At 55.3% G+C, this 57,052-nt stretch carries 54 protein-coding genes and 1 riboswitch (2 of these 55 only partly in view); of the genes, 39 read left to right on the plus strand and 15 right to left on the minus strand.

Going from position 1 to position 57,052, the window contains the following annotated elements:
- The 13 genes from BLU05_RS23000 to metH form a co-directional block, all read left to right on the plus strand.
- On the plus strand, window positions 1-98 hold the final stretch of the coding sequence (locus BLU05_RS23000; RefSeq protein WP_091885411.1) for a sugar ABC transporter ATP-binding protein. The gene continues 1,453 nt to the left of window position 1, outside the view; the window shows 98 of its 1,551 coding nt (coding positions 1,454-1,551); its start codon lies beyond the left edge, outside the window; its stop codon occupies window positions 96-98.
- A complete protein-coding gene (locus BLU05_RS23005) occupies window positions 95-1,105 on the plus strand; it encodes an ABC transporter permease (protein WP_091885414.1) in 1,011 nt (336 codons plus the stop codon). Before BLU05_RS23000 ends, BLU05_RS23005 begins: the two co-directional genes overlap by 4 nt.
- 77 nt (window positions 1,106-1,182) lie before the next feature.
- A complete protein-coding gene (locus tag BLU05_RS23010) occupies window positions 1,183-2,127 on the plus strand; it encodes an ABC transporter substrate-binding protein (protein ID WP_091885416.1) in 945 nt (314 codons plus the stop codon).
- Window positions 2,128-2,549: 422 nt separating this feature from the next.
- On the plus strand, window positions 2,550-2,690 hold the full coding sequence (gene hemP, locus BLU05_RS23015; RefSeq protein WP_227989249.1) for a hemin uptake protein HemP: 141 nt from the start codon (window positions 2,550-2,552) through the stop codon (window positions 2,688-2,690).
- Between the two features lie 24 nt (window positions 2,691-2,714).
- Window positions 2,715-3,773 (plus strand): hemin-degrading factor, encoded by a 1,059-nt coding sequence (locus tag BLU05_RS23020; RefSeq protein WP_091885422.1) that lies wholly within the window; start codon window positions 2,715-2,717, stop codon window positions 3,771-3,773.
- 4 nt (window positions 3,774-3,777) lie between these two features.
- Window positions 3,778-4,683, plus strand: a complete 906-nt coding sequence (locus tag BLU05_RS23025; RefSeq protein ID WP_091885425.1) for a heme/hemin ABC transporter substrate-binding protein — start codon at window positions 3,778-3,780, stop codon at window positions 4,681-4,683.
- Window positions 4,680-5,801: a FecCD family ABC transporter permease gene (locus BLU05_RS23030; protein WP_091885428.1), complete on the plus strand. Its 1,122-nt coding sequence runs from the start codon at window positions 4,680-4,682 to the stop codon at window positions 5,799-5,801. Before BLU05_RS23025 ends, BLU05_RS23030 begins: the two co-directional genes overlap by 4 nt.
- 2 nt (window positions 5,802-5,803) lie before the next feature.
- Window positions 5,804-6,595, plus strand: coding sequence for a heme ABC transporter ATP-binding protein (locus BLU05_RS23035; RefSeq protein ID WP_091885617.1), 792 nt, complete (start codon window positions 5,804-5,806; stop codon window positions 6,593-6,595).
- 50 nt (window positions 6,596-6,645) lie between these two features.
- Window positions 6,646-6,873: riboswitch (cobalamin riboswitch) on the plus strand.
- A 103-nt stretch (window positions 6,874-6,976) separates the two neighbouring features.
- Window positions 6,977-9,856 carry a ribonucleoside-diphosphate reductase subunit alpha gene (locus tag BLU05_RS23040; RefSeq protein WP_091885431.1) on the plus strand — a complete coding sequence of 960 codons (2,880 nt, stop codon included), beginning with the start codon at window positions 6,977-6,979 and terminating at the stop codon, window positions 9,854-9,856.
- Window positions 9,857-9,908: 52 nt separating this feature from the next.
- Complete coding sequence (locus BLU05_RS23045) at window positions 9,909-11,048, plus strand: ribonucleotide-diphosphate reductase subunit beta (protein WP_091885620.1); 1,140 nt, start codon at window positions 9,909-9,911, stop codon at window positions 11,046-11,048.
- Entirely contained in the window at window positions 11,039-11,263 is a 225-nt protein-coding gene (locus BLU05_RS23050) for a hypothetical protein (RefSeq protein WP_091885434.1), read from the plus strand. The genes BLU05_RS23045 and BLU05_RS23050 overlap by 10 nt, the downstream gene beginning before the upstream one ends.
- A complete protein-coding gene (gene cobF / locus BLU05_RS23055; RefSeq protein WP_091885437.1) occupies window positions 11,260-12,024 on the plus strand; it encodes a precorrin-6A synthase (deacetylating) in 765 nt (254 codons plus the stop codon). Before BLU05_RS23050 ends, cobF begins: the two co-directional genes overlap by 4 nt.
- Window positions 12,025-12,169: 145 nt before the next feature.
- Window positions 12,170-15,946 carry a methionine synthase gene (gene metH / locus BLU05_RS23060; RefSeq protein ID WP_091885440.1) on the plus strand — a complete coding sequence of 1,259 codons (3,777 nt, stop codon included), beginning with the start codon at window positions 12,170-12,172 and terminating at the stop codon, window positions 15,944-15,946.
- Here metH and BLU05_RS23065 read toward each other — a convergent pair.
- Window positions 15,931-16,758 carry an AraC family transcriptional regulator gene (locus BLU05_RS23065; RefSeq protein ID WP_091885443.1) on the minus strand — a complete coding sequence of 276 codons (828 nt, stop codon included), beginning with the start codon at window positions 16,756-16,758 and terminating at the stop codon, window positions 15,931-15,933. The genes metH and BLU05_RS23065 overlap by 16 nt on opposite strands.
- Window positions 16,759-16,890: 132 nt before the next feature.
- On the opposite strand from BLU05_RS23065, the gene BLU05_RS23070 reads away from it, so the two are divergent.
- The 5 genes from BLU05_RS23070 to BLU05_RS23090 all read left to right on the plus strand — a co-directional run bounded on the left by BLU05_RS23070 (window position 16,891) and on the right by BLU05_RS23090 (window position 23,477).
- Entirely contained in the window at window positions 16,891-18,117 is a 1,227-nt protein-coding gene (locus BLU05_RS23070; RefSeq protein WP_091885446.1) for an MFS transporter, read from the plus strand.
- 225 nt (window positions 18,118-18,342) lie between these two features.
- Window positions 18,343-19,224: a helix-turn-helix domain-containing protein gene (locus BLU05_RS23075; protein WP_091885448.1), complete on the plus strand. Its 882-nt coding sequence runs from the start codon at window positions 18,343-18,345 to the stop codon at window positions 19,222-19,224.
- 156 nt (window positions 19,225-19,380) lie between these two features.
- A complete protein-coding gene (locus BLU05_RS23080) occupies window positions 19,381-21,570 on the plus strand; it encodes a TonB-dependent siderophore receptor (RefSeq protein ID WP_091885451.1) in 2,190 nt (729 codons plus the stop codon).
- Window positions 21,571-21,792: 222 nt separating this feature from the next.
- A complete protein-coding gene (locus BLU05_RS23085; RefSeq protein WP_091885623.1) occupies window positions 21,793-22,719 on the plus strand; it encodes an ABC transporter ATP-binding protein in 927 nt (308 codons plus the stop codon).
- Entirely contained in the window at window positions 22,716-23,477 is a 762-nt protein-coding gene (locus BLU05_RS23090; protein ID WP_091885454.1) for an ABC transporter permease, read from the plus strand. The genes BLU05_RS23085 and BLU05_RS23090 overlap by 4 nt, the downstream gene beginning before the upstream one ends.
- Before the next feature lie 2 nt (window positions 23,478-23,479).
- Here BLU05_RS23090 and BLU05_RS26330 read toward each other — a convergent pair whose 3' ends face one another.
- From BLU05_RS26330 to BLU05_RS23105, 3 genes are all read right to left on the minus strand, one after another.
- The gene (locus tag BLU05_RS26330; RefSeq protein WP_175540720.1) at window positions 23,480-23,656 is read right to left on the minus strand and encodes a hypothetical protein; all 177 of its coding nucleotides are present in this window, start codon (window positions 23,654-23,656) and stop codon (window positions 23,480-23,482) included.
- A gap of 93 nt (window positions 23,657-23,749) precedes the next feature.
- Window positions 23,750-24,172: a hypothetical protein gene (locus tag BLU05_RS23100; protein ID WP_091885460.1), complete on the minus strand. Its 423-nt coding sequence runs from the start codon at window positions 24,170-24,172 to the stop codon at window positions 23,750-23,752.
- Between the two features lie 135 nt (window positions 24,173-24,307).
- Window positions 24,308-25,510 (minus strand): MFS transporter, encoded by a 1,203-nt coding sequence (locus BLU05_RS23105; RefSeq protein ID WP_175540721.1) that lies wholly within the window; start codon window positions 25,508-25,510, stop codon window positions 24,308-24,310.
- Window positions 25,511-25,609: 99 nt separating this feature from the next.
- Here BLU05_RS23105 and BLU05_RS23110 point away from each other — a divergent pair, with 99 nt between their 5' ends.
- Both BLU05_RS23110 and BLU05_RS23115 read left to right on the plus strand, forming a co-directional pair.
- Window positions 25,610-26,536, plus strand: a complete 927-nt coding sequence (locus tag BLU05_RS23110) for a LysR family transcriptional regulator (protein WP_091885466.1) — start codon at window positions 25,610-25,612, stop codon at window positions 26,534-26,536.
- Window positions 26,537-26,783: 247 nt separating this feature from the next.
- Window positions 26,784-27,491 (plus strand): DUF3053 family protein, encoded by a 708-nt coding sequence (locus BLU05_RS23115; RefSeq protein ID WP_091885469.1) that lies wholly within the window; start codon window positions 26,784-26,786, stop codon window positions 27,489-27,491.
- Here BLU05_RS23115 and BLU05_RS23120 read toward each other — a convergent pair.
- From BLU05_RS23120 to BLU05_RS23135, 4 genes are read right to left on the minus strand one after another with little or no spacing between them, the layout of a single operon-like run.
- Window positions 27,488-28,546 carry a D-TA family PLP-dependent enzyme gene (locus BLU05_RS23120; RefSeq protein WP_091885471.1) on the minus strand — a complete coding sequence of 353 codons (1,059 nt, stop codon included), beginning with the start codon at window positions 28,544-28,546 and terminating at the stop codon, window positions 27,488-27,490. The genes BLU05_RS23115 and BLU05_RS23120 overlap by 4 nt on opposite strands.
- Window positions 28,547-28,549: 3 nt before the next feature.
- On the minus strand, window positions 28,550-29,431 hold the full coding sequence (locus BLU05_RS23125; RefSeq protein WP_091885474.1) for a MurR/RpiR family transcriptional regulator: 882 nt from the start codon (window positions 29,429-29,431) through the stop codon (window positions 28,550-28,552).
- Between the two features lie 5 nt (window positions 29,432-29,436).
- On the minus strand, window positions 29,437-30,504 hold the full coding sequence (gene ugpC / locus BLU05_RS23130) for an ABC transporter ATP-binding protein (RefSeq protein ID WP_091885476.1): 1,068 nt from the start codon (window positions 30,502-30,504) through the stop codon (window positions 29,437-29,439).
- A 1-nt stretch (window position 30,505) separates the two neighbouring features.
- Window positions 30,506-31,297 (minus strand): SDR family oxidoreductase, encoded by a 792-nt coding sequence (locus BLU05_RS23135; RefSeq protein ID WP_091885479.1) that lies wholly within the window; start codon window positions 31,295-31,297, stop codon window positions 30,506-30,508.
- A 283-nt stretch (window positions 31,298-31,580) separates the two neighbouring features.
- Here BLU05_RS23135 and BLU05_RS23140 point away from each other — a divergent pair, with 283 nt between their 5' ends.
- From BLU05_RS23140 to BLU05_RS23160, 5 genes are all read left to right on the plus strand, one after another.
- On the plus strand, window positions 31,581-32,810 hold the full coding sequence (locus BLU05_RS23140; RefSeq protein WP_091885625.1) for an ABC transporter substrate-binding protein: 1,230 nt from the start codon (window positions 31,581-31,583) through the stop codon (window positions 32,808-32,810).
- Window positions 32,811-33,011: 201 nt separating this feature from the next.
- A complete protein-coding gene (locus BLU05_RS23145; protein WP_091885482.1) occupies window positions 33,012-33,881 on the plus strand; it encodes a carbohydrate ABC transporter permease in 870 nt (289 codons plus the stop codon).
- Window positions 33,878-34,705, plus strand: coding sequence for a carbohydrate ABC transporter permease (locus BLU05_RS23150; RefSeq protein WP_175540722.1), 828 nt, complete (start codon window positions 33,878-33,880; stop codon window positions 34,703-34,705). The genes BLU05_RS23145 and BLU05_RS23150 overlap by 4 nt, the downstream gene beginning before the upstream one ends.
- Before the next feature lie 19 nt (window positions 34,706-34,724).
- The gene (locus BLU05_RS23155; RefSeq protein WP_175540724.1) at window positions 34,725-35,093 is read left to right on the plus strand and encodes a RidA family protein; all 369 of its coding nucleotides are present in this window, start codon (window positions 34,725-34,727) and stop codon (window positions 35,091-35,093) included.
- Between the two features lie 194 nt (window positions 35,094-35,287).
- A complete protein-coding gene (locus BLU05_RS23160; protein WP_091885492.1) occupies window positions 35,288-36,757 on the plus strand; it encodes a M81 family metallopeptidase in 1,470 nt (489 codons plus the stop codon).
- Window positions 36,758-36,772: 15 nt separating this feature from the next.
- Here BLU05_RS23160 and BLU05_RS23165 read toward each other — a convergent pair whose 3' ends face one another.
- Entirely contained in the window at window positions 36,773-37,240 is a 468-nt protein-coding gene (locus BLU05_RS23165; RefSeq protein WP_091885628.1) for a MarR family winged helix-turn-helix transcriptional regulator, read from the minus strand.
- Between the two features lie 104 nt (window positions 37,241-37,344).
- Between BLU05_RS23165 and hmgA the strand changes: the two genes are divergently transcribed.
- The 5 genes from hmgA to mazF all read left to right on the plus strand — a co-directional run bounded on the left by hmgA (window position 37,345) and on the right by mazF (window position 40,967).
- Window positions 37,345-38,661 carry a homogentisate 1,2-dioxygenase gene (hmgA, locus tag BLU05_RS23170; protein WP_091885495.1) on the plus strand — a complete coding sequence of 439 codons (1,317 nt, stop codon included), beginning with the start codon at window positions 37,345-37,347 and terminating at the stop codon, window positions 38,659-38,661.
- Window positions 38,658-39,677, plus strand: a complete 1,020-nt coding sequence (locus BLU05_RS23175; protein ID WP_091885498.1) for a fumarylacetoacetate hydrolase family protein — start codon at window positions 38,658-38,660, stop codon at window positions 39,675-39,677. Before hmgA ends, BLU05_RS23175 begins: the two co-directional genes overlap by 4 nt.
- A gap of 3 nt (window positions 39,678-39,680) precedes the next feature.
- Window positions 39,681-40,325, plus strand: coding sequence for a maleylacetoacetate isomerase (maiA, locus tag BLU05_RS23180; RefSeq protein ID WP_091885501.1), 645 nt, complete (start codon window positions 39,681-39,683; stop codon window positions 40,323-40,325).
- A gap of 64 nt (window positions 40,326-40,389) precedes the next feature.
- A complete protein-coding gene (locus BLU05_RS23185; protein WP_210184629.1) occupies window positions 40,390-40,632 on the plus strand; it encodes an AbrB/MazE/SpoVT family DNA-binding domain-containing protein in 243 nt (80 codons plus the stop codon).
- A complete protein-coding gene (mazF, locus tag BLU05_RS23190; RefSeq protein WP_091885507.1) occupies window positions 40,632-40,967 on the plus strand; it encodes an endoribonuclease MazF in 336 nt (111 codons plus the stop codon). Before BLU05_RS23185 ends, mazF begins: the two co-directional genes overlap by 1 nt.
- A gap of 1 nt (window position 40,968) precedes the next feature.
- Here the strand turns inward: mazF and hppD are convergent, their stop codons facing one another.
- Window positions 40,969-42,081 carry a 4-hydroxyphenylpyruvate dioxygenase gene (hppD, locus tag BLU05_RS23195; RefSeq protein ID WP_091885510.1) on the minus strand — a complete coding sequence of 371 codons (1,113 nt, stop codon included), beginning with the start codon at window positions 42,079-42,081 and terminating at the stop codon, window positions 40,969-40,971.
- A gap of 120 nt (window positions 42,082-42,201) precedes the next feature.
- Here hppD and BLU05_RS23200 point away from each other — a divergent pair, with 120 nt between their 5' ends.
- The 3 genes from BLU05_RS23200 to BLU05_RS23210 all read left to right on the plus strand — a co-directional run bounded on the left by BLU05_RS23200 (window position 42,202) and on the right by BLU05_RS23210 (window position 43,262).
- The gene (locus BLU05_RS23200; protein WP_091885513.1) at window positions 42,202-42,663 is read left to right on the plus strand and encodes an Lrp/AsnC family transcriptional regulator; all 462 of its coding nucleotides are present in this window, start codon (window positions 42,202-42,204) and stop codon (window positions 42,661-42,663) included.
- An 82-nt stretch (window positions 42,664-42,745) separates the two neighbouring features.
- Window positions 42,746-42,997, plus strand: a complete 252-nt coding sequence (locus BLU05_RS23205; protein WP_091885516.1) for a type II toxin-antitoxin system Phd/YefM family antitoxin — start codon at window positions 42,746-42,748, stop codon at window positions 42,995-42,997.
- Window positions 42,981-43,262: a type II toxin-antitoxin system RelE family toxin gene (locus BLU05_RS23210; RefSeq protein ID WP_091885519.1), complete on the plus strand. Its 282-nt coding sequence runs from the start codon at window positions 42,981-42,983 to the stop codon at window positions 43,260-43,262. The genes BLU05_RS23205 and BLU05_RS23210 overlap by 17 nt, the downstream gene beginning before the upstream one ends.
- Before the next feature lie 26 nt (window positions 43,263-43,288).
- Here the strand turns inward: BLU05_RS23210 and BLU05_RS23215 are convergent, their stop codons facing one another.
- From BLU05_RS23215 to BLU05_RS23230, 4 genes are all read right to left on the minus strand, one after another.
- The gene (locus tag BLU05_RS23215; RefSeq protein ID WP_244518504.1) at window positions 43,289-43,633 is read right to left on the minus strand and encodes a type II toxin-antitoxin system PemK/MazF family toxin; all 345 of its coding nucleotides are present in this window, start codon (window positions 43,631-43,633) and stop codon (window positions 43,289-43,291) included.
- Window positions 43,614-43,832, minus strand: coding sequence for an AbrB/MazE/SpoVT family DNA-binding domain-containing protein (locus tag BLU05_RS26590; protein ID WP_091885523.1), 219 nt, complete (start codon window positions 43,830-43,832; stop codon window positions 43,614-43,616). Before BLU05_RS26590 ends, BLU05_RS23215 begins: the two co-directional genes overlap by 20 nt.
- 67 nt (window positions 43,833-43,899) lie before the next feature.
- Window positions 43,900-44,586: a ligase-associated DNA damage response endonuclease PdeM gene (gene pdeM, locus BLU05_RS23225; protein WP_091885631.1), complete on the minus strand. Its 687-nt coding sequence runs from the start codon at window positions 44,584-44,586 to the stop codon at window positions 43,900-43,902.
- A 26-nt stretch (window positions 44,587-44,612) separates the two neighbouring features.
- Window positions 44,613-47,132, minus strand: a complete 2,520-nt coding sequence (locus BLU05_RS23230) for a ligase-associated DNA damage response DEXH box helicase (RefSeq protein ID WP_091885633.1) — start codon at window positions 47,130-47,132, stop codon at window positions 44,613-44,615.
- Window positions 47,133-47,444: 312 nt separating this feature from the next.
- Between BLU05_RS23230 and BLU05_RS23235 the strand changes: the two genes are divergently transcribed.
- Window positions 47,445-48,464, plus strand: a complete 1,020-nt coding sequence (locus BLU05_RS23235; RefSeq protein WP_091885525.1) for a ligase-associated DNA damage response exonuclease — start codon at window positions 47,445-47,447, stop codon at window positions 48,462-48,464.
- A complete protein-coding gene (locus BLU05_RS23240; RefSeq protein ID WP_091885527.1) occupies window positions 48,461-50,086 on the plus strand; it encodes a cisplatin damage response ATP-dependent DNA ligase in 1,626 nt (541 codons plus the stop codon). The genes BLU05_RS23235 and BLU05_RS23240 overlap by 4 nt, the downstream gene beginning before the upstream one ends.
- A 31-nt stretch (window positions 50,087-50,117) precedes the next feature.
- Here BLU05_RS23240 and BLU05_RS23245 read toward each other — a convergent pair whose 3' ends face one another.
- Entirely contained in the window at window positions 50,118-50,915 is a 798-nt protein-coding gene (locus tag BLU05_RS23245; RefSeq protein WP_091885530.1) for a DUF1295 domain-containing protein, read from the minus strand.
- 574 nt (window positions 50,916-51,489) lie between these two features.
- Between BLU05_RS23245 and BLU05_RS23250 the strand changes: the two genes are divergently transcribed.
- From BLU05_RS23250 to BLU05_RS23265, 4 genes are all read left to right on the plus strand, one after another.
- Window positions 51,490-53,085, plus strand: a complete 1,596-nt coding sequence (locus tag BLU05_RS23250) for a peptide ABC transporter substrate-binding protein (protein ID WP_091885533.1) — start codon at window positions 51,490-51,492, stop codon at window positions 53,083-53,085.
- A gap of 191 nt (window positions 53,086-53,276) precedes the next feature.
- A complete protein-coding gene (locus tag BLU05_RS23255; RefSeq protein ID WP_091885536.1) occupies window positions 53,277-54,875 on the plus strand; it encodes a peptide ABC transporter substrate-binding protein in 1,599 nt (532 codons plus the stop codon).
- A 60-nt stretch (window positions 54,876-54,935) separates the two neighbouring features.
- Complete coding sequence (locus BLU05_RS23260; RefSeq protein WP_091885539.1) at window positions 54,936-56,528, plus strand: peptide ABC transporter substrate-binding protein; 1,593 nt, start codon at window positions 54,936-54,938, stop codon at window positions 56,526-56,528.
- A 63-nt stretch (window positions 56,529-56,591) separates the two neighbouring features.
- Window positions 56,592-57,052: the 5' end (the start) of a peptide ABC transporter substrate-binding protein gene (locus tag BLU05_RS23265; RefSeq protein ID WP_091885541.1), read on the plus strand. The gene runs 1,135 nt beyond the window's last position; 461 of the gene's 1,596 nt are visible here — the first part of the coding sequence; the start codon lies at window positions 56,592-56,594; the stop codon falls past the right edge of the window.

Raw genomic sequence — 57,052 nt, forward strand, 5'->3', positions numbered from 1 at the left:
AGGTCACGGGTGAGGCGATGACCGAAGATGAAATCGTCGTCTACGCCACCGGCGTCAAAACAAACGAAGCAGAACTTTACGCAGCGGGGTCCGCATGACCGATACACAACCAACCACCGACGCGCGCGGCTTCGCCCGCAAGCTTGCAGATATTGACATGACTGCGGTTGCGCCGTTCCTCGCGCTGGCTGTGCTGTTCATTCTGGGCGCTTTGGTCAATCCAAGCTTCATCGGTGTCGATAATATCCTGAACGTGCTGACCCGCTCGTCCTTCATTGCGATCATTGCGGTGGGTGCGACCTTCGTCATTTCGGCAGGCGGGCTTGATCTCTCCGTGGGATCAATGGCGGCGCTTGTCGCGGGTATCATGATCCTCTTCCTGAACTCGGCAGCAATCGACGGCAATCTTACTATGCTGGCTGTCGGCGTCGTTGTCGCCATTGGTGTTGGAGCCGGCGCCGGTCTGATCAATGGGGCAGTAACAACAATCGGGCGGATCGAGCCATTTATCGTCACGCTTGGCACCATGGCCATCTATCGGTCTGTCACCGTCTGGCTGGCCAATGGCGGTTCAATCGCCATGAAATCCAACGACATGCGTAATCTGTTCCGCCCTGTTTACACGGGAACATTCATTGGATTGCCCATTCCCGTGTGGATTATCATTGCCGTCGGTCTGCTCGGCGCCTTCATTCTCTACAAAACGTCCTTTGGACGGCATGTCATCGCGGTCGGTTCCAATGAGGATGTGGCGCGTTATTCCGGTATTCACGTCAACCGTGTCCGCGCTATGACCTATGTCATACAGGGCATCTGTGTGGCCATCGCGGTTGTCGTTTATGTGCCAAGACTGGGTGCTGCGACCACCACAACCGGTATGCTCTGGGAGTTGCAGGCCATCACCGCCGTTGTCATTGGTGGCACCGCGCTGAAAGGCGGCGTCGGGCGCATATGGGGAACAATCTGCGGTGCGTTCATGCTGGAGATCGTCGGCAACATCATGGTGCTTTCGAACTTCGTCAGCGAGTACCTGATCGGCGCCGTACAGGGCGTTATCATCATCATCGCCATGCTTGTGCAGAGGACGTTGCAGCGCAAGGGATAGAATACAGTTTGGGAGGGGGAGAATGGGCCACCCGCCGACCTCGAAGGAAAGGCCCGTAGAATATTTGGGAGAGAGATATGCGTAAACTCATACTGGGACTTGCCGGCGCACTGCTTGCGTCAAGCATGACCTTGGCTCACGCCGAGGACAAGAAGGTCACCATCGCCGTTTCCATTCCGGCCGCCGATCATGGCTGGACCGGCGGCGTTGTCTATCACGCCGAACGGGCGGCAAAGATTCTTGAAGCCAACCATCCGGGCCTCAAGATCATTATCAAGACCTCGCCTGATGGTGCATCGCAGGCCAATGCGCTTGAAGACCTGACCACACAGGGCATCAATGCCTTGGTCACGCTACCGCACAATTCCGACGAGCTGACTGACCCGATCCGTCAGGTCAAATCAAAGGGCGTTTTCGTCACTGTCGTCGACCGTGCTTTGTCTGATCCGACTATTCAGGACCTTTACGTTGCCGGTAACAATCCGGAACTTGGCCGCGTTGCCGGTAAATATCTGAAGGACAAGCTCGGCACCGCCGATGTTGTCGTCATTCGCGGTCTGCCAATCGTCATCGATGAAGAGCGCCAGAAGGGCTTTGACGAAGCCATTGCCGGAAGCGGCATCAAGGTCCTCGACAAGCAGTTTGGTAACTGGTCACGCGATGACGCCTTCAAGGTCATGCAGGACTATCTGACCAAGTTCCCGAAGATCGATGCGGTCTGGTGTCAGGATGACGACATGGCGGTTGGCGTGCTCGAAGCCATCAGTCAAGCCAAGCGTACGGATATCAAGATGGTCATCGGCGGCGCAGGCATGAAGGACATGATCAAGCGTGTTGGTGATGGCGACGCCATGACACCAATCAATGTTCTCTATCCACCATCCATGATCGCAACGGCCCTCGAATTGACGGTCGCCAATTTCTACGATCAGGTTCCGGTGCGCGGCAAGTACATCCTTGATGCGACATTGGTCACCAAGGAGAATGCCAAGGAATTCTACTTCCCGGATTCGCCATTCTGATCTGAACGGCATGACAATGGATAAAGGCCCGCAAGGGCCTTTTTCTTTTGTACGTCAGGGTTGGCGCCGGGGAGGACTCTTGCCCCGACGCCGACCCTGTTGCGGCAAGAGTATGTATGGCGGAAGCAGCGGTCATGCTACGGCCAGTTCCTGCTGCAAAAATCTCATTCCTTGCGTGGATTTCCCGGTTCCCGAGCAACGCACACGCAATTTTTATCAAATTTTTCAAGCGTCAACTAACTTGACTCGTTGACTCCTCTTTATGTTGAGTAATAAATATGACCATACGAGTCAAGTTTTATTATCCGCGTCCGGACTGTTCCGGGAGCGACAGCACGAAAAGGCTGGCCACAATGTCACGACGCCAAATCATCGACCTGCAAGTCCGGCTTCCGAGGCTTGCACCCATAGCGCGGGAAATCATGCCGATCTCCCAGTCCGATATGCGTGTCTACGGCAGCGAAATCCTGTTCGACGGCACCACTGAGGTAGGTATCGAGCATGCCGGGTCACTTTACCGTCTCAAAATCACCCGCCAGGGCAAGCTCATTCTCAACAAGTAACGCATTGATAGGCATCCAGAGACCATGACCGATATCCAAAAGCCGACACCCCAGCAGATTCGCCAGGCACGGGCTGATAATCCAAAAATGCGCGAGCGCGATCTTGCCCAGCAACTTGGCATTACCGAGGCTGATCTGGTTGCTGCATTCTGCGGTATCAATGTCATTCGCATCACGCCTCGCATCGAGACTTTTCTCACCGAAATCCAGACCTTGGGTGAGGTCATGGCGCTGACGCGCAATGAAAGCGCCGTCCACGAGAAGATCGGTGTTTACGACAAGCCTGTTGTCGGGAAACATGCCTCAATGCTTCTCGGCGAGCAGATCGACATGCGTCTCTTTCCTGATAGCTGGGCCCATGGCTTCGCGGTGGAAAAACAGGATGGCGAATTTACCCGCCGCAGCCTGCAGTTCTTCGATGCGGCTGGCGAAGCGATCCACAAAATTCATCTGCGCCCGGCCTCTGATCTTGAAGCCTATCACGCGCTTGTCGCCAAGCTGCGCCTTGATGACCAGTCACAGAGCATCGAAGTCAAGGCCTTGCCAAAGCCGGAAGAGAAAACCGCCGAAATTCATGAGCTTGACGCGGATGGCCTGCGGGATCGCTGGACCCAGATGAAGGATGTGCATGAGTTCTTCGGCATCCTGCGCTCGCTGAAAATGACGCGCCATCAGGCGGTGCAGGTGATCGGGCAAGATTTCGCCTGGGCTCTCGACCGCGATGCCCTGGGTGCCATGATGCATCATGCGGTACAGGAGCAGATACCGATCATGTGCTTTGTCGGCAATCGTGGCTGCATTCAGATTCACTCCGGGCCGATTGAAAACATCAAACCAATGGGTCCCTGGCTCAATATCCTTGATGAAACGTTTCATATGCATCTGCGGCTTGATCACATCGCGGAAGTTTGGGCCGTTCGCAAACCGACCAAGGACGGTCATGTAACCTCGCTCGAAGCCTATGGTGCCGAAGGTGAGATGATCATCCAGTTCTTTGGCAAGCGGCATGAGGGCTCCGGTGAGCGTGCCGACTGGCGCCAGCTCGTTGAAACCCTTCCCCGCATCATGCGCTCGGCGGCATAAGGAAATGAACATGTTTTCCAGAAACCGAAAACTGCACCTTGCTGCTTCGTTTGCCGGGTTGCTAACATTGTCTTTGTCCCACGGCATCGCTTCAGCAGAAGAAGTAACCGGACGCCTTCCCGATGCAAGCCGCGTGGTTTCCATCGGCGATTCCATTACTGAAATCGTTTATGCGTTGGGTGAAGAAGGCCATCTGGTCGGGCGCGATCAGACAAGCACCTATCCGGAAGCAGCACGAAAATTGCCCGACGTGGGCTACATGCGTGCGCTTTCGCCCGAAGGCGTGCTCTCCATCAACCCGACGGCCATTATTGCCGTCGAGGGCAGTGGCCCGAAAGAGACGATCGACGTCCTCAAAAAGGCCAGCGTTCCTTTTGTTTTCGTACCTGAGGACTATACGGGGAAAAGCATTACTGCGAAAATCCGCGTCGTGGGCGCGGCGCTTGGCGTCGATGACAAGGCCGAAAAACTGGCCGCGCAGGTCGAAAAGGATTTGCAAGCATCCGAAGACGCGACGAAGAACATCAAAAACCGCAAGCGCGTTTTGTTTGTGCTGAGTGCGCAAGGCGGCAAGATCATGGCTTCAGGCACCAAGACGGCGGCCAATGGTATTATAGCACTCGCAGGCGCTGACAATGCGATCACGGAATATCCGGGTTACAAGCCGCTGACCGATGAAGCAATCATCACCGCCAAGCCCGATGTCATTCTGGTCATGGACCGCGGCGGCGATCACTCATCCGACAATGCCGACCTTCTTGCCAATGCGGCGATATCAGCCACACCGGCTGGCAAGGACAAGAAGATCATTCGCATGGGCGGTCAATATCTGCTGGGTTTTGGCCCGCGTGCGCCCAAGGCAATCCATGAGCTGGCAGAAGCTATATACGGCAACGAACTAAGCCAATGAGCGAGGCAATTTTGAGAAAATCTGCCGTCCTTGCCTCCGCGCGGGGCGGCAAAAAACTGCGTCCGGATGGTGACAGATCTGCGCTTGCGCGTGCAGTCATTGCCTGTCTCGGCGTGGTGCTCATCGCCACTATCATTTTCAGCCTTGCCTTCGGCGCCTCCGATGCGTCTGTTATCGCTGTCGTAAAGTCCCTGATTTCAGGGGCTGAGGGCACGGAAAGCGCACTTTCTGTCAGAGATCGCATCATTATCTATGATATCCGGCTGCCGCGCATTATTCTCGGCGCATTGATCGGCGCTTCGCTTGCCGTGTCCGGTGCAGTTATGCAGGGGCTGTTTCGCAATCCACTGGCAGATCCCGGCATTGTTGGCGTATCGGCGGGTGCGGGTCTGGGGGCAGTCAGCGTGATCGTATTGGGTGGAACCATTTTTGCGCCTGTTGTTGCTTTGTTTGGGCTTTACGCACTGCCGCTTGCTGCTTTTTTCGGCGCCTTGGCCTTCACCCTTATTCTGTACCGTGTGGCAACGCGGCGGGGACAAACATCCATCGCCACCATGCTGCTGGCGGGGATTGCGCTTGGTGCCATGGCCGCTGCCTATATCGGGGTTCTTGTTTATGTCGCCGATGACAAGCAATTGCGTGACCTGACATTCTGGAGCCTTGGTTCGCTTGCCGGTGCCAGCTGGATCAAGATTCTTGCATCAGGGCCGTTGATTGCGTTCGCACTTGTTATTTCACCTTTCCTTGCCCGTGGCCTCAATGGTCTGGCATTGGGAGAGGCATCAGCCAGCCATCTCGGCATTCCCGTCCAGCGTTTCAAACGCATTGCCATTGTCACAGTTGCGGCGGCCACAGGCGCATCGGTTGCCGTCAGCGGTGGCATCGGCTTTGTCGGCGTTGTTGTCCCGCATCTTCTGCGCCTCGTAATCGGTCCGGATCATCGTTACCTGCTGCCAGCGGCTGCGCTACTTGGCGCAAGCCTGCTGCTGATTGCCGATGCAGTGAGCCGCACAATCGTTGCCCCATCAGAACTGCCCATCGGCATTGTCACCGCTGCCGTTGGCGCTCCCTTCTTCCTATGGATATTGCTGCGTCGTCGCGGCATTCTGGACCTATGACCATGATCCGCGTTTCCAATGTCTCCGTGTCGCTTGGCCGAAGCAAGATTGTCGAAGACGTATCCTTTGATGCAGGGGCAGGTGAGTTCACCGTTATCGTCGGCCCCAATGGTTCGGGGAAAACGACATTGATGCGTGCTCTCTCCGGTGATCTGCCCTATGAGGGCACAATCAGCATCAATGGCACCCTGATCAGCCAGTTGAAACTCTGGCAGATGGCGGCTATGCGGGCGATCCTGCCGCAATCAACCTCGCTGTCTTTCCCGTTCACCGTGCGGGAAATCGTCAAGCTCGGAATGACCAGTGGCCGCTCCGGCGCGGCGCGTCATGCCGTGGATACCCTGCCGGATGAAGCACTCGTACGGGTCGACCTTGCAGGTTTTGGCGGACGTTTTTATCAGGAACTCTCAGGCGGCGAACAACAGCGGGTGCAACTGGCCCGGGTTCTCTGCCAAGTCTGGCAACCGGTGCTTGATGGCCAGCCTCGCTTCCTCTTCCTCGATGAACCGGTTTCCAGCCTCGATATTAAACACCAGCTCATTATCATGCAGATTGCCCGCGATTTTGCTGATCGTGGTGGCGGCGTCATTGCCATCCTGCACGATCTCAACCTTACGTCGATGTTTGCCGACCGCATTGTGGTTATGCATGAGGGCCGAGCTGATTGTGTGGGAACACCGACGCAAGTCTTGACGGATGACCGCATCTTGCGTGTTTATGAATGCGCGCTCAAAGTGGGTGGTCTACCCGGCAAATCCGTACCATTTGTTTTGCCTCAATCTGCGATCCTCTGAGTTAGCGAAGATATCGCCATCTACCTATTGACTGCAGATGGCGATTTGATACTAAATATAGATGTTATGGTTCTGCCGAGTCGCAAGACCGGGAGCTAAGAGGGAAGCCGGTGAGGTGTCGTTGACATTGATGCCGGCGCTGCCCCCGCAACTGTAAACAGCGAGTTGTTGTCGATAATGCCACTGAAGCCGCGCCATCAAGGTGCAATCGCTTCGGGAAGGCCGACACCAGCACCGACCTGTGAGCCAGGAGACCTGCCCTAACATGATGAACGTCCACGGGCGGGGTGTCCCGGTGTGTCGCTTGCAATGGTCAGTCCCTGACCTCTCATTTGCACGCGTGCGCTCGACCTTTGCCCCCAACATTTGGGGTATAAGCACATGTCTCTTTCTCTTGAAACCACCCGTATCGATGGTCATGCACCTGTTCGCGCTGGCGAAACGCCATCATCCTCGACAGAACCCGGCTACCGCGTCATCCGCCGCAATGGTTCGGTGACACCGTTTGATCCCCTGAAAATCACTGTCGCGCTGACCAAAGCCTTCATCGCTGTTGAGGGCAATATCGCCGCTGGCTCGCGCCGTGTGCATGATGTGGTTGAAGGTTTGACCTCCGACATCGTGACAACATTGAAGCGCCGCAGCAGCGAGGGCCGTCTGTTTCATATTGAGGATGTGCAGGATCAGGTTGAGCTTGCCCTTATGCGCAGCGAGAACCACAAGGTTGCACGCGCCTATGTTCTCTACCGGGAAGAGCGCACGCGGGAACGCGCCAAACTGGTTGAGCCCGTGGCTGAGACCGGCCCGTCACTCAATGTCACCCTGCTCGACGGCACCAAGGCTCCGCTCGATGACATCCGTCTCGCCCGCATCATCAATGAAGCCTGTGAAGGTCTGGAAGGGGTCAGTGCCACACCCATTCTCAGCGAGACCCAGCGCAATCTATACGATGGTATCACGCTCGATGAGCTGTCGCTTGCGCCTATTCTGGCAGCGCGCACGCTGGTTGAAACCGAGCCGAATTACTCCTTCGTTACCGCCCGTCTGCTCCTCGACAAGCTGCGCCGCGAAGCATTGAGTTTTGTTTTCGGCAGGTCTGAACAGGCAACCCAGCATGAAATGGCGGAACGCTACGCAGATTATTTCCCGGCCTATGTGAAGGCTGGCATCGAAGCCGAATTGCTCGACCCGGAACTGGCTCGTTTCGATCTCAAGAAGATTGCCGCTGCCTTGAAACCGGAACGCGACCTGCAATTCCAGTATCTCGGCTTGCAGACGCTTTATGATCGCTATCTCCAGCAGACACGCGGCATCCGGTTTGAATTGCCGCAAGCGTTCCTGATGCGCGTTGCCATGGGTCTTGCGATCCGCGAGATCGACCGCGAAGCGCGCGCCATCGAATTCTACGATCTGTTGTCGTCCTTCGACTTCATGGCGTCCACGCCAACATTGTTCAACTCGGGCACCTTGCGCCCGCAGCTATCCTCCTGTTTCCTGACCACCGTCGCTGATGATCTCGACGGCATCTTCAAAGCCGTGAAGGACAATGCCCTGCTGGCGAAATACTCAGGCGGTCTTGGCAATGACTGGACGCCGGTGCGCGGCCTTGGCGCCCACATCAAAGGCACCAATGGCGAAAGTCAGGGTGTGGTGCCATTCCTCAAAGTCGCCAATGACACGGCCATCGCGGTCAATCAGGGTGGCAAGCGCAAGGGTGCCGTCTGCGCCTATCTTGAAACATGGCATGTGGATATCGAAGAATTTCTCGATCTGCGCAAGAACACCGGCGATGACCGCCGCCGCACCCATGATATGAACACCGCCAACTGGGTGCCTGATCTGTTCATGAGCCGTGTTGAAGCGGATGCGCAATGGACCCTGTTCTCGCCGGATGACACGCCTGATCTGCACGATCTCTATGGCGCGGCATTCAAATCCGCCTATGAGGCCTATGAAGCCAAGGCTGCGCGCGGTGAAATTCGTGTGTTCCGCACCATCAGGGCATTGGACCTGTGGCGCCGTATCCTGACCATGCTGTTCGAAACAGGCCATCCATGGGTGACTTTCAAGGACCCTTGCAATATCCGCTCGCCGCAGGGCCATGTCGGCGTCGTACATTCTTCGAACCTGTGCACGGAGATCACGCTTAATACATCCAAGGACGAAGTTGCGGTCTGCAATCTGGGCTCCATCAATCTTGCCAATCACATTGGCAGTCAGGGCCTTGATCTGGAACGTTTGGCCCGCACGGTCGCAACAGCCATGCGGATGCTCGACAATGTGATCGACATCAATTTCTACACCATTCCCGAAGCGCGCCATTCCAATCTGCGTCACCGTCCGGTTGGGCTTGGGCTGATGGGTTTTCAGGATGCCCTGCAGGCCCTGCGCATTCCCTATGCATCCAACGAGGCGGTGGCTTTCGCTGATCTGAGCATGGAAGCAATCTCCTACCATGCCATTTCGGCTTCGGTTGATCTCGCCGGCGAACGCGGCAGCTATCCAAGCTTCAGCGGCTCTCTCTGGTCAAAGGGTATTCTTCCCATCGACTCCATCGAACTGCTCGATCAGGCCCGCACGGCAGCCGGTGCCAAGCTTTCCATGGATCGCAGCACAACCCTTGATTGGGAAGCCCTGCGCAAGCGGGTGAAGAAGACAGGCATGCGCAATTCCAACACCATGGCGATTGCACCAACTGCCACGATCTCAAACATCTGCGGCGTTGCTCAATCCATTGAGCCCGCCTACCAGAACCTGTTCGTCAAATCCAACATGTCCGGTGACTTCACCGTTGTGAATGCCGCGCTTGTGCATGATCTCAAGGCACGTGGCCTTTGGGACGAAGTGATGATCTCGGACCTCAAATATTTCGATGGTTCGGTCGGCGAGATTGACCGCATTCCCGATGATCTCAAGGCGCTCTATGCCACCGCCTTTGAAATCGACAGTGCATGGCTGATCGCAGCGGCCTCGCGCAGGCAAAAATGGATCGATCAGGCTCAGTCACTCAATCTCTACATTGCCAACCCAAGCGGCAGGAAACTGGATGAGCTTTATCGCCTCGCCTGGAACAGTGGTTTGAAGACCACCTATTACCTGCGCTCGCGATCTGCCTCGCATGTGGAAAAGTCCACGCTGAAAGGCACGGATGGCAAGCTCAACGCCGTTGCTGCCAAGCCGATTGCCGAACCGATCATTCTTTCGGAACCAGCTGGAAATGCCTGTTCCATCAACGATCCTGACTGTGAAGCCTGCCAGTAAGCGCTCATGCGCCTGCCAACCCATGCTTTGCAATGAATTGAAGGAGACAACCATGCTTGACTGGACCAATACCGAAGCTGCCGCCAATGCGGCCCGCGCTATCCATCCCGCCCTTGCGCCCGATCAGGCGCCTGCCACCGACGCCACGGGTCTTGGCGATATCGTCCGCGGTGGGGGGCGGGTGCGTGTCGATGACAAGGCGATGATCAACGCGCGCGCCGATGTGAACCAGCTCCTGCCGCTCAAATATCATTGGGCCTGGGAAAAGTATCTCAACGGCTGCAACAATCACTGGATGCCGACAGAAGTCTCGATGCAGGCTGACATTGCGCTCTGGAAATCCAAGGATGGCCTCACCGATGACGAACGGCGCATGATCAAGCGCAATCTCGGCTTCTTTGCCGCATCGGAGTCGCTTGTCGCCAACAACATCGTGCTCGCCATCTATCGCCACCTGACCAACCCGGAATGCCGCCAATATTTGCTGCGTCAAGCTTTTGAGGAAGCGGTTCATACCCATACGTTCCAATATATCGTTGAAAGTCTTGGGCTGGATGAGGGCGAACTGTTCAATATGTACCGTGAAGTGCCTTCCATTACCGACAAGGCGGCATGGGCGCTCAAGCACACGCAGAACCTCGACAATCCGGACTTCAAAACCGGCACACCGGAGATGGATCAGGCATTCTTGCGCGATCTCGTCGCCTTCTATGTGATTTTCGAAGGCATGTGGTTCTATACCGGTTTTGCCCAGATTCTGTCGCTCGGACGGCGCAACAAGATGGTCGGCATTGCCGAGCAGTATCAGTACATCCTGCGCGACGAGAGCATTCACATGAATTTCGGCATCGACGTGATCAACCAGATCCGTCACGAAAACCCGCATCTGTGGACGAAAGCCTTTACGGAAGAGCTGCGCGGAATGATCAGGGATGCGGCTGAACTCGAGGCCTCCTATAGCCGTGATACCATGCCGCGCGGTTTCCTCGGGCTGAATGCTGCCTTGTGCGAAACCTATATGCATTTCATCGCCAACCGCCGCTGCGCCCAGCTTGGCCTCGCACAGGTCTTTGCCGATACGGATAATCCGTTCCCGTGGATGTCGGAGGCGATGGATCTGAAGAAGGAAAAGAATTTTTTCGAAACGCGCGTCATCGAGTATCAGAGCGGCGGAGCACTGGCATGGGACTGATCAGCGCGATGCCAAAGCCAGAGGATGTTTTCGTTTCTTGGCTCATTCAGCAACCCCGGAACACCGATCTGGCGGCAGCCGCTGCTCTGGAGGTGGCGCGTTTGCGCCGCCACGCGGGCCATCCGGGTGTCAAACGGTTGCATGATCTCTTTTGTGCTCTGATCAGCGCAAAGGAAGCAGGGCTCCGGCCAAAAACATCGCAGTTACGGCAATGAAGCGAAAAGTCCTCATTATCGGCATCGGGGCAGGCAACCCCGATTATGTCACCATTCAGGCTGTGAACGCGCTCAATCAGGTCGATGTCTTCTTTATCCCAGACAAGGGCGTCGAGAAGGAACAGTTATCACGCATTCGCCGCGAGATCTGCGAGCGTTTCATCAGGGATCATGAGTATCGCATGGTGGATTTTGAAACGCCCGTCCGCCACAAGCCATCATCGACCTATCGCTCCAGTGTCGAGGATTGGCACGACAAGGTGGAGGCAACCTATGCGCATTTGCTGATGGAGGAGCTTGGCGATGATGAGTGCGGGGCGTTTCTCGTCTGGGGTGATCCATCTCTTTATGACAGCACATTGCGGATTCTGGATCGCCTCAATGCCAAAGGTGGCTTTGAACTCGAATATGATGTGATCCCCGGCATATCAAGCATTCAGGCGCTGACGGCCAAGCACAAGGTTGTGCTCAATCGTATCGGCGAATCCATCACTATTACGACAGGCCGCAAGCTGGAGGAGGGGTTTCCCAACAACTCCGAAAGCATTGTGGTCATGCTCGACGGCGAGGGCGCTTTCAGGAATATCAAGGAAGACGTCGATATTTATTGGGGTGCCTATGTCGGAACGGAGGACGAGATTCTTCTATCGGGCCGGTTGCGCGATGTGGTCGATGAGATCGAACGATTGCGCAACGTGGCGCGTGAACGAAAAGGCTGGATCATGGATACGTATCTGCTGAAACGAACGGGTGAAAAATAGCCGTTAGGGACGGTTTTGCATCAGCATGACAAGGCGACACAGGTGCGACAGAATTTGCCGCCAATAGAATTGATTTGTTGACATAAAGATATCTTTATGTGAGTTTATGCCTCCCATCCCAAGATGGCCAAGAGGCGTTTGTACGATGAATATTGCAGTCGATAATCTGTTTGGTCCCATGGGCGCTCCGCGGGACGGCTCGGAAGTGTTTGAAGCGCTGACCAAGGCGGCGCAGGAACGCATCCTGATTCTCGATGGTGCTATGGGCACGCAGATTCAGGGGCTGAGCCTTAACGAGGATGATTTTCGCGGTGACCGCTTTACCGATTGCTCCTGCCACCTGCAGGGCAATAATGACCTTCTGATTCTGACCCAGCCACAGGCAATCGAGGATATTCACTACGCCTACGCCATGGCTGGCGCTGATATTCTTGAAACCAACACCTTTTCGTCCACGACCATCGCCCAGGCTGACTACAGCATGGAAGAGGTGGTTTATGAGCTTAACCGCGATGGCGCGCGCCTTGCGCGCCGTGCCGCCATCAAGGCTGAACAGAAGGATGGCAAGCGCCGCTTCGTTGCCGGTGCGCTTGGACCGACAAACCGTACTGCATCCATGTCGCCCGACGTGAACAACCCGGGCTATCGCGCTGTTACTTTTGACGACTTGCGCATTGCCTATGCGGATCAGGTGCGCGGATTGATGGATGGCGGCGCGGATATCATCCTGATCGAAACGATTTTCGATACATTGAACGCCAAGGCCGCAATTTTCGCAACACAGGAAGTTTTTGAGGAAAAGGGCATTACCCTGCCTGTGATGATCTCTGGCACGATCACCGATCTGTCAGGGCGCACATTGTCCGGCCAGACACCAACCGCTTTCTGGCATTCCGTCCGCCATGCGGAACCTTTCACGATAGGCTTGAATTGTGCCCTTGGTGCCAATGCGATGCGCGCTCATCTGGCAGAAATCTCCAGCGTTGCCGATACCTTTGTCTGCGCCTACCCCAATGCCGGTCTGCCGAACGAATTCGGCCAGTACGACGAGAGCCCGGAGGCGATGGCGGCCCAGCTTGAAGGCTTCGCTCAGGACGGGCTGCTGAATATCGTCGGCGGCTGTTGCGGTTCGACGCCTGAACATATCCGCGCGATTGCCGAGGCTGTTGGCAAATATCCGCCGCGTCAGATCCCCGATATATCGGTTCATATGCGGTTATCCGGCCTTGAGCCGTTCACGCTGACCAAGGATATCCCCTTCGTCAATGTGGGCGAGCGCACAAACATCACCGGTTCCGCCAAGTTCCGTAAGCTGATCACCGCGGGCGATTTCGCAGCGGCGCTGGATGTGGCGCGCGATCAGGTCGCCAATGGTGCGCAGATCATCGACGTCAATATGGATGAAGGCCTGATCGACAGCGAAAAGGCGATGGTCGAATTCCTCAACCTGATTGCCGCCGAGCCTGACATTGCCCGTGTTCCCGTCATGATCGACAGTTCCAAATGGGACGTCATCGAGGCCGGGTTAAAATGTGTTCAAGGCAAGCCGCTCGTCAATTCGATCTCCATGAAAGAAGGCGAGGAAGCGTTCCTGCATTATGCAAAACGCGTGCGTGCCTATGGTGCTGCCGTCGTGGTCATGGCCTTCGATACGGAAGGTCAAGCCGATACGCTGGAGCGCAAGGTTGAAATTTGTACCCGCGCCTATGAACTCCTGACCAAGGAAGCCGGTTTTCCGCCTGAGGATATTATCTTTGATCCGAATGTGTTCGCCGTTGCCACCGGTATCGAGGAGCACAATGGCTATGGCGTCGCCTTCATCGAAGCCACACGCCAGATCACCGAAACACTGCCGCATGTGCATATCTCAGGAGGTATTTCCAACCTGTCATTCTCGTTCCGTGGCAATGAGCCGGTGCGCGAAGCCATGCATGCCGTGTTCCTCTACCATGCCATTCAGGTCGGCATGGATATGGGCATCGTCAATGCCGGACAGCTGGCAGTCTATGAATCCATCGACAGGGAATTGCGCGACGCGTGTGAAGATGTCGTGCTCAACCGGCGCGATGATGGAACGGAACGGCTGCTTGATCTTGCCGAACGCTACAAGGGTTCGGCGGGCAAGGAAGCCCGCGAGCGCGATCTCGCCTGGCGCGAATGGAGCGTGGCTGATCGTATTTCCCATGCCCTCGTCAATGGCATCACCGAGTTTATCGATGTCGACACCGAAGAAGCACGGCTTGGTTCCGAGCGGCCGCTGCATGTGATCGAAGGCCCGTTGATGGCGGGCATGAATGTTGTCGGCGACCTTTTCGGTGCAGGAAAGATGTTCCTGCCGCAGGTGGTGAAATCCGCCCGTGTGATGAAACAGGCCGTGGCGCTGCTTCTGCCCCATATGGAAGCGGAAAAGCTTGCCAATGGCGGCACAGGTGAACGTGAAAGCGCGGGCAAAGTGCTGATGGCAACAGTCAAGGGTGACGTCCACGATATCGGCAAGAACATTGTCGGCGTCGTGCTCGCTTGCAACAATTACGAGATCATCGATCTTGGCGTTATGGTGCCTGCCACCAAGATTCTGCAGACAGCGAAAGAGCTGAATGTCGATATTATCGGGCTATCAGGGCTGATCACGCCCTCGCTTGACGAGATGGTGCATGTGGCTTCCGAGATGGAGCGGGAAGGCTTTAACATTCCGCTGCTGATCGGCGGCGCAACGACAAGCCGCGTCCATACGGCGGTCAAGATCAATCCGCGCTATCATAGCGGCCAGACTGTCTATGTCACCGACGCAAGTCGCGCCGTCGGTGTGGTTTCAAACCTGCTCTCGCCAGATGCGAAAGGCGGCTTCGTCGACAATATTCGCAAAGAGTACACCAAGGTTGCCGAGACCCATGCCCGCAACGAAGCCGATAAGCAGCGGCTGCCACTCGCCAAGGCCCGTGCCAATGCGCACAAGATCGACTGGTCTGGCTATGAACCGCCAAAGCCATCTTTCCTCGGAACGCAGGTGTTTCAGAATTACGATCTTGCGGAGTTATCACGCTATATCGATTGGACACCTTTCTTCCAGACTTGGGAATTGAAGGGACGTTATCCCGCCATTCTCGAAGATGAACATCAGGGCGCAGCGGCGCGGCAGTTGTTTGCCGATGCGCAGGCCATGCTGACCAAGATCATTGACGAAAAGTGGTTCAATCCGAAAGCCGTCATCGGCTTCTGGCCAGCGGGCACGGTCGGCGACGATATCCGTCTGTTCACCGATGAGACGCGCGCGAAAGACCTTGCCACGCTCTATACATTGCGCCAGCAGCTCTCGAAGCGCGATGGTCGTCCGAATGTTGCCCTCTCCGATTTCGTCGCACCGGTAGACAGTGGCAAGCAGGACTATATTGGCGGCTTCGTTGTCACGGCGGGTATAGAAGAGATCGCCATCGCCGAACGTTTCGAGCGGGCCAATGATGATTACTCCTCCATTCTGGTCAAGGCTCTGGCAGATCGCTTTGCCGAAGCCTTCGCCGAATTGATGCATGAGAAGGTGCGCAAGGAATTCTGGGGCTATGCGCCTGATGAAAGCCTGCAACCGACAGAACTGATCGGCGAGCCTTATCGCGGTATCCGTCCGGCACCCGGCTATCCGGCCCAGCCTGATCATACGGAAAAAGACACGCTGTTCCGTCTGCTCGATGCGGAAAAACAGATTAATGTACGCCTGACCGAGAGTTATGCCATGTGGCCGGGCTCATCGGTGTCGGGGATCTATCTCGCCCATCCGGAATCCTATTATTTTGGCGTCGCCAAGGTGGAGCGCGATCAGGTTGAGGATTATTCCGAGCGCAAGGCCATGCCTGTCGAGGAAGTCGAGCGGTGGCTTGGTCCGATCCTCAATTATGTTCCTGCGCCAAGGGCTCAAGCGGCCGAGTGAAGGTAATTGCGGGGAGGTGCTCCCAGCATGCGCTTGAACATGGTGGTAAAGGCCGGAACACTATTATAGCCGAGATCAAGCGCAACGCTTGTCACCGGCTCGCCTTCCGTCAAGCGCGGCAAGGCGGATAGAAGACAGGCCTGCTGCCGCCATGTCGAGAGGCTTAATCCCGTCTCGCGCCGGAAAAACCGCGTAAAGGTGCGGCGGCTCATACCCAAACGATCGGCCCAATCGTCTATATTGGTGCGCGGTGAAGGGTCTTTCAGAAAACTCCGGCAGAGCGCTGCAAGTCTCGTATCATCAGGAAAGGGCAGACCGAGCGGCTGCTCTTCCAGCATGGGAATTTCATGCAGCAGCAATCCCATCATGTAGGTGGCGCGCGGGCTTACCTGTTCCTGCTCCGGTGAAGCAACCATTTCGCGAATGAGCGTGTCCATGAGAGGTGTCAGGCTGGTTACGTGCAGGTGGCTCTTCAGCCCCTCAACAGCATCAGGCCGCACATAGATGGAATGCATGGCCACATCACCATGCATATCCACCGCATGTCCTATTCCGGCCGGAAGCCATAAAGCGTGATGCGGCGGAACCATCCAGCGGCCAAACTTCGTTGTCACCATCGCAACACCTGTCATCGCGTGCAGAAGCTGCGACAGGCTATGGCGATGTTCAGGGATATGGCAGCCGGAAGGATAGTGCGCCAAGCCCGCAACAACATCGCCCTTGGATTGCTCAAGCCATTCAAGCCGTTGAAGATGAAGCCGCAGAAAATCTTTTGCAAAGAAGCTTGCTTCAGGAAATTTCAGATAGAGCATCAGACTTGGCCCACTTGCGAAAGAAATAGACCAAACCACGAAGGCGGGTTGCATGCAACAAGTATATCAGAGAGGTGAAGGGGGACGCGGCGGTCGCGATTCACCCCCTCATTCTCCGATGGAACGCCCGATATGACCGATACGTCCTTGCCTTTGCAGCGCTCAAGCGCTGAAACCACCGCCTTCGCGATCATTTTCGCCGTCAGCTTCTGCCACCTGCTCAATGATATGATGCAGTCGATGCTTTCGGCTATCTACCCGATGCTCAAGACCAATTATGGGCTCGACTTCAAACAGATCGGTCTTCTTACCCTGACGTTTCAGGTCACTGCATCGCTGCTGCAACCCATTGTCGGCACTTACACCGACAAACGCCCCATGCCCTATTCCCTGCCTGTTGGCATGGGCTTTTCGCTTGTCGGCCTTGGCCTTCTGTCGATTGCCACGCACTATTCGATGCTGCTCATTGGTGCTGCCTTTATCGGCATTGGCTCGTCCATCTTCCATCCGGAATCGTCGCGCGTTGCTCGTCTTGCTTCCGGTGGACGCCATGGCCTTGCCCAGTCGCTGTTTCAGGTTGGCGGCAATTTCGGCACGGCACTTGGCCCATTGCTGGCAGCATTCATCATCCTGCCGCACGGCCAGCAGAGCATTGCCTGGTTTTCGGCTGCTGCGCTGATCGGCATGATCATCCTTTATCAGGTCGGCAACTGGTATCAGCGTTATCGCGCTGCCAACTCGAAAAAGCCGCCCGCAAGCCGCGCCCTGAAACTGCCGCGCCGCAAGGTGACAATGTCGCTGATCATTCTGACATTGCTTGTTTTCAGCAAGAACATCTATCTGGCCAGCATATCGAGCTACTACACGTTCTACGTGATCCATAAATTCGGTATCACCGTGCAACAGTCGCAGCTGATGCTCTTCCTGTTCCTTGGTGCAGCGGCTGTCGGCATCATTGGCGGCGGGCTGGTCGGTGACAAGATCGGCGTCAAGACCGTGATCTGGTTTTCGATCCTTGGCGTCCTGCCGTTCACGCTGCTGATGCCCTATGCAAACCTGTTCTGGACGGGGGTACTGACCGTATTCATCGGCCTCATCCTGTCTTCTGCCTTCCCCGCTATCGTGGTGTTTGCACAGGAACTGGTGCCGGGACGCGTCGGCATGATTGCCGGTATCTTCTTCGGCTTCGCGTTCGGCATGGCCGGGATTGCGGCTGCGGTTCTCGGTGTTGTTGCCGACAGCAAAGGCATCGACTTTGTCTATATGATCTGCTCCTACCTGCCGTTCCTTGGCCTCCTCACCATCTTCCTGCCGAGCATGCGTGAGTTGAAGGGAGAGTCGGTGCTCGCATCGGCGTAACAGGCAGCGCTATTGTTGCCCTAGGGCGACAGTCGTTGAAATAACAGATCACGACGACGTCAGGTCCGGAACAGTCATGTTTCGGGCCTGATTTCAATTGGATGAATGATTTCAACAGCTAAACATGATTTCTTTATTCACATTTTTATACTTAGTGCAAAACCTTCTGGAAGCGTTCTAAATCATTGTTGTTGCGCGCTATTTCACATCATATTATCCAAAAGTATGACGTTTCAACCGCGCATGAACACCAAGATCAATGGCTTTACAGTCGTGGGAGGCCTGCAGAGGCGTTCCTGGGACGGTATTGTCGCCGATCTTTTCAGTGTCGATTGTGCCCCCGATGCGAGTGGCCAATACCAAGCCCAGGATCCCAGGCTTTTCATCATCCTTGATGGGCTGAAGACCGGCACCTTCAATGTGAAACTGGACCCGAAAAGCAAAGATCTCGGCAGCGAGGGCGTTGCCAATCCCATGTGCTATGTTCCGGCGGGAATGCCGCTCTGGTCCCGTCTTGATGCGATCAAACATATCAGGCATATCGACCTGCATTTCGATATCAAAGCATTGGTTAAACGCTTCGGCGAAGATGTTGATCTGGATGTGATGGCCCAGCCACGTCTGATGTTTTCCGATGCCCGCATTCTGGCGCTCGCCAATCTCCTCGCAGGGGAATGCACCAATCCGGAACCATTGCACCAGCTCTACGGGGAGAGTCTGGCAATCTCCGTTTTCTCGGTGCTGTTCGACATCAAGGCCAAGGTGGAGCGCAAGCGCAGCAAACTTGCGCCTTGGCAGTTGCGCCGTGTGACCGATTATCTCGAAGAAAACTGGATGCATTCGATCCGTCTGCAGGAGTTGGCGGAGTTGACCGGGTTATCGCAATCGCATTTCAGCCACGCCTTCAAAGCTTCAACCGGCATGCCGCCACACCAATGGCAAATGAGCGTCCGTGTGCGGCGCATCGAGGAGATGTTGCTGCGCTCGAACCATAGTCTCAATCATATTGCGGAACTCGCGGGCTTTGCCGATCAGGCTCACTTCACACGCGTATTTCGCCAACACACCGGCGTCACACCAGCCGCATGGCAGCGCGCACAGAAGTAACCGGCGGACTTTAGCCCAAAAACGTTCAAGAATCCGCGATTTCAGACAAGACCCCACTATATAGTTGAGTTAAATATTCATAATATCTTTCAGGCACATGATGATACCAGCGCGGGTGCAGCGGCGTGCGGGATCATTGTATTTTGGGGCGACACAATGACAAGAAACAACCGGACCCGCTGGGCGAGCCTTTTGCTTGCCAGCACGACACTGGGCATTTCGATCATGCCGAATGCTGCCAATGCTCAAGAGCCCATCGTCCTGAAGGAAATCGTCATTGATGGTGGCAATGGCTCGGCAACCGGTCCCGTGAATGGATATGTAGCCAAGAAAACCGAGGCTGGCTCCAAGTCAGATATGCCGATCACTGCTATCCCGCAGTCCGTTTCGGTCGTTGGCCAACAGGAATTGCAGGACCGCGGCGTCAAGAAGGTTGATGAAGCGCTGCGCTACACGGCTGGTGTCACCGCATCGCCCTTCGGTGAAGACCCCGATACGGACTGGATTTTCATTCGCGGTTTTCAGGCTACACAGACAGGCATATTCCTCGATGGCTTGCCGCTCTTTGGCTATGGCTTTGGCGGCTTCCAGATTGATCCATTCATGCTTGAGCGCGTTGAAGTCCTCAAAGGCCCGGCATCCGTGCTTTATGGCGGCGCCAATCCCGGTGGCATCGTCAATATGGTGAGCAAGCGTCCGCAGAAGGACCGCTTTGGCCGTATTGAAACCGGCATCAACCAGTATGGCAATGCTTATCTCGGTGTTGATGTCGGTGACAAGATCGACGAAAACGGCGTGTGGACCTATCGTTTCACTGGCCGCGTTGCGGGCGGCGACCAGCAGACGGATTTTGCCGAGGACCTGCGCGGCATTATCGCGCCGCAGCTGACCTATGAGCCATCGGCAGACACCAAGATCACGCTGCATGGCTACTTCTCGGCGCTCGACCAGACCCATTCCGGCGGCAGCTTCCTTCCCTATGTGGGCACGGTTGTTGATGCGCCATTCGGCAAGATCAGCCGCGATGCGAATTTTACTGAACCCGGCATCGACAATGGCAAATACAAACAGGCCATGATCGGCTACGAAGTCGAGCACACATTCGACAGTGGCTGGAAGCTCAGCCAGAATGTCCGCTACGGCCACATGACGAAGCAGGAAACCAGCCCTTATCCTTACGGTTATGTTGACCCGGCCTATCCTTATGGTGGTGGTCCGAACCCGACAACGCCGGATAATCTGCTGTATCGCATTGGCTTCAATCACGACACCAGGGTCGATACATTCCTGATGGACAACCGCGCCGAGAAGGAATTCTCGACCGGACCACTCGAACACAAGTTCCTGTTTGGTGTTGACTATAAATATTACAAGATCGATCAGGTACAGGCATCAGGCGGCGCAACGCCGATCAGTGCCAATAACCCGGTCTATGGGGCGCCGCAGGGCCCAACCAGCGTCTATCTCGATCAGGTTCTGAAGATGAACCAGATTGGCGTCTATGCGCAGGATCAGGTGCGCTTTGGCGATGGCTGGCTGGTCACGTTGAATGGCCGCTACGATTATGTGAAAATCCAATCGGATTCAGCTGAAGGTCCCTTTTTCCCGTTGGGCCCAACCTATGAATACAACAAGAGCGCTGTCAGCGGGCGTGTTGGCCTGGGCTATGAATTTCCCAACGGCGTGACGCCCTATGTCAGTGCCGCTACATTCTTCAATCCGGTGATCGGCGTAACATTGGGCGATCCTTTAAAGCCGGAGGAGGGCTATCAGTTTGAGGCTGGCGTCAAATATGTACCTGACTTTGTTGATGGCCTGCTGACTGCATCGGTGTTCCAGATCACCAAACAAAATGCTCTGTCGCGTATTCCGGGTACATTCATCGACACGCAATTGGGCGAGGTCACATCAACGGGGCTTGAGCTGGAAGGCAAAGTCAATATCGACCAGAACTGGAAGGCTCTCGCATCACTGACCGTCCTCGACATGGAAATCACCAAGGATGAAGATGCAAAACTGATTGGCAACTGGCCGACAATCGTCCCCAAAGTGACGGCTGCTTTCTGGCTGGATTACACAGTCGATCAAGGGCCACTGGAAGGCGTAAACCTCGGTGCAGGCGTTCGCTATCAGGGTGAATCCTATGCCAATAAGAGCAATACCCTCAAAGTGCCCGGCGCAACGCTGTTTGATGCGGCGATCCGCTATGAAAAGGATAGCTGGGGCGTGGCTCTTAATGTCACCAACCTTTTCGACAAAGCCTATGTGAAGGGTTGCGACGGTGAGGCAGTGTGCGGTTATGGCGATGGCCGGACGTTTACGCTATCCGCCCATACCAAGTGGTAGCGCGAAAACACCATTTACAAAACTGACGAATCTGGACACCCGCGATGCAAATGCATGGCGGGTGTTTTCCTTTGCAGGTGCTCCTGACTCGATTTGTCAGGAGGTGGTTTGAAAACCTGTTCTGATCACCATATAAGGAAAACAATTCTTCCAATGATGGTTCGCATCTCCAGTTCGTTCGTCTGGAGACGCCGCGGCCGAAAATTCCGTTCGGATAGTCTCATGTCATCAGCCATATCTGTTTCCAACCTGTACAAGACCTATGGTTCAGGTTTTGAAGCATTGAAGAACATCAACCTCGATATCCATCACGGCGAGATCTTTGCACTGCTCGGACCGAATGGTGCTGGCAAGACGACGCTGATCAGCACGATCTGTGGTATCGTCAATCCGACATCGGGAACGATCCTTGCCGATGGCCACGACATCCTGAAAGACTATCGCGCGGCGCGCACGAAAATCGGCCTCGTCCCGCAGGAACTGACAACGGATGCTTTCGAGACCGTGTGGAACACTGTCAGTTTCAGCCGGGGCCTGTTCGGGAAACCATCCAATCCTGCTCATATCGAGAAAATCCTGAAAGAACTCACTCTGTGGGACAAGAAAGACAACAAGATCATCACCCTGTCAGGCGGCATGAAGCGCCGCGTGATGATCGCCAAGGCATTGTCGCACGAACCGGAAATTCTGTTTCTCGACGAGCCGACGGCAGGTGTCGATGTGGAATTGCGCCGCGATATGTGGAACGTGGTTCGGGCGCTGCGCGAGTCCGGCGTCACCATCATCCTGACAACCCATTATATTGAAGAAGCCGAGCAGATGGCAGACCGCATCGGTGTCATCAGCAAAGGCGAGATCATCCTGATCGAAGAAAAAAACGAGCTGATGCGCTCGCTCGGCAAAAAGCAGCTCCGGCTGCAATTGCAGGAAGAGCATAAGACCATACCAGCGGCTTTGGCCAAATATGGCCTTGAACTGACGCCAAGCGGCTGCGAGCTGATCTACAGCTATGACGCCCATGAGGACAAAACGGGCATCGCCGCCTTGCTCAAGGATCTGGACAAGGCGGGGGTAGGGTTCAACGACATTCAGACGAAGCAAAGTTCGCTTGAGGAAATCTTCGTCAATCTGGTGAGAGAACGCAAATGAACCTTTATGCGATCCGCGCGATCTATCTGTTTGAAATGCATCGCACATGGCGCACGATCATGCAGAGCATCATCTCGCCCGTTATTTCCACAAGCCTGTATTTTGTTGTCTTCGGTTCGGCGATCGGGGGCCGTATCCCTGAGATCAATGGTGTCAGCTATGGTGCATTCATCGTGCCGGGGCTGGTCATGCTGTCGCTGCTGACACAAAGCATCTCCAATGCTTCCTTCGGCATCTACTTTCCCAAATTCACCGGGACGATCTACGAGTTGTTATCCGCGCCGGTCTCTTATTTCGAGATTGTCATCGCCTATGTCGGAGCGGCGGCCTCGAAATCGATTATCCTTGGAGTGATCATTCTGGCAACGGCCGCGCTGTTCGTGCCGATGCGAATCGACCACCCCTTTGTCATGGTGCTGTTTCTGGTGCTGACGGCGGTGACCTTCAGCCTGTTCGGCTTCATTATCGGTATCTGGGCGGATGGCTTTGAAAAACTGCAGCTGGTGCCGCTGATGATTGTCACGCCGCTGACTTTTCTGGGCGGCAGCTTCTACTCCATTGATATGCTGCCACCATTCTGGCGGACCGTTACCCTGTTCAATCCGGTGGTCTACCTGATTAGCGGGTTTCGCTGGAGCTTCTACGGAGTGTCTGACGTGCATATCGGAACAAGCCTTGGGATGACGGCAGTGTTCCTCGTCGTCTGTATTCTGATTGTGCGCTGGATGTTCAAGACGGGATACAGGCTGAAAAGCTAAGCCTATTCTTCCCAACGCTGCGATGGATCGCGATCATCAGTCGTATGATTGCGCTCCTCGCTGCTGAGGAAGTCAGCTGAAATCTCTTCGGATTTCAGCAACAGGCGGCCATCCTGATCAGACACAGCGCCATAGGCGACGCCGCGCTCTGGCGTGGATGGTTTGAACAAGATTTTCACTGTCGGACCCATAAGCGTTCCCCGTACTTAAAATCGTACGCACTACCCACGACGTGTATGATGCAGGCAAAAGCCGCTGAGAGTCGAGTCCCTTCAGCGGCTCCAGAGTCCATAGAGGACCAAAGCCACGAACAATGTAACGAAAGCTGCGAAAGCAATATGCAGTTTTACCAGAACACTTTTGGTTCCCGATATACGCGCATTCAGTGGCCGGGTTTTCTCCGGGCGCGTACGCAGGCGCATCCGCGCCAATATATCATCCAGCGCCTTGCAGCCGTCCAACTCATCCTCATGTGAGGCAATGAACCGGAACAACGCCGCGTCGAAAAGCAGATAGCCTGTTAAAAACAGGGTGACCAAGCCGCCAATCATCATGAGGGGCCAAAGCCCGGCAAACAGAGCGCCACCCTTGTCAGCGATAATGGAGGTGCCGACCATAAGTATGCAGGTAAGGACGCCATAGGTTATGGCGCGCTGCCTCAAATGATGAGCAAACTCGGCAGCATCTTCCTCCATGGCAGTCCTTTCCCAGGCCTTTGATATTATAGCCTGTGCCCACTCATTTTATGATCATATGGGACCACCCACAATCAGAATATTGCGGAGCATCGTTCAAAGCGTTTTTCAGGAACTGGCGTTAGGGCTTTGATCTTATAGGGCAAAGCGCCGGAAGACCTTTTTCAGCGTAAGGGCAGTTCCAATCGCAATAACCCCCGCGATTGCAACAGGTATGGCTGCGGCTTTCCAGCCAACGGCATCAACAAGACTGCCGACAACGACTGGACCAATCATCTGGCCAAGATTGCTGCCCTGCATCACAAGTCCGACTGACATCGCTCCAAGTTGCGCCTCCGGCACCGCCCGTGGTGCAGCCCCCATCATCGCTGAGGGCAGACAACCGCCAACGCCTGAGAAAACAACGCAGAGACTGAAAATCAGCCATGTCGGTCCGGAAAGAGTGAACACGGCGATACCTGTCATCGTCATGATGGCGCTTGCCACGGCAAGCAGTAACCAGCGCGGCACACCATGACGCAGCGCGATGCCAGCGCCAATATTGCCAACAATATTGGTCACAATGGCAAAGGCAGTCATCATGCCCGCAGCCGTACTTGATACACCCATCCGTTCGGCCAGAAGGACAGGCAGAAAGCTGAACAGTGCAAAAAACTGCAGGCCATACATGGCGAACATCATGGCCAGAAGCAGCGGACCAGCTGACGTAACTGTCTTGCCTGCATTCTTCGCTATCGTGTTCAGTGAAGGCTTTGCCTGCGGTGATTTCTCTTTCGGAACAAGGATTTGCAACAGGAGAGCGAACAGGCAGGCAATAATCGCATTGGCGAACCAGAAGACGCGCCAGCCATCAATGGCAAGACCAAGCAGAATTGCCAGCGCGATTCCAGCCGGCATATAGCAACTCCAGAACGCGAAAACGAGATCACGATCCCGTGCCGTGGCAATGCGGTTGAGGATGGCAGACCCGGCAATGACCACGAACAGCAAACCCGTTCCCTCCAGAACACGCGCCGCAAGCAGGATGTTGAAGGTTTCGGTCGATGCGCCAATTGCGCTACCCAATGCAATGCCAAGAAGACCCGCGACAATCAGATTTCTGTCGCCAAAGCGCGTTGTGGCCGCTCCTGCGGGAATACCGCCCACCACCGCAAGCAAGGCGAAGATCGACATTACCCATCCAGCCTGACCAAGGTTCAGGTGAAAATCATTGCGCAATGCGGGAATGGCAATAGCGGCCTTGCCCACTTGAAGCGCGGCTACGACGCCGCTTGCTATAACAAGGATTGTGGAGAGACGATCGGTTTTGAGGGTGGGCAGGCTACTGATATCAGTCACGACAGGTATCCGGGAGAATTGCACTGCTTTGATCATCGCATGCCAATTCCATCGATGATATTGACAAAATATGGCTCAATATGATCGATTAAATAGATCATGTTGGATGCACTCACGCTTGATCAGGTGCGCATGTTTGTTGCCGTCACCGAGACCGGCAGCTTTCGCGCGGCGGCAACACAGCTGTCGCGCGTACAGTCTGCCATCAGCCACTCAATTGCAGGCATGGAAACCCAACTCGGTGTTGCGCTGTTTGACCGTTCGGGCCATCGGCCAGTTCTGACATCGGAGGGGCAAGCACTGCTTGCCGATATCAGAGCCATCCTGTTGAAGGTGGATACGATGCGGGCCCGGGCGCGGGGTTTGGGGGAGGGGCTCGAACTTGGCATATCCATCGCGCTTGACCCGCAATTTCCCGTTGAACTTGCGGCGAGTGCCTTGAAAGCGGTGCAGGATGCCTATCCCTCCGTTGGTGTACGGCTGACCATCGCCCCCATGGGAACGCCCATCGCTGCCTTGCGCGAACGCCGATGCACGATGGCCATTATGGCGTTGGACATGCCGGATCCGATGATAGAGCTGGAAGAGCTTGCCTTTCTCTGGCGCGTGGCCGTTGTCTCGCCGCACCACCCGCTGGCGCTACGTGCTGCCCTTGGACCTGCAGTCACTGCAGCAGAGCTTGCCGATCATGTCCAGATTGTTGGTGAGGACCCCTCGCACCTGACAGAGGGCCGCGATTTTCACGTTCTGTCGCCGCGAACCTGGCGGGTCAGCGACAATGACACCAAGCGGGTTCTCATCCTGAAAGCCATTGGTTGGGGCAACCTGCCAATCTGGCTGGTTGAGAAGGATTTGAGCGAGGGAAAGCTGGTGCGGGTGCCCACGGCCGAGTATGGCCAGAAGGGCGAAACGGTGCTGCGCGCCTATATTGCCCACCGTTCCGATGAGCCGTTAGGGCCCGCTTCGCGGCTGTTTCGCAAGGCGCTTATCGAGCAGGTTCAGCAGGAAAAAATATCCGCCCCCTGAATGTCCCGCTTTGCCATTGCTTCTGGAAAACACACTTTGGGGCTCCTCTACGGTTGTACTACCCCCTGTTCTGCACTAGGTGCTAACCGCGAACACACGCACTCTCTTGGGGGAAATATAATGCTTTGCCCGCGCTGATGCCCAAATTCTGCAGCACCAGCGTGGAAAGCAATAATGGCCGACAGGCCCAACTGCTCGGGCTGCTTTTGCCTGAGTGGAATTAAGAAAAGAAAAGGAAAGTAACAAAATGCCAGAATTCCGTTTTGCCATTGCGGCTGTCATGACCCTGTTCATGGCCCTGACAATCTCAGCTTGCTCGGACAGCGAGGTCACCCAGCGCAAGGCATTCATCGATTTTCTGCAGACACGCATTGTCGACAAGAAGGGTGTGAGCGTCCCGCAACTCACCGCAGAAGAGACCAAATCGCTGGGTTCCTATGCTGCTCAGTACAAGGTCATCACTGATTTTCACGCGGCCATGAATGAAAAGATCAGCAAGCCGATGGAAGCCCTTACTGCCAAGGGCGCAATTACATCCATCAATGATGCCATGAATCGCAAGGAAGACATCAAGGCCGCCTTTGCTGGCCTGAGCACCCTGCGCACCGCCATGGATGAAGAGCAGGCCACCGCGGATAAGGCTCATGCGGCATTGAAGCAGCCGGAGGACCTCAAACCCGTTTTTGACAAGGCCTATGACAAGACCGTCAGCAATCTTGCCAATACCTATAAGGAAATCTTTCCGGCCACGAGCGAGACCTTTGACATTCTCCTGAAGGTTGTCGATTTCGTTGACCAGCATAAGGACAAGATCACGATTTCAGGCTCAATGTTTGAGGTGTCCGATCCCACTGTTCAAGCGCAACTGAACACTCTGCTTGAACAGGTCAATGCCAAGGGACAGGCCATGTCCCAAGCGCAGAAGAAAATGCGCACAGCAATTTACGGCAATTAATCGACCCGGCCACGCGCGGCGACGGGGGCAATTTCGACCACCTCGTCGCCTGAAATCAGCACCACGCTGTCAAACAGGTTCGACACCACGCAGGCATGATTGGGGATAATCCGCACCCGATCGCCAATCTCAGGCTTGGATTTGCAACCTGATACATCGATTGTCCCATGTTCCTCGCTCAGCGATGTAATCACCGCTTCCGGGAACTCCACGATCCGCCCAAAACCTTCCATTCCAAATGTATCGCTCGACAGCGACTTTGATCCCGCGTCGATAACCACACGGTTTTCCGTCGGGCGGCTGACAACGGTTGCAAGGACAGTCAAAGCACAATCGTCCCAGGTGCCCGCATTCTTTGCCACCTGAAACCGGTCCATATAGATATAGGTGCCGGGCCGATGTTCCGTGGCAGTTGTCACCTCATGGGCCTGCCACATATCGGGTGAGCCGCCATTCGAGATAATGCCGGGATTAAGACCCGCATCAATGGCTTTCTGCTTTGCTGATGCCAGCCAAGCCTGATTTTCTGCAACAGCGCCCGCTTTCGGATAGGTCATGAAACCCGCAAAGGTGAGACTGTTGGCAGCATCGATTGTCTTCGCCAATGCCACGGCCTCATCGGGCGTTTGCACACCGCAGCGGCCCATGCCCGTATCGCATTCAACGAGAACTTCGAGCGGTTTTGCCGAATTGGCGAACGCAGCGGCGAGGCCACTCACCGTTGCCGCACTGTCGGCTGTCACAGCAATCTTGATACGGTAATGCAGCGCCACAAGCCGGTCGAGCTTGGCTTTGCCGATAATATTATAGGGAATAAAGATATCGGTGAGACCAGCATCGGCCATGACCTCGACTTCACCGAGTTTCTGACAGGTGATCCCGACAGCACCGAGTTCCACCTGACGCTTGGCAAAACGCGGCAGTTTATGTGTCTTGATATGTGGGCGCACGGCCAACCCATGCTTGTCCGCATAGGTCTGGAAGCGCTGCAAATTGGCATCTGCCCTGTTCACATCGATAAGGACGGCAGGTGTATCAAGTTCGGACAGTTTCAATTCTCAATCTCCAAGCGGAAGGTTCGGCGCATCGCTTTTTTGCATGCCCTGAAGGTTCTTGATCCGGCGCATACGTTCCACCGCCGGTGCACCGATCTTTTCCGCCACGCTCATCGCAAGCATGTCAGTGAGGGCAAGCAGCGCGTAGCGGGCGGGCGAGGGCCGGTAGATATTCGTGCCCTCTTCAATGTGAAAGGGCAAGACCAGTTGCGCCGCCGCAGCCAGCGAGGAATTCGCCGCTGTAAAGGCAATCGTTTTTGCGCCATAGCGTCCAGCAATGGTCACCGCGTCGATAACAGGTTTCACCTCGCCGGAAAGCGAATAGGCGACAATAACCGTATCCTTGTTGCTGGTGGCGGCCGTCATCTGCTGCATCTCACCGTCAATATGTGACGACGCCAGAAGCCCCAACCGGAACAGCCGGTTTTCAAGTTCTGTTGCCGCCATCGAGGATGCACCGCCTGACCCATAGGCGCGAACCATGCCAGCTCCGGCAACGATTGCCGCAGCACTGTCAAGATCGGCACGATTGATCAGGCCCGTCACAGTCTCGATTGCATTCATGGCGCTGCTTGCAATGATGGAAGGCACACCATTACCGGTAGAACTATCGGCGGGATTGACGGAAATGAACCGCCCGGCGATCGCCAGCGATTGTGCCAACCCGACCTTGAAGTCTCGGGTGCCTTCAAAGCCAAGCATGCGGCAGAAGCGGGTAATCGTCGGCTCGCTTACCCCCGCCTTTTCCGCCAGCCGCTCTATCGAAGCATGCGTGGCAAAATCCGCATCGGCCAGAACAGCGGCCGCCACTCTTTGATCGGATCGCTGACCGTTTTCAGCGATTTCCCGCAACCGCGCAACGATGTCGAAATGCGGCGAGGCCATGTGCTCTAAATCCGGTTTCCGGTTTTCCCGTCAAAGACATGAACTTTATCAGGATTGACTGTCAGCATCATCTGGCTACCCGGTTCAGGCGCGACGCGATCACGGAAGACTGCACGAACGCCAACACCGGCAATCGTGCCGAAGAGGTGTGTTTCCGAGCCGGTCGGTTCGATCACTGCAACCTTATAGGGGAAGCCCTGACCACTTGCAGCGAGGCGGTAATGTTCAGGCCGGATACCGACTTCAATCGGCTGTCCTGAAGCCGCAGTTGTATCCCCGACGGGAATGGTAAAGCCTTCAGCGGTCCGCATACGCACTACGCCATCGCCGCGCTCCAATGTACCCGGAATGAAGCTCATCGCGGGCGAGCCGAGGAATCCGGCAACAAATTTATTGGCAGGCCGGTCATAAAGTTCCAGCGGCGAGCCAATCTGTTCGATACGGCCACCGTTCATGACGACAATCCGGTCAGCCATGGTCATGGCTTCAATCTGGTCATGGGTGACATAGACAATGGTGGTTTTAAGCTGCTGGTGCAACGCCTTGATTTCCGTGCGCATTTGAACACGCAGTTTGGCGTCAAGATTGGAAAGCGGCTCGTCGAAAAGGAAGAGGTCTGGTTCGCGCACAATGGTCCGCCCCATGGCAACGCGCTGGCGCTGACCACCGGAAAGCTGACGGGGCAGGCGGTCGAGATAATCATGCAGGTTGAGTGTTTCCGCTGCCTTGTTCACCTTGGCATCGATAATGCTGCCCGCCTCCCGGCGGATTTTCGGACCGAAACCGATGTTCTTGCGCGTCGTCATATGCGGAAACAGCGCATAGCTCTGGAAAACCATGGAAATATTGCGCTGCTGCGGCGCAAGGCCATTGGTCAGGCGATTGCCAATCCACAGTTCCCCGGAGGAAATATCGTCGAGACCGGCAATCATCCGCAGAAGCGTAGACTTGCCGCAGCCCGAGGGGCCGATCAGCACAAGAAACTCGCCATCGTGTACGTCAAGATCGATACCGTGCAGGACACTCATGGCACCGTAGGATTTGACAAGTTGTTTGATCTGCAATCCGGCCATATCAGTTTTTCCCTGCAAGAACTTCGTTGATGAAACGCAGATTGCCTGCTGTCAATCCGGCATCCACGGCGAGCGCTGTACCCGTTATGCCCGATGCCGCCGAAGAGGCCAGAAAAAGCGTGGCACTCGCCACTTCTTCCGGTGTCACCATACGCCCGAGCGGATAGTGCGGCAGGACCTTTGCCAGAAGCTCGGGATGGCCGGCAAGACGGTGATCCCATGCGGGTGTGCGTACTGAACCGGGGCAGACCGCATTGGCACGAATGCCGTAAGCGCCGCGCTCCACTGCCAGCGCCTTCACATAGGAAATCAAACCGGCCTTGGCCGCCGAATAGGCAGGATTGCCAAAATGCGAGAGGGCATTCACCGATGAGATAAACACGATATTGCCGCCACCGCGCTTGGCCATGGCCTCGACAATGGGTGTGGTTACATGAAATGCGCCATTCAGATTGATCGCAATCTCGCGATCCCAGACATCGCCGTCCACCTGATCCAGCGTTTCCCCGCGGGTAAATCCGGCATTGTTGATCAACACATCCGGCGCGCCATTTGTCCTGATAAAGTCGCCAATAGCCTTTTCTGTTCCGGCGCGGTCTGTCAGCTCAAAAACCAGCCGGTGAGCGAGCGGCAACGCTTCCAACGCTTCAATGGTCTGGTCCGCACCGGAAACAATCGCTCCAGCTGCATCAAACGCTGATATCAGCGCCTGACCAATGCCACCGCCAGCGCCGGTGATCAGTACCTGCTTGCCCTTGAGGCCATAGAAATCATGCAAATGAGGTGAGGTCATCGTCCGTTCGTCTGTTCCCGTATTATTGGCCCGCTTTGACGGGCGATTTTTTGCGGATTCTGCCCGCTTGTCATCAAGCTAACGGCCAGACATGAAAAAAAGCAACATAAAAATACACGAAACAAACCTAAAAATTCGCTTGCATGAAATTAAATTACATTTGAAGATAGATGGGCTGGTTGGAGAGAACCGTCTTTTCGGGAAGCGCAGCGACGCATCCGCTACAGACGGTTCATGAGAAAACAAACACCGCCCGAACGCGGTGATAACAAGGGGAATGACAATGACATTCAGACAGAAACTTGGCCTTCTTGCCGGAGCAAGCATCGTTGCTTTCAGCAGCAGCGCCTTTGCTGACAGCACCGTGCGCGTGACCATCGCCGAATACAGCAAGGGCACAGGACCCTATTTCCAGGAAGCTGCCAAGGCATTTGAAGCGGCTAATCCTGACGTCAAAATCCAGATCGAAGTTGTGCCATGGGACAGCCTGCAGCAGAAGCTGACCACCGATATCTCAGCCGGTGCCAATGCCGATCTTTCCATTATCGGCACACGCTGGCTGCTCGATTATGTGTCCGAGGGCATCGTTGCGCCGCTTGATGAGCACATCAAGCCCGAGTTCAAGGCCCGCTTTATCGATACATTCCTTACGCCGTCAGTCATGAACGGCAAAGTCTACGGCCTGCCAATCGCCGCCTCGGCCCGCGCCATGTATTACAACAAGGATATTTTCGCCAAGGCTGGCATCAGTGCGCCGCCAGCAACATGGGCTGATTTCAAGACCGATGCGGAAAAGATCAAGAAGCTTGGCAGCGAGACCTATGGTTTCGGCCTGCAGGGCAAGGAAATCGAGACCGACGTCTATTTCTATTACGGCATGTGGTCCAATGGCGGCGAGATCGTCAAGGACGGCAAATCCGGGCTGGATTCCAAGGCAGCCATCGAAACGGCCAAGCTTTACAAGAGCTTTATCGATGGGGGCCTGACCCAGCCGGGTGTAACTTCCTATTCGCGTGAAGACGTGCAGAACCTGTTCAAGCAGGGCAAGGTGGCAACTGTTATCACGGCTCCTTTCCTGTCAGGCCAGATCAAAACGGAAGCGCCGAAGCTGAATTATGGCGTAGCGCCAATTCCAGCCGGTCCAAACGGTGACAAGGGTACCTATGGTGTGACCGATTCCATCGTCCTGTTCGAAAACTCCAAGAACAAGGAAGCCGCGTGGAAATTCCTTGATTTCATTTTCACCGCCGAACAGCGTACCAAGTTCGATAAGATCGAAGGCTTCCTGCCAGTTAATGCGGAAGAAGCCAAAGACCCATACTTTGCCGATAATGCCGATCTGAAAGTGTTCACATCGCTTCTGCCCAATGCCCGCTTTGCCCCGGTTATTCCGGGCTGGGAGGATATTGCCAAGACAACCTCCAATGCCGTGCAGAAGATTTATCTCGGACAGGGTGAAGCTGAAGCGACGTTGAAAGAGGCGGCAGCCAAGATCAACGCAACGCTGAAATAATGTGAGATGGCGATAGGGGCGGTGTGTTGTTTTACCCCCACCGTCGCTTCGCTCCGACCCTCTCCACAAGGGGAGGGTGAAGACAATCACCGAGTTTGCCGCTGCCTTACCCTCCCCATCGTGGGGAGGGTCGGAGCGAAGCGACGGTGTCGGAGTCTTCACGGATCACACCAAGAAACCTGATCGAAGGAACGCACGCTTATGCAACGGGCAACAGCCCCCTATTTTCTCATCCTGCCGAGCTTTCTTCTGGCAGCCGCCATTATCCTCTGGCCGCTGAAAGAGATTGTGTCGCTCTCACTGCATGACGTGAACCGTTTCGGTATCCTTCGCGATTTCGTCGGGCTTGAGCATTTCCGTGTTCTTTTTGCAGACCCTGACTTTATCGCCGCCACATGGCGCACGCTGATCTGGACCGCCTGTGTTGTGCTTGGTACGCTCATCGTATCGGTACCCATCGCACTGATCCTCAATGAGGATTTCTACGGTCGCGGCATTGCCCGCATCCTGATCATGCTGCCTTGGGCGATTTCGCTGACCATGACCGCCGTTGTCTGGCGTTGGGCTCTGAATGGCGAAAGCGGCATGCTGAATTCAGCACTGCGCGATCTTGGTGTCATTGGCAGCAATATTCAGTGGCTGGCCGAAGCTTCCACGGCTTTTCCAATGCAGATCCTGATCGGCATTCTCGTCTCGGTCCCGTTTACCGTCACCATCTTTCTGGGCGGTCTTTCATCGGTTCCCGAAGACCTCTACGAAGCCGCTGCCACCGAAGGGGCAGGGCGCTGGGACCAGTTTCGCCTGATTACGCTGCCGCTGCTGCGTCCATTCATCAACATCGCCTTCGTGTTGAACACCATCTATGTCTTCAATTCGTTCCCCATCATCTGGGTAACCACACAGGGCGGTCCGGCGAATTCAACCCATATTCTGGTGACCTACCTCTACGAGCTTGGGTTCCGCCTTGGCCGACTTGGCGATGCTGCGGCCATCTCATTGATCATGTTCGCGATCCTTCTCGTCTTCACCCTGATCTATGTGCGGCTTGCCATGCGCGAGGAGAAGGCATGATGAACAGGAAACTCAAACGCTCGCTGCTTTTCTGGCTGTGCCTTTCGCCCATCATTGTGGTGATCCTGTTCCCTTACGCGGTCATGACCATCACCTCGCTCAAATCAGCAACAGAGGTATTGAACCCCACATGGTGGCCGGAAGAGCTGCACTGGCAGAATTTTTCCGAGATGTGGCAAACATCAGGCGTGGGTTCAGCTCTCGCCAATTCGCTCTATGTCTCCACGCTTTCAACGGCCCTGACGATCATCGTTTCCATTCCGGCAGCCTATGCGCTAAGCCGCTACGAATTTGCGGGCCGCAATGCCTACCGGCAATTTCTGCTTGTCTCACAGATGCTGTCGCCGATCGTTTTGGTCATCGGCCTGTTCAGGCTGGTGGCCAATGCCGGGATGATCGACAATCTGAATGTGCTTGTCATTATATATACGGGCTTCAACATCGCCTTCTGCGTGTGGATGCTGCAAAGCTATTTTTCCACCATCCCGCGTGATCTTGAGGAAGCCGCATGGATGGAAGGCGCCAATCGCTGGCGCACCTTGCGCAGCGTCTTCCTGCCGCTTGCCGTTCCGGCGATGGTCGTTACTGCCATCTTCACATTCATCAATGCGTGGAACGAGTTCGTCATCGCACTCACCATGCTGCGCAAGGAAGAGAATTATACGCTGCCCATCCGCGTGCTTTCGCTTGTTGCCGGGCGTTACACCGTCGACTGGCACTACGTCATGGCTGCGGCATTTGTAGCATCGGTTCCCGTGGCCATTCTCTTTGCCTGGCTACAGCGCTATCTGGTGCGCGGTCTTTCCATCGGCGCCGTCAAATAATTAAATATAGGACCTGAATATCATGACAAAACAGCATTTCGGATCATCGCATGTACCGCTGTCGCCAGCCGTTCGCGCCGGAGATTTCATCTACATTTCCGGTCAGGTTCCTGTTGGAGCCGATGGCACCGTCATCATTGGCGGTATTGAAGCCCAGACCAAACAGGTGATGGAAAACATCAAGGCAGCGCTGGCATTAGCGGGTGCAGAACTTTCCGATGTGGTGAAAACCTTCGTCATTCTGGAAGATGCGCGCGAGTTCGCAGCGTTCAACAAAACCTATGCCACCTATTTCACCGAAAACCCGCCAGCACGCACAACGATTGAATCGCGCCTGATGATCGACATCAAAATCGAGATCGAAGCCATCGCATACAAGCCGCTGTGAATGTGACGGGTTCGTGGTTCGACAAGCTCACCATGAGGGAGAGAGTTGATGTAACGATAATCACGACCGTTACAGAATAAAGCTCCCCGCAACCCATCCCTCTCCCTCATGGTGAGCTTGTCGAACCACGAACCATAGGGATGCAAACCGAATATCGCAGTAGCAAAGCTGCAGTCTGCCCAGAGAAAGTGACCATGCGCATCTTCACCGCGTCCCTCGCCACGGAAACCAACACGTTTTCACCCGTCCCGACGGACCGCGCCAGTTTTGAAATGGCGTTCTATGCGGGACCCGGCGAACATCCTGATACGCCGACGCTCTGCTCCGCACCCATGGTGGTGCTGCGCCGCCGTGCGCGGGAAGAAGGTTTTGAACTCATCGAAGGCACCGCAACATGGGCGGAACCCGGCGGCCTGTTGCAACAGCAGGCCTATGAAGGGCTGCGCGATGAAATTCTTGATCAGTTGAAAGCCGCTTTGCCCGTCGACGGTGTGATCCTCGGCCTGCATGGCGCTATGGTTGCGCAGGGCTATGATGATTGTGAAGGCGATCTTCTGGAGCGCATTCGCTCAATCGTCGGGCGTGATGTGCTGATAGCATCTGAACTTGATCCACACAGCCATTTGACCCGCAAGCGGGTGGAGAATTCCAACATTCTCGCCGCCTTCCTCGAATTTCCGCATACGGATTTTTACGAGCGCGGCGAGCATGTGGTCGATCTAGCCCTTCGTACGCTGCGCGGTGAGATCAAACCCATCATTTCCACCTTCGATTGCCGCATGATCGGTGTCTTTCCGACAAGCCGCGAGCCGATGCGTTCCTTCGTTGACCGCATTCAGGCCCTGCAGGGCCACCACAATATTCTCTCGATTTCCCTGATTCACGGTTTCATGGCCGGTGATGTGCCTGAGCTTGGCACGCAGGTGATGGTCGTCACCGACAATGATGCGCCGCGCGGTGCGGCATTGGCGGAATCGCTCGGTATGGAAATTTTCGGAATGCGCGGTCGGACGGCGATGCCGATGCTTGATACGGAAGCTGGCCTCGACAAAGCCGTCGAACTTGCGGCTACGAAAAGCGGTAAACCAGTTGTTGTTGCAGACGTCTGGGACAATCCGGGTGGCGGCGTTGCGGGCGACGGCACATTGATCCTGCGCCGCATGATCGAGCGCGGCATTGACAATGTTGCCGTCGCCACAATCTGGGACCCGATTGCCGTTACCTTCTGTCTGGCAGCAGGTGAGGGCGCGAAGATTCAACTCCGCTTTGGCGGCAAGGCGGGACCGGATGGCGGCGCGCCGCTCGATGCACGCGTTGAAGTGCTGAAAGCCGTACAGGAGGGCTGGCAGAGCTTTGGCAAGAGCCGCGTCACGCTGGGGCCAGCGGCTGTAATCCGGCTTGAGGGCACCAACATAGAGGTCATCCTCAACACAAACCGCACCCAGACTTTTGAGCCCGATATTTTTTCCAATCTTGGCATCGAACCTGCCTCGAAAGACATCCTGCTGGTCAAATCCACCAACCATTTCCATGCGGGTTTTGAGCCGGTCGCGGCGGAGATCATCTATATCGACGCGGGCGCGCCCTATCCATCCAACCCGAAGAAAACCGACTACCGCAAACTGTCGCGTGAAATCTGGCCGCGCGTTGAGATGCCATTCTGATAGGGCGGAGACCTGTTACCGGCCCTGCCGGTAATAGGCCTCAAGTGCCGCAAGCCCGGCCTTCAAATCCTTTGCGCCCCGTTCACCAAGCTGGGCAAAAAGTTCCGTCTCGTAATCATGCGCGAGCGTCGTCAGGCGTTGATACGCCTTGCGTCCGGCAGGTGTCAGTTCGAGATGTTCCGTGCGTCTATCCGCCTCATCGCGCTTGCGCTTGAGCCAATGGCGCTGCTCCAGTGAAAACACTGCACGGCTGACTTTCGTCTTATGCATCGAAGAATGCGCGCCAATCGCCGTAGCCGACATTGCACCGAACTGGCCAAGTGTCGCCAGCGTGCGCCACTCCGGCCGCGTCAGTCCATATTCATCCCGGTACTGGCCGGCAAATCGCTGGCTTATCGCTTCAGCCGCCTTGTTCAACCGGTAGGGTATGAAATCCTCCAGAATAAGCGGCGCCAGCCCCACCTCGTTCTCTTTAATTGTCATCTGATCTCCTTTGCCGTTGATAGTTACAAAATAGATCGTCACAAATGCAACTAAATAGATTGGCCGCGTTCTGCCGCCAATATCTCAGATCGGGAGCACTGATCATGACCCTTCACTACATGCCGGGCTTCGGCAATGATTTCGAAACCGAGTCTCTTCCGGGCGCCCTGCCGCAGGGGCAAAACTCGCCGCAGCGCTGTGCCTATGGGCTTTATGCCGAACAGCTGTCCGGCTCACCGTTCACCGCACCGCGCGGTATCAATGAACGCTCATGGCTTTACCGTATTCGCCCGTCGGTGAAACATTCAGGGCGATTTACGCCTACCACGCGCAAAGACTGGAAGACTGCGCCCAATCTCGATGATCACGAACTTCCCATCGGGCAGTTGCGCTGGAACCCGACACCCATGCCGAAGGAACCTGTCAATTTCATCGACGGCATCCGCACCATGACCACCGCTGGCGATGTACATGGTCAGGTTGGCATGGCGGCGCATGTCTATGCATTCAATCGCGACATGGACGATGAATATTTTTTCAATGCCGACGGCGAGATGCTGCTGGTGCCGGAAAAGGGGCGTCTGCGCGTGTTCACCGAAATGGGCATCATCCAGATCGAACCATCGGAAATCTGCATCATCCCGCGCGGCATGGTGTTCAAGGTCGCCGCGCTTGACGGCGAAGCCCGCGGCTATATCTGCGAAAATTACGGTGCAAAGTTCGCTCTGCCGGATCGCGGCCCAATCGGGGCCAATTGCCTCGCCAACCCGCGCGATTTCAAGACGCCGGTTGCCGCCTATGAGGACAAGGAAACACCGTGCCGCCTGCATGTGAAATGGTGCGGCAAGTTCTATGAAACAGGCCTTGGCCATTCGCCGCTCGATGTAGTGGCATGGCACGGCAATTACGCGCCCTATAAATATGATCTGCGCACCTTCTCACCCGTCGGTGCCATCCTCTTCGATCATCCCGATCCGTCGATCTTCACGGTGCTCACCGCTCCATCAGGCGAGGAGGGGACCGCGAATGTCGATTTCGTTATTTTCCCGCCGCGCTGGCTTGTTGCCGAGCATAGTTTCCGCCCGCCATGGTACCATCGCAATATCATGTCGGAATTCATGGGATTGGTTTATGGTCAGTACGACGCCAAGGAAGAGGGGTTCGTTCCCGGTGGCATGAGCCTGCACAATATGATGCTGCCACATGGACCGGATACAATGGGATTCAACAAGGCATCAATGGTGGAACTCAAGCCACACAAGCTGGAAAACACCTTGGCCTTCATGTTCGAAACGCGTTTTCCGCAGCATCTGACCCGCTTTGCGGCGGAACTGGAATCGCTGCAGGATAATTATGCCGATTGCTGGACGGACCTGAAAAAGCGGTTCAATGGAACACCCGAGGGAGACTGGTCCGAATGAAACTCGCATCACTGAACAATGGAACCCGCGACGGCAGGCTCGTCATCGTGTCCAGGGATTTGACTGGTTTTACCGACGCATCGTTTCTGACCCCAACATTGCAATCGGCACTCGACAACTGGGCGCGGATTGCACCGCATCTGGAAGCGCTCGCCGAGAGCCTCGACCACGGCTCGGTGCCATCGGAGCGTTTTCATGAACATGAGGCGCTTTCGCCGCTGCCCCGCGCTTTTCAGTGGGCCGATGGCTCAGCTTACGTCAACCATGTCGAACTGGTGCGCAAGGCACGCGGCGCAGAAATGCCCGACAGCTTCTGGACCGATCCGCTGATCTATCAGGGCGGCTCCGACAGTTTTCTCGCACCGCGCGCACCTATTGTGATGGCTGATGAAGCCTACGGCATCGACATGGAAGGCGAAGTGGCCGTTATTGTCGATGATGTGCCGATGGGGGCAACGCCAGATCAGGCACGGGGTGCCATCCGCCTCATCATGCTGGTCAATGATGTCAGCCTTCGCGGACTGATCCCGGCTGAACTGGCAAAAGGTTTTGGCTTCTTTCAGTCAAAGCCTTCCTCCGCTTTCTCGCCTGTGGCTGTGACACCCGATGAACTCGGCGAGGCCTGGGACGGCGGCAAGGTACATCTGCCGCTGAGTGTTGATTATAACGGCAAGCCATTCGGGCGAGCCAATGCGGGCATCGATATGACCTTTGATTTCCCTGTTCTCATTGCCCATGCAGCGAAAACCCGGCCACTTGCCGCAGGCACGATCATCGGCTCGGGCACGGTTTCCAACAAGCTTGATGGCGGGCCGGGTAAGCCTGTTGCGGAAGGCGGAGCGGGCTATTCCTGCATCGCGGAAATCCGGATGATAGAGACGATCAGTCACGGCGTACCCAAGACTCCATTCATGGCGTTTGGCGATACGGTGCGCATCGAAATGAAAGACAAAGACGGTCATTCCGTCTTCGGGGCTATCGAGCAGCAGGTCGCTCGCTACGACGCGGGGAACTGAGGAATGAGCGGGCTCATCCTCTTTGAATATTGGCGGTCATCGGCAAGCTACCGGGTGCGCATAGCACTCCAGAGCCTCAAGCTTGATTATGAGAGTGTTCCCGTGAATTTGCTCAAGGGCGAGCACAAGGACCCTGATAATCTCAGCCGCAACCCGCAGGGCCTCGTTCCGACGTTGGCGATGGACGGGCGGATGATGACCCAGTCACTGGCGATCATCGAATATCTTGACGAGATTTACCCAGATGCTGGATTCCTGCCGCCTGATCCCGCAGGCAGACAGCGGGTGCGCGCGTTGTCCTATGCCATAGCAATGGAAACCCATCCCGTCTGCAACACCGGGGTCATTGCGCACGTGATGGAGATCACCGGCGGCGGCGATGCTGCACGCAGTGCATGGATGCAGAAATTTATCGCGGAAGGATTGGCGGCATTCGAAAGGCTGCTTGATAGTCCGGATACCGGCAAATTCTGCCATGGCGATAAGCCAGGAATGGCGGATTTCTGCCTTGTACCACAGGTTTATAATGCCCGCCGCTGGGGCGCGGATATTTCAGGGCTGAAGCGCGTGAACGCCATCACCAAACGCTGCGAAAAGCTGAAGGCTTTTGCTGCTGCACACCCGGATAAGGCCAAATCGAACGTATAGACATTGTTGACACAACAAAGCGCAATGGCTAATGTATCAACAATGATGATACATGGAGCGTGTTATGCGTGTAACGGTTAAAAAATGGGGCAACAGTGCTTCTGTACGCATACCGGCTGCCGTCATGGCGGCAGCTCGACTGGAGCTCGACACGTTGGTTGATGTGCGCGAAGAAGAAGGGCTGATTATTATCGAGCCAGTCCGGCAGGTCGAATATGATCTGGATCAGTTGATCGAAGGCATAACACCTGAAAATATACATTCTGAGGCCGATTTCGGCGATCCTGTCGGCAAGGAAGCACTTTAATGCCAGCCTACGTGCCGGATGCCGGCGATGTTGTTTGGCTGCATTTCAATCCACAAGCAGGTCACGAACAAGCCGGGCATCGCCCCGCAGTTGTACTCAGTCCTGCCAGCTACAACGGCAGGATCGGTTTGATGCTTTGCTGCCCCATGACCACACAGATCAAGGGGTATCCATTCGAGGTAGCAATTGCGAGTGATCGACCCAGCGCTGTGCTTGCCGATCAGGTCAAGAGTCTAGATTGGCGTGTCCGTCGTGCCACTTACAAAGGCAAGGTTTCCGCGAGTGAACTCGCCGAAATTCGCAATAAAGCCGCCGCACTGATTGGTAAACGCTAGCTTACTCCGCTGCATCAACCTTAATGACGCCGCGGCGAATCTGGTCTTCTTCGATTGACTCGAACAGGGCACGGAAATTGCCCTCGCCAAAGCCTTCGTCACCCTTGCGCTGGATGAACTCGAAGAAGATCGGTCCGATGACCGTCTTGGAGAAAATCTGCAACAGGATTTTTGTCATGCCCCCATCGATGACACCTTCGCCATCGATAAGAATGCCGTGCTTCTTCATCCGTTCAATCGGCTCGTCATGGCCATGCACACGGTCATGCGACATGTCGTAATAGGTTTCGGGCGGACCCGGCATGAACTTGAGACCATTTTCGTCAAGCTTATCCGTCGCGTCATAAATACCTTCGGTGCCGACAGCGATGTGCTGGATGCCTTCGCCCTTGTACTTACGCAGATATTCCTCGATCTGGCTCTTATCGTCAGTCGATTCATTCAAGGGAATACGGATCTTGCCGCAGGGCGAGGTGATCGCCCGGGAGACAAGGCCCGTCAGCTTACCGGCAATATCGAAAAAGTGAATCTGCTTGAAGCCAAACAATTCGCGGTAAAACGCCCACCACTTGTCCATATTGCCGCGATAGACATTATGGGTGAGGTGATCAAGGTAGTAGAAGCCAACGCCTTCAGGCTTCGGATCGCGCTCGCCCAACCACTCGAACTCGCCCTCATAAACAGAGCCCTTCTCACCATATTTTTCGATGAAATACAGCATCGAGCCACCAATGCCGACAATAGCGGGAACATCTAGGGTCTTGTCATCGCCGGTATAGGGCGTCGCACCCTTGGCAACCGCATGATCAAAGGCGTGCTTGGCATCAACCACGCGCCAGGCCATGGATGGGGCACAGGGACCGTGCTCCCCAACGAATTTCGTCGCATGGGAACCCGGTTCAGCATTGAGGATGTAATTGATATCGCCCTGACGCCACAGCGTTATGTTTTTCGAACGATGCCGGGCAACGGGCTTGTAGCCCATGCGGGTAAAAAGTTCTTCCAGCTTTTCTGGCTCAGGATGCGCGAATTCGACAAACTCAAAGCCATCGGTTCCAGCAGGATTATCCTTGCTGATCGTGGCAACAGGTGCGTCGTGCGGAAATGGGCCCATAACATCCTCCTCTGGCTTGCGTCATTATCGCGCAAAGCACATGCAAAGTGCTTGCATATCGACGCTCCCAAGAGGCATAATATGCATGTATCGTGCATATTATTGATAAGGAATGCATGAATGGAACACCTTGATGCATTTGACCGCAAAATACTGTCTTCCCTGCAGGAGGACGGACGACTCACGAATAACGAACTTTCCGAACGGATCAACCTGTCGGCCTCCCAGTGCTCCCGCCGCCGTTCAAGGCTGGAGGAGGAGGGATTTATCCGCGGTTACAGGGCGGAGATTGACCGGGAGAAGCTTGGCCTTGGCATCGTCAACATCATCTCAGTGACATTGGCGACCCATAATCGGGACAACTCCCGCCGGTTTTCCGAGTTGATTTCAAAGCTGCCACAGGTGATGGAGGCCCATGCGCTCACCGGCGAGATGGATTATTTCATCAAGGTGGTCACACCTGATCTGCGCGCACTTTCCGCCTTCGTCAATGAGGTGCTGCTACCGCATGAATCCGTGCAAAACGTCAAAACCGCCATCGTGCTGGATACGCTTAAGGAGGATGGGCGGTTGCCGATTTGACCGCCTCGATTTATGGCTTTATAAAAAGATCGAATTATTATACTGATATAAATACTAAATTTCGCACTTAATGGAGATTGCCATGCAACGTGTCGAAGCCTCGGTGGCGGTGACCGTATCAGACCTCAAGAAGAGTCCGACCGCAATCATGAATGAGGCGCAGGGCGAAGCGGTGGCCGTACTCAACCACAACCGCGTCATGGCTTATATGGTTCCCGCTGATGTTTACGAAGCCATGCTTGATCGACTTGATGATATTCATCTGGCTGAAATCATCAAATCCCGGTCGGATGAAAAGGGCGTTCCGGTCAATATTAATGACCTTCAAGCTTGAGTTCCTTCCATCCGCCCGCAAGGAATGGGACAAGCTTGGCGCTACGATCCGCCAGCAACTCATCAAGAAGCTAAGAGAGCGGCTGGAGATGCCTCGCGTCCCCAGTGCCGCCCTGCATGGCATGCCTGATCATTACAAGATCAAGCTTCGGCAGGCGGGCTACCGGCTGGTTTATCGGGTCCATGACGAAACCATAACGGTGCTCGTCGTGGCCGTAGGGAAACGGGAACGCAGCGAGGTCTATAACCTCGCGAGAAAGCGCTAAGTGGGGACGGCGTGGAAGCAAATCGACTATAATTTGAGGATCGCTGCTATCTTTTGCTTCACTTGTTCGAAAACCACTTCGCTGACCTGGCCCAAATGATCAGCGTGAGCGGTTTCTATAGTGGCTATTTTTGATGGTCGAATAACCGATGGAGCGGGCAATCCCGCCTCAAGGTGTAATGGGATTGAAACATCATTGTCCCATCGCTTGTTATCAGCGCTCGTAATCATGAGCACCCAAAGGAACTCTTTGTTCTCGCCGATAGCGCTGTTGGAAATCACGAGTGCTGGCCTGTGCTGCCGCGTGTTCCGATCCGTATACGGGAACGGCACGCGAACAATATCTCCTGCTTTAAAGGTCTGCATAGGCATTTCTGTCCGCATCACTGTCCCATTCCGAGAAGGTTGCGAATGGGTCGTCACTTACCGCCCCGGTTTCCGTTCGCATGAGAATCACACGACCATCCTCAATCTGATAGGCAATCTCATCGCCGGGTTTCAGTTTGAGCGCCGTACGCACCGCCTGCGGTATCGTCGTCTGTGCCTTGCTCGTCATTTTGCTCGTGATCATAATGGGGCTCCTTATCGCGCAATGTAAGGAATTTCCTTACCCCATACAAGTGCGTTACGAACATTAATCAGGGGTACAAGGCCTTGCGCAGCATGGGATAGACCCTGTTGTGGCCGAGCATATAGGCCTTGAGGTTGGTACCGTCAAAGAGGCCGTGAAAGGCCCGGCCAAGAACATTCAAGCCGCCGGTATAGGCGCCAAAAGCAGGCATAATCATGCGCGTGTGATCGCTGACAAAACAGCGCCTTTGCACCGCCTGGCCACGCCTGACGACTTTTGCCGCGGGATGCAGATGTCCGGCGATTTCGCCCAAGGGGGAGCCTTTTGAAGGTTCATGGCGAAACACCAGCGAGCCGAAGGCAAGTTCCCGATAGGTATCACCGGGAAGATCAGCAGGATGGTCAGGATCGTGATTGCCTGTAATCCATATCCAGTCGCGGCCTTGCATCAGTGCTGCAAGCTGCTGCGCGTAAATCTCGGGCAGGCGGGCGGCGGCATCGCCATCGTGGAAACTATCGCCAAGGCTGATAACGCAGGTGGGATGATAACGGGCAATGCATGCCGCCAGCACTTTCAGTGTGGAGGCGGTGTCATAGGGCGGCAGCATCATGCCGCGCCGGGCAAAGGACGAACCTTTTTCGAAATGCAGGTCCGAGACGATGAGGATACGGTCGGCCTCGAGATAAAGCGCCCCTGATGGATCACAGATGGCCGTGTGCCCGGCGATATCGATCTCAACCGCGCCGTGCAGCATTGTCCGTGTTGTGTGAACCGCCAGATTCATTTGCCTTCCATCATCTCGCGGGTCAACTCGTCTGCTATCTCTTCCAGAAGCGTTTCGTGGGCTTCACCCGGAACGCGTTCCTTGCCGATTTCCATCATCACGGGAACAGCGAGCGGTGATATCCGGTCGAGATCCTTATGAATGATGTGACCCTTGATTCGTCCCAGCATATCGGCAAGGCGGCGAATGTCGAGAAGCCCGGTAGCCGCATCCGCGCGCGTGGCCTGAATGAGGATATGGTCAGGCTCATGCGTGCGCAGGACGTCATAGATGAGATCCGTCGAGACCGTGACCTGCCGCCCGGTTTTCTCCTGACCCGGATGGCGCTTTTCCACCAACCCCGAAATCAACGCGCAGTTGCGGAAGGTGCGCTTCAGCATCCAGCTTTCGGACAGCCATGCTTCAAGATCATCGCCCAGCATATCCTCATCGAAAAACTCAGAAAGCGGCAACTCGCCATTCTTGAACATGCGGCCCATATCGCGCAGTCCCCAGATCGAGAGGGCGTAATCCGTCGCGACAAAGCCAAGCGGCCGGGCCTTTGCCCGTTCAAGCCGCCGTGTCAGCAGCATGCCGAGGGTCTGATGCGCAAGCCGACCTTCAAAGGGGTAGACCACCATGTAATAGCGCTCGCCGCGCGGAAAGGTTTCAACCAGCAAACTGCCGGGATCTGGCAGCACGGATTTTTCCTTCTGGATGCGCAGCCAGTCGCTGACCTGATCGGGCAGGGCGCCCCAGCGATCAGGGTCCGCAAGCATGGAGCGGACCTGATCGGCGAGATAGGTGGTCAGCGGGAATTTGCCACCCGCATAGGCGGGGATTTTGGCGTCAAATCCTTCGGCGTTTGAAACGATACATTCGTTCTCGCGGATGCCCTCAAAGCGCAGCACGCGCCCGGAAAAGAAGAACGTATCACCAGGCGACAGTGCCTCGAGGAACGACTCCTCGACTTTGCCAAGCACCGGGCCGCCACGCGCATTGCCGCCCTTACCGCGCTGGCGGGTAAGGCGCACATTGAGGCTCGGGGCTTCGATGATCGTGCCGACATTCAGCCGGTATTGCTGGGCAAAACGGGGGTGGGTGACGCGCCATGTGCCATCAGCAGTCTGGCGTATCTTGGCAAAGCGCTCATAGCTTTTCAGCGCGTAGCCGCCGGTTGCCACAAAGTCGACAATCCGATGAAACGTTTCATATGGCAGGGTCGCATAGGGCAGGGCCGTGGTAATCTCGTCGAAAAGTGCCTGTTCATGAAACGGTTCAGCACAGGCCATCCCCAGCACATGCTGGGCAAGCACATCAAGCGAACCATCGCCAAGCGGCGGTGTGTCCTGCGCCCCGAGATAATTTGCGTCGAGTGCCGCCTGACATTCCATTACCTCGAACCGATTGGCCGGAACGAGGATGGCGCGCGAGGGTTCATCCATGCGGTGATTGGACCGTCCTATGCGCTGGGCGAGGCGGCTTGCGCCCTTTGGTGCGCCCACATGGATGACCAGATCGACATCGCCCCAGTCAATACCGAGATCCAGCGTCGACGTGGCAACAACAGCGCGCAGCGCATTGTTGGCCATGGCCTCTTCCACCTTGCGGCGCTTGCTGACATCAAGCGAGCCGTGGTGCAGTGCTATCGGCAAATTGTCGTCATTGGCCATCCAGAGATCATGGAACAGACGCTCAGCCTGACTGCGGGTATTGACAAAAATCAGCGTCGTCTTGTGCCGTTTGATCGCCTCATAGACGCCCGGCAGTGCATAGACAGCCGAATGACCGGCCCAGGGAATACGATCCGTGGATTCAAGAATGGTGATATGGGGTTTGGCTCCGCCTTCGACCTTGACGAGGCTCGCCATGGGCATGCCGTTCACCTGCGGCAACAACCAGCGCCGCAAAGCGTCAGGGTCCGCAACCGTTGCCGAAAGCCCGATCGTTTGTAGTCCCGGTTGCAGTTTTCGCAACCGGGCCAAACCGAGGGACAAGAGGTGGCCACGTTTGGATGTGACCAGTGAATGCAGCTCGTCAAAGATCACATAGCGCAAATCGGAAAAGAATCGCCCCGCATCCTTGTTGGCAATCAGCAAAGCAAGCTGTTCCGGTGTGGTCAGGAGAATATCGGGTGGAACAAGCTTCTGGCGTTGCCGCTTATGGGCAGGCGTATCGCCGGTGCGGGTTTCGATGGTGATATCAAGACCTATCTCTTCGATGGGTCGGGCCAGATTGCGCTCGATATCAACCGCCAGCGCCTTGAGCGGCGAGATGTAGAGTGTGTGGACGCCGCGGCTGGTGGTATTGCTTTTGCCGCGCGTTGAAAGATCAACCAGTGCAGGCAAAAAGCCCGCCAGCGTCTTGCCAGCGCCCGTCGGTGCAATGAGCAGCGCGGAATGGCCAGATTGCGCTTCCTCCAGCAATTCCAGCTGATGCGCGCGGGGCGACCAACCCTTGGCCTGAAACCAGTCCAGGAAAGGTTTTGGCAGGAGTGTGCTGTCTTCAGCAAAAAGGGGCTTTGTCTTGGTGCTCACAAGAGCGAATGTAATGATGCGCGGGAAAAGCGCCAAGTTTTCTTTCGCCTGTCTTCGTTAATGAAAGAGCATGGAGGAAATGTTGTCGGTTTCACCCCCCTCTGTCCTGTCGGACATCTCCCCCACAAGGGGCGAGATCAGCTGTATTACTGCCTTTGCACAATCTGCAATGCTTCCGGTTGTGGGAAAGCGCTCGTGTCAATGTGATCTCCCCCCTTGTGGGGGGTCCGAAGGACGGGCGAGACCCGTGGCTCGCCCCGGAGTCCGACAGGGCAGAGGGGGGTGTGACACCGCTGCATCGAGTGTTCCCCCATGCTGACCCGCCCAGAAGAACTTTTGCGATCCACGCCGGAAGGTCTCTATTCACCAGCGGGGGATTTTTATATCGATCCGGTCAGCCCGGTTGAACGCGCCTTGATCACCCATGGCCATGCGGATCATGCGAGATCGGGCCACCAGAAGGTCATGGCCACCCGTCAGACCCTTGATATTATGGGCATACGCTATGGCGATGATTTTGCCGGGTCCACGCAGACAGCCGAACTTGGCGTTGTCACCGAAATCAACGGCGTAAAAGTCAGCTTTCATCCGGCTGGCCATGTGCTCGGCTCCGCCCAGATTGCGGTTGAGAAAGATGGCATGCGTATTGTCTGTTCGGGCGACTACAAGCGGGCGGCTGATCCAACCTGTCTTGGCTTCGAGCTGGTGCCCTGCGATGTGTTCATCACCGAAGCCACATTCGCCCTACCGGTGTTCCGTCACCCCAATGCCAGGGACGAAATCGCCAAGCTTCTGAAATCGATTGCACAGTTTCCCGAGCGGTCGCACCTTGTGGGTGCCTATGCGCTTGGCAAGGCACAGCGCGTTATCCGCATGATGCGGGATGCGGGCTATGACAGGACAATCTACATTCACGGCGCAATGACAAAGCTTTGCGACTATTACCAGTCGCAGGGCATTGATTTGGGACCATTATCCTCCGCCACCGTGGAAACGGGCACACCGCAGGATTTCGCCGGTAGCGTTGTCGTCGGGCCACCATCGGCTTTCCTTGACCGGTGGGCGCGCCGTTTTCCTGATCCCGTATCGTGCTTTGCATCGGGCTGGATGAGCATTCGCCAGCGGGCGCGCCAGCAGGGCGTCGAGTTGCCGATCATCCTGTCAGACCATTGTGATTGGGATGAACTTACCGGTACAATCAAGGAGTTGGCGCCGTCGCAGATCTGGGTCACCCATGGACGCGAAGAGGCGCTTGTCAGATGGTGCGAGCTTAATGGTTTTGCCGCACGGCCGCTCAATCTTGTCGGCTATGAGGACGAGGGAGATGGATGAAGGAATTTGCCGCGCTGCTTGACCGGCTGGTGCTGACGCCGCAGCGCAATGGCAAGATCACGCTGCTCGTCGACTATTTCAGGCAGACACCGGACCCGGACCGGGGCCTTGCCCTTGCTGCGATTACGCGTGATCTTGACATCGCCAATGTCAAACCCGCCATGCTGCGCGGGCTCATTGCCGAGCGCATGGATGAGCAGCTTTTTGCCTATTCCTATGATTATGTCGGCGATCTTGCCGAAACCATTTCCCTTGCCTGGGCAGCCAAAGAGCCATCGCGGGTCAACGCCATTCCGACCCTTGGTGATGTCGTCGCTTCACTGGCGCGCGCCTCACGCAGCGATGCGATAAGGCTGGTGGAAAAATGGCTTGATCAGCTCGATGCATCCGCCCGCTATGCCCTTTTGAAGCTGGTCACCGGTGGTCTGCGCATTGGCGTTTCGGCAAGGTTGGCCAAGCAGGCACTGGCGGATTTCGGCAAAGTGGATGTCGGCGAGATTGAAGAACTCTGGCACGGGCTGAAGCCACCCTATCAATCTCTCTTCGCTTGGCTTGAAGGAAAAGCGGAAAAGCCGGCAAGCATTGCTGCCGCGCCATTCCGCCCGGTTATGCTCTCAACCCCGCTTGAAGAGCCTGACTACGCGAAAATCATCGCAGAGGATTATGCGGCGGAATGGAAATGGGACGGCATCCGCGTGCAATTGACCGCGGAGGCGGGGCAGCGCCGCATTTATTCGCGCACGGGCGACGATATCTCCCACGCCTTTCCGGATATTGCCGATGCCATGAATTTCGAGGGCACACTTGACGGCGAACTGCTCGTTGCACGCAGTAGCACCGACACCATAGAGATCGGTGCCTTCGGTGATCTGCAGCAACGGCTCAACCGCAAAATTGTCACGGCCAAGCAGATGGAAAGTCATCCGGCTTTCGTGCGGCTCTACGATCTGCTGTTTGATGGCGCAGAAGATATCCGGGCCTTGCCCTTCGCTGAACGACGCGAAAAACTTGAGCGTTTTGTCACCACACTCGACGCTACGCGTTTCGATTTGTCACCGCTCGTACCCTATGAAACGTTTCATGATCTGGTGGAGCTGCGAAAAAACCCTCCGCACCCCATCATCGAAGGATTGATGCTGAAGCGGCGCGACTCCACTTACGTGCCCGGACGTCCGAAAGGACCCTGGTTCAAATGGAAACGCGATCCCTTCATCATTGACGCCGTGCTCGTCTATGCGCAGCGCGGCCATGGCAAGCGATCCAGCTTCTACTCGGATTATACTTTCGCCGTCTGGACCGGCCCCGAAGAGAACCCACATCTCGTGCCCGTCGGAAAGGCCTATTTCGGCTTTACCGACGAAGAATTGAAACAACTCGACGCCTATGTGCGCAATAATACCACGGAGCGTTTTGGCCCGGTGCGATCAGTGCGGGCGGAGCCGGATCATGGGCTCGTGCTGGAAATAGCCTTTGAGGGACTGAACCGGTCGAAACGTCACAAGTCAGGTGTTGCCATGCGGTTTCCGCGTATTTCGCGCCTGCGCTGGGACAAGCCGCCGATTGAGGCGGACCGGCTGGAAACACTGGAATCCTTGCTGCGCAATGCCGATCCTGTGGATTGATCTGACTTGCCCCTGAGCATTTCGGCTCCGGTCATTTCTGCGGAGGCATGGGGAAAAAGATGCTGGTGCGCTGCTGATAATCCCGGAAAGCCTGACCGCGTGTCGCCAGCATATGTTCCTCCAGCGGTGGCACACCTGACGTATGACGCAGCAGTATGTACATCAGTACAGGCGCGGCGAGCGTCAGCCAGCCATGCACATAATCACCATCGAAATCCGCCGCAATCAGCACATAGGACACCCAGCCAAGCCATTCAAAAAAATAGTTTGGATGACGCGACCAGCGCCAGAGGCCGGTGTCACATATCTTGCCGCGATTGGCGGGATTGCGGGAAAACCGCTTGAGCTGCCAATCGGCAATCGCTTCACCCGCAAGGGCAATAAGCATAACGACAAGCCCAAGATAATCCGGAAATTCGAGATCTATGTCAGGCCGGGCGGCGGCTATATAGACGCTGATGACAAGCAAAATTCCGGCGAACGCCTGGCTTTGCAGAAAAAAGAACATGCGCGAATTGGCAGCGGAACCCCACTCCCGGCGCAAGCGTGCATAACGCGGATCGTCCTCGCTGTTGAGCGTGCGAAGCAGAATATGTCCACCCAACCGCAACGACCAGAGCGCGAGCAGAATGATCACCAGCCATTTTCGCGATGACGAGACCATATCGTTTGAAAACAAAATCGAGAGAATGCCAATTGCGCCCACACCGAACGACCAGAAAGTGTCAGCCCACCCGCTATTGCCGGTCATACGCTGCGCGAGGAACGCGCAGGCCATGACAACGCAAAGGGCGACAGCTGCAATGATGAGAATGACCGGAGCTGTCATGCATTTGACCTGTTATTCACGATGGAGTTTGGCTGATGTTCAAAAAGGCGGGACAACATAACATACAGGATTTTTCCAATCGGCAAATCACAACAAGGAATGGACCCATTTTTGTCCGTAGCCCCGAAACAAAGTTTGCAGTGTCTTGAAGCGGTCTTTCGAGCCGACAGTTTCCTTATCTTTTAGTCTTATATCAGATAGCAAGACAGCCAGCTCTGCTCACTAGTGCTAAAATCTGAACAGCATCCGAAACGCTTCGATAACCAAATTTCAATTTTGATGAAAAATCTCGAAACAGGTGGTGCGATAGCGCATGAACGACGATTTTTGATCAGAAAAAGGCGAGAATTGGCCCGGCGGTCCACATCATGCACATTTTTTTTGACGTTTTCGTAAAATTGGCTTCTACGCCAAACAGCCTGAAAATGCTGCTTATTCCCGCTCTTAACTCGATTTAGGTCATTTCGACGACTCGCACAATTCGCATAATTCGGAAAATCGACGGCTTGCGTTTGGCCAAATTTTGGCTTTTGTTCATGCCTTCATAATTCTTCAAAGGGGAAGGACTAAAAAAATGTCATTTATGAAACTCAATCTCCGTGCGGCACTGCTGCTTGGATCGCTGATGATAGGCGCAAGCCCGGCACTGGCTGAGACCGTGCTGCATCGCGGCAACAGCGGTGAACCGCAGACGCTTGATCAGGCACAGACCTCGATTGATATCGAGGCATTCATCGTCAAGGACCTCTATGAAGGCCTGACGATTTATGATGCCAACGGCAAGATTGTTCCGGGCACAGCCGAAAGCTGGAAAGTTTCCGATGATGGCACAGTTTACACCTTCAAGCTGCGCGACAAGGCCAACTGGTCCGATGGCACCCCTGTAACAGCCGAAGATTTTGTCTTCTCGATGCGCCGCGTCGAAGACCCCAAGACCGCTGCCGGTTATGCCAACATTCTTTATCCGATCAAGAATGCCGAAAAGGTCAACAAGGGTAATGCAAAGCTTGAAGAACTTGGCGTAAAGGCAATTGATGCCAAGACTCTTGAAATCACGCTCGAACGTCCAACCCCGTTCTTTATCGAGCTGCTTTCGCACCAGACCGCACTGCCAATCAACAAGGCAAGCTTTGAAAAGAATGGTGCTGATTTCGTCAAACCGGGCAAGCTGGTTGGCAATGGCGCATTCAAGCTGCTTGAGCATGTACCGAACGACCATCTGACCGCTGCCAAGAACGAGAATTATTGGGACGCGGCAAACGTCAAATTGGACAAGGTGATTTTCTATCCTCTGGAAGATCAGGCGGCAGCCGTCCGACGATACGAAGCAGGTGAACTCGACCTCGTTTACAACTTCTCTTCTGACCAGATCGAGCGCATGCGCGCTGCCAATGCCAAGCAGGTCCACGTGACCCCGGCGATGGCGACCTATTACTACCCCTTCGATACACGTACCGCGCCATTCGATGATGTTCGCGTTCGCCGCGCTCTTTCCATGGCCGTTGACCGCGACTTCCTCGCCAAGGACATCTATAACGGCACCAAACTGCCTGTCTATTCTCTGGTTCCTCCGGGCATGGAAAATTACGGCGAGCCATCCAAGGCCGATTTTGCCGACCTGTCACAGCTTGATCGCGATGATCAGGCCGTCAAGTTGTTGAAGGAAGCGGGCTTTGGCGAAGGCGGCAAGCCGCTCAACATCGAAATCCGTTACAACACCAACCCGAACCACGAGCGTGTGGCAACGGCGGTTGCTGATATGTGGAAGAAGACATTGGGCGCCAATGTGACGCTGATGAATCTCGATATCTCATCGCACTACGCCTATCTGCAGGAAGGCGGCAAATTCAACGTTGCCCGTGCAGGCTGGACAGCCGACTATGCGGACCCGGAAAACTTCCTCAACCTCAATGTCAGCAGCAACAAGACTTTCAACTATGGCCATTATTCCAATCCGGAATTCGATGCGCTGATGAAGAAATCCTATGAAGAGCGCAATCCGGCAGAACGCTCGAAGATTCTGCATGCAGCAGAAGCGTTGATCATGCGCGACCAGCCGATTGCGCCTTTGATGAATGACGCCAACCTTTGGCTCGTGGCCGACAAGGTCAAGGGCTGGGGCGATAACCCCAACAACGAACATCTGAGCAAATACCTCAGCGTTGAATAGCAAAGTCTGACGCGCAATCTGCACTCGCAGGTTGCGCGTCTTTCATTTGCCCGGCTCGTTATGTGCCACTTTTCCGACCGCAAAATCAAAAACCTGATCGACCCGCCGCTATTCTTTCACCGGATAGTGAACGGGAAAACATTGCCATTTCATACCGATCACTGACCAATCATTGGTGAGGAGACAGCCAGATGACGTTTGTAAAGTTCAATTTTACCGCCGCATTGCTTGCCGGATCGCTTCTTCTGGCTGCCAGCCCGGCGCTTGCCGAAGCTGTTCTGCACCGTGGCAATAGCGGTGAACCGCAAACGCTCGACCCGTCGCAAACATCGCTTGAAATCGAGGCGTTCATCCTGAAAGACCTCTATGAGGGTCTGACAAGCTATGATCCCGCTGGCAAGATCGTTCCGGGCGCTGCCGAAAGCTGGACCGTCTCTGATGACGGTACTGTTTACACGTTCAAGATCAGAGCCAATGCCAACTGGTCCGACGGATCGCCCGTCACCGCGGATGATTTCATTTTCTCGTTCAAACGCGTCGAAGAGCCAAAGACGGCTGCTGGCTACGCCAATATGCTTTATCCGATCAAAAATGCCGAAAAGATCAACAAGGGCGAACTTCCCATCGACCAGATGGGCATGAAGGCAATCGATGCCAAAACCCTTGAGATCACGCTGGAACGGTCAACACCGTTCTTCGTCGAATTGCTGGCGCACCAGACCGCGCTGCCGGTTAACAAGGCCAGTCTTGAAAAGAACGGCGCCGAATTCATCAAACCAGGCAAACTCGTCTCCAATGGAGCGTTCCAGCTCGCTGAACACGTACAGAATGATCACCTGACCGCAGCCAAGAACCCGCATTATTGGGGTGCGGCGGATGTGAAACTCGACAAGGTGATCTTCAATCCGACCGAAGATCAGGCAGCAGCCGTGCGGCGCTTCGAAGCCAAGGAACTGGACCTTGTCTACAATTTCTCCGCCGACCAGATCGAACGGCTGCGCGCATCCATGGGTGATCAGGTTCGTATCACTCCGGCGCTGTCGACCTATTTCTATTCATTTGACACCCGCGTTGAACCCTTCAGCGATGTGCGTGTGCGCCGCGCACTGTCCATGACCATCGATCGCGATTTCCTGTCGAAGGAAATCTACAAGGGTGCCCAGCTTCCCGCCTATTCCCTCGTACCGCTCGGCATTGCCAGTTACGGCGAACCGGCCAAATCCGATTTTGCCGACATGTCGCAGCTTGATCGCGAAGATAAGGCACTGGAGCTGATGAAAGAGGCAGGTTATGGCGAGGGCGGCAAGCCGCTCAATATCGAAATCCGCTACAACACAAATCCCAACCATGAACGCGTTGCCATCGCGGTTGCGGATATGTGGAAAAAGGCATTCGGTGCCACTGTCACCCTGCTGCAGAACGACGTCAGCGCCCACTACGCTTACCTGAAAGAGGGCGGCAAATTCAACGTGGCCCGCGCCGGCTGGACGGCTGATTATGCCGATGCAGAGAACTTCATGGTCATTAATCTGAGCACCAATACCACGTTCAATTATGGCCGCTGGAACAACCCGGAATTCGATGCCCTTGTCAAAAAGTCCTATGACGAAAAAGACCCGGCTGCCCGCTCCAAAATCCTGCATGAAGCCGAAGCCTTGGTACTGCGCGAACAGCCCGTCGCGCCGATGATGAATTTTGGCCAGCTCTGGCTTGTCTCCAACCGGGTGAAGGGTTGGGCAGATAACGGCACCAACGATCACCTCAGCAAATACCTTAGCCTTGAACAGTAACCGCTTGGCCGCTGCGCTATGCGCAACGTGTTTGGATAAAGAGTGAAAGGACGGTCGACGATGTCTGTGAAATTCAATTTACGTGTTGCGGCGCTGTTGGGCACGTTGATGCTCGCTGCAAGTCCCGCCCTTGCCGAAGTGGTTCTGCATCGTGGTAATAGCGGTGAGCCCAATACGCTCGATCAGGCACAGACATCCATCGATATTGAAGCTTTCATCGTCAAGGACCTTTATGAAGGGCTGACAATCTACGACGCCAGCGGCAAGATTGTTCCCGGTGCAGCGGAAAGCTGGAAAGTCTCTGACGATGGCACTGTTTACACCTTCAAGCTGCGCGACAGGGCCAACTGGTCTGACGGCACGCCGGTTACGGCTGAGGATTTCGTCTTCTCCTATCACCGCATCGAAGACCCGAAGACAGCGGCCAAATACGCCAATATTCTCTACCCGATCAAAAATGCCGAAAAGATCAACAAGGGTGAAATGCCCATTGATCAGCTTGGCGTGAAGGCTGTTGATGCGAAGACGCTCGAAGTCACATTGGAGCGGTCAACACCCTTCTTTCTGGAACTGCTGGCACACCAGACTGCGCTCCCGATCAATAAGGCGAGTTTCGAAAAGAACGGTGCTGATTTCGTCAAACCGGGCAAGCTGGTCAGCAATGGCGCTTTCAAGCTGCTTGAGCACGTGCCGAATGACCATCTGACTGCTGGAAAGAACCCCGAATATTGGGACGCTGCCAGCGTCAAGCTCGACAAGGTGGTTTTCTATCCAACCGAGGATGATGCGGCGGCGCTTCGGCGTTTTGAAGCCAAGGAAATGGATATCGTCTTCAATTTCTCGGCGGATCAGATCGCACGCCTGCGCAAATCATGGGGTGAGCAGGTTCATATTTCACCGCGTCTTGGAACCTATTATTACGCCTTTGACTCGCGCACCGAGCCATTCAATGATGTTCGTGTGCGCAATGCGCTGTCCATGGCAATCGACCGCGATTTCCTAGCCAATGAAATTTACAGCGGTGCACAGCTGCCAGCCTATTCCGTTGTCGCTCCGGGTATCGCCAGTTATGGCGAGCCGGAAAAGCCGGCTTTTGCCGGCATGTCCCAGTTGGATCGTGACGACAAGGCAGTCGCTCTGATGAAGGAAGCCGGGTATGGTCAAGGTGGCAAACCGCTGAACATTGAAATCCGCTACAACACCAATGCCAACCACGAGCGTATCGCCACTGCGGTTGCTGATAATTGGAAGAAAACCTTCGGCGCCAACGTCACCCTGATGAACCTCGATGTGTCATCCCACTACGCCTACCTGCAGGAGGGCGGCAAGTTCAACGTCGCGCGGGCCGGATGGATTGCTGATTACGCCGATGCTGAAACCTTCCTCGCGCTCCACATGAGCACCAACAAAACCTTCAATTACGGACATTACAACAATCCGGAATATGACGCGCTGATGAAGAAATCCTACGACGAGCGCGATCCGGTGGCCCGTTCCAAAATCATGCACGAGGCGGAAGCCCTGCTGGCGCGCGACCAACCAACCACCACACTGATGAACAGTGCCAACCTCTGGCTTATCGCCAGCAAAGTCAAAGGCTGGATTGATAATGCGCCAAACGAACATCTGAGCAAATTTCTGAGCCTTGAATAGCAACCGCTGCACGCCGTGCCTTAGGCAGCGTGTTCAGATAGAGAAGAGAAAGGACGGTAGACGATGTCTGTGAAGTTCAATTTACGTGTCGCGGCGCTCTTGGGCGGGCTTATGCTGACGGCCAGTCCGGCCCTGGCTGAAGCGGTTCTGCATCGCGGCAATGCGGGCGAGCCCAACACGCTTGATCAGGCGCAGACATCCATCGATATTGAAGCCTTTGTGGTGAAGGACCTTTATGAAGGTCTGACCGTTTATGACGCCCACGGCGCTATCATACCGGGTGCGGCGGAAAGCTGGAAAGTCTCCGACGATGGCACCGTCTATACGTTCAAATTGCGCGCCAATGCCAACTGGTCCGATGGCACGCCGGTGACCGCAGAAGATTTCGTGTTCTCCTACCGCCGTATCGAAGACCCGAAAACAGCGGCGAAATACGCCAACATTCTCTATCCGATCAAAAATGCTGAAAAGATCAACAAGGGTGAACTACCCACTGACCAGCTCGGCGTGAAAGCTGTCGACGC

The sequence above is a fragment of the Phyllobacterium sp. OV277 genome, assembly GCF_900104355.1.
Classification (GTDB): domain Bacteria; phylum Pseudomonadota; class Alphaproteobacteria; order Rhizobiales; family Rhizobiaceae; genus Phyllobacterium.

What these genes read in the sequence shown, in the direction of transcription:
- BLU05_RS23005 (WP_091885414.1), top strand. Translation starts at nt 95, where the DNA reads ATGACCGATACACAACCAACCACCGACGCGCGCGGCTTCGCCCGCAAG.
- BLU05_RS23010 (WP_091885416.1), top strand. Translation starts at nt 1,183, where the DNA reads ATGCGTAAACTCATACTGGGACTTGCCGGCGCACTGCTTGCGTCAAGC.
- hemP (WP_227989249.1), top strand. Translation starts at nt 2,550, where the DNA reads ATGCCGATCTCCCAGTCCGATATGCGTGTCTACGGCAGCGAAATCCTG.
- BLU05_RS23020 (WP_091885422.1), top strand. Translation starts at nt 2,715, where the DNA reads ATGACCGATATCCAAAAGCCGACACCCCAGCAGATTCGCCAGGCACGG.
- BLU05_RS23025 (WP_091885425.1), top strand. Translation starts at nt 3,778, where the DNA reads ATGAACATGTTTTCCAGAAACCGAAAACTGCACCTTGCTGCTTCGTTT.
- BLU05_RS23030 (WP_091885428.1), top strand. Translation starts at nt 4,680, where the DNA reads ATGAGCGAGGCAATTTTGAGAAAATCTGCCGTCCTTGCCTCCGCGCGG.
- BLU05_RS23035 (WP_091885617.1), top strand. Translation starts at nt 5,804, where the DNA reads ATGATCCGCGTTTCCAATGTCTCCGTGTCGCTTGGCCGAAGCAAGATT.
- BLU05_RS23040 (WP_091885431.1), top strand. Translation starts at nt 6,977, where the DNA reads ATGTCTCTTTCTCTTGAAACCACCCGTATCGATGGTCATGCACCTGTT.
- BLU05_RS23045 (WP_091885620.1), top strand. Translation starts at nt 9,909, where the DNA reads ATGCTTGACTGGACCAATACCGAAGCTGCCGCCAATGCGGCCCGCGCT.
- BLU05_RS23050 (WP_091885434.1), top strand. Translation starts at nt 11,039, where the DNA reads ATGGGACTGATCAGCGCGATGCCAAAGCCAGAGGATGTTTTCGTTTCT.
- cobF (WP_091885437.1), top strand. Translation starts at nt 11,260, where the DNA reads ATGAAGCGAAAAGTCCTCATTATCGGCATCGGGGCAGGCAACCCCGAT.
- metH (WP_091885440.1), top strand. Translation starts at nt 12,170, where the DNA reads ATGAATATTGCAGTCGATAATCTGTTTGGTCCCATGGGCGCTCCGCGG.
- BLU05_RS23065 (WP_091885443.1), bottom strand. Translation starts at nt 16,758, where the DNA reads ATGCTCTATCTGAAATTTCCTGAAGCAAGCTTCTTTGCAAAAGATTTT.
- BLU05_RS23070 (WP_091885446.1), top strand. Translation starts at nt 16,891, where the DNA reads ATGACCGATACGTCCTTGCCTTTGCAGCGCTCAAGCGCTGAAACCACC.
- BLU05_RS23075 (WP_091885448.1), top strand. Translation starts at nt 18,343, where the DNA reads ATGACGTTTCAACCGCGCATGAACACCAAGATCAATGGCTTTACAGTC.
- BLU05_RS23080 (WP_091885451.1), top strand. Translation starts at nt 19,381, where the DNA reads ATGACAAGAAACAACCGGACCCGCTGGGCGAGCCTTTTGCTTGCCAGC.
- BLU05_RS23085 (WP_091885623.1), top strand. Translation starts at nt 21,793, where the DNA reads ATGTCATCAGCCATATCTGTTTCCAACCTGTACAAGACCTATGGTTCA.
- BLU05_RS23090 (WP_091885454.1), top strand. Translation starts at nt 22,716, where the DNA reads ATGAACCTTTATGCGATCCGCGCGATCTATCTGTTTGAAATGCATCGC.
- BLU05_RS23100 (WP_091885460.1), bottom strand. Translation starts at nt 24,172, where the DNA reads ATGGAGGAAGATGCTGCCGAGTTTGCTCATCATTTGAGGCAGCGCGCC.
- BLU05_RS23110 (WP_091885466.1), top strand. Translation starts at nt 25,610, where the DNA reads ATGTTGGATGCACTCACGCTTGATCAGGTGCGCATGTTTGTTGCCGTC.
- BLU05_RS23115 (WP_091885469.1), top strand. Translation starts at nt 26,784, where the DNA reads ATGCCAGAATTCCGTTTTGCCATTGCGGCTGTCATGACCCTGTTCATG.
- BLU05_RS23125 (WP_091885474.1), bottom strand. Translation starts at nt 29,431, where the DNA reads ATGGCCTCGCCGCATTTCGACATCGTTGCGCGGTTGCGGGAAATCGCT.
- ugpC (WP_091885476.1), bottom strand. Translation starts at nt 30,504, where the DNA reads ATGGCCGGATTGCAGATCAAACAACTTGTCAAATCCTACGGTGCCATG.
- BLU05_RS23135 (WP_091885479.1), bottom strand. Translation starts at nt 31,297, where the DNA reads ATGACCTCACCTCATTTGCATGATTTCTATGGCCTCAAGGGCAAGCAG.
- BLU05_RS23140 (WP_091885625.1), top strand. Translation starts at nt 31,581, where the DNA reads ATGACATTCAGACAGAAACTTGGCCTTCTTGCCGGAGCAAGCATCGTT.
- BLU05_RS23145 (WP_091885482.1), top strand. Translation starts at nt 33,012, where the DNA reads ATGCAACGGGCAACAGCCCCCTATTTTCTCATCCTGCCGAGCTTTCTT.
- BLU05_RS23150 (WP_175540722.1), top strand. Translation starts at nt 33,878, where the DNA reads ATGATGAACAGGAAACTCAAACGCTCGCTGCTTTTCTGGCTGTGCCTT.
- BLU05_RS23160 (WP_091885492.1), top strand. Translation starts at nt 35,288, where the DNA reads ATGCGCATCTTCACCGCGTCCCTCGCCACGGAAACCAACACGTTTTCA.
- BLU05_RS23165 (WP_091885628.1), bottom strand. Translation starts at nt 37,240, where the DNA reads ATGACAATTAAAGAGAACGAGGTGGGGCTGGCGCCGCTTATTCTGGAG.
- hmgA (WP_091885495.1), top strand. Translation starts at nt 37,345, where the DNA reads ATGACCCTTCACTACATGCCGGGCTTCGGCAATGATTTCGAAACCGAG.
- BLU05_RS23175 (WP_091885498.1), top strand. Translation starts at nt 38,658, where the DNA reads ATGAAACTCGCATCACTGAACAATGGAACCCGCGACGGCAGGCTCGTC.
- maiA (WP_091885501.1), top strand. Translation starts at nt 39,681, where the DNA reads ATGAGCGGGCTCATCCTCTTTGAATATTGGCGGTCATCGGCAAGCTAC.
- BLU05_RS23185 (WP_210184629.1), top strand. Translation starts at nt 40,390, where the DNA reads ATGCGTGTAACGGTTAAAAAATGGGGCAACAGTGCTTCTGTACGCATA.
- mazF (WP_091885507.1), top strand. Translation starts at nt 40,632, where the DNA reads ATGCCAGCCTACGTGCCGGATGCCGGCGATGTTGTTTGGCTGCATTTC.
- hppD (WP_091885510.1), bottom strand. Translation starts at nt 42,081, where the DNA reads ATGGGCCCATTTCCGCACGACGCACCTGTTGCCACGATCAGCAAGGAT.
- BLU05_RS23200 (WP_091885513.1), top strand. Translation starts at nt 42,202, where the DNA reads ATGGAACACCTTGATGCATTTGACCGCAAAATACTGTCTTCCCTGCAG.
- BLU05_RS23205 (WP_091885516.1), top strand. Translation starts at nt 42,746, where the DNA reads ATGCAACGTGTCGAAGCCTCGGTGGCGGTGACCGTATCAGACCTCAAG.
- BLU05_RS23210 (WP_091885519.1), top strand. Translation starts at nt 42,981, where the DNA reads ATGACCTTCAAGCTTGAGTTCCTTCCATCCGCCCGCAAGGAATGGGAC.
- BLU05_RS23215 (WP_244518504.1), bottom strand. Translation starts at nt 43,633, where the DNA reads ATGCCTATGCAGACCTTTAAAGCAGGAGATATTGTTCGCGTGCCGTTC.
- BLU05_RS26590 (WP_091885523.1), bottom strand. Translation starts at nt 43,832, where the DNA reads ATGATCACGAGCAAAATGACGAGCAAGGCACAGACGACGATACCGCAG.
- pdeM (WP_091885631.1), bottom strand. Translation starts at nt 44,586, where the DNA reads ATGCTGCACGGCGCGGTTGAGATCGATATCGCCGGGCACACGGCCATC.
- BLU05_RS23235 (WP_091885525.1), top strand. Translation starts at nt 47,445, where the DNA reads ATGCTGACCCGCCCAGAAGAACTTTTGCGATCCACGCCGGAAGGTCTC.
- BLU05_RS23240 (WP_091885527.1), top strand. Translation starts at nt 48,461, where the DNA reads ATGAAGGAATTTGCCGCGCTGCTTGACCGGCTGGTGCTGACGCCGCAG.
- BLU05_RS23245 (WP_091885530.1), bottom strand. Translation starts at nt 50,915, where the DNA reads ATGACAGCTCCGGTCATTCTCATCATTGCAGCTGTCGCCCTTTGCGTT.
- BLU05_RS23250 (WP_091885533.1), top strand. Translation starts at nt 51,490, where the DNA reads ATGTCATTTATGAAACTCAATCTCCGTGCGGCACTGCTGCTTGGATCG.
- BLU05_RS23255 (WP_091885536.1), top strand. Translation starts at nt 53,277, where the DNA reads ATGACGTTTGTAAAGTTCAATTTTACCGCCGCATTGCTTGCCGGATCG.
- BLU05_RS23260 (WP_091885539.1), top strand. Translation starts at nt 54,936, where the DNA reads ATGTCTGTGAAATTCAATTTACGTGTTGCGGCGCTGTTGGGCACGTTG.